The organism is Pseudomonas subflava (assembly GCF_023823685.1).
Lineage (GTDB): Bacteria > Pseudomonadota > Gammaproteobacteria > Pseudomonadales > Pseudomonadaceae > Aquipseudomonas > Aquipseudomonas subflava.
The window spans coordinates 504,889-559,449 of sequence record NZ_JAMXBF010000003.1 but is presented as its reverse complement, the minus strand read 5'-3'; the positions used below and the strand labels follow the sequence as shown (position 1 = coordinate 559,449).

At 68.2% G+C, this 54,561-nt stretch carries 60 protein-coding genes (2 of these 60 cut by a window edge); 39 read left to right on the top strand and 21 right to left on the bottom strand.

Translation table 11 applies throughout. The features are described 5' to 3' along the window. The 3 genes from NF616_RS06020 to NF616_RS06010 all read right to left on the bottom strand — a co-directional run. Window positions 1–599, bottom strand: the 5' portion of a protein-coding gene (locus tag NF616_RS06020; RefSeq protein WP_252272281.1) for a TonB-dependent siderophore receptor. 1,831 nt of this gene lie to the left of the window's left edge; the window shows 599 of its 2,430 coding nt (coding positions 1–599); it begins with the start codon at window positions 597–599; its stop codon lies beyond the left edge, outside the window. Window positions 600–700: 101 nt separating this feature from the next. Continuing rightward, the gene (locus NF616_RS06015; protein ID WP_252272279.1) at window positions 701–1,645 is read right to left on the bottom strand and encodes a FecR family protein; all 945 of its coding nucleotides are present in this window, start codon (window positions 1,643–1,645) and stop codon (window positions 701–703) included. Further along, entirely contained in the window at window positions 1,642–2,139 is a 498-nt protein-coding gene (locus NF616_RS06010) for a sigma-70 family RNA polymerase sigma factor (RefSeq protein WP_252272277.1), read from the bottom strand. Before NF616_RS06010 ends, NF616_RS06015 begins: the two co-directional genes overlap by 4 nt. Window positions 2,140–2,369: 230 nt before the next feature. On the opposite strand from NF616_RS06010, the gene NF616_RS06005 reads away from it, so the two are divergent. From NF616_RS06005 to NF616_RS05990, 4 genes are all read left to right on the top strand, one after another. After that, complete coding sequence (locus NF616_RS06005) at window positions 2,370–2,585, top strand: dodecin (RefSeq protein ID WP_252272275.1); 216 nt, start codon at window positions 2,370–2,372, stop codon at window positions 2,583–2,585. Window positions 2,586–2,675: 90 nt separating this feature from the next. After that, entirely contained in the window at window positions 2,676–2,900 is a 225-nt protein-coding gene (locus NF616_RS06000) for a DUF1161 domain-containing protein (RefSeq protein WP_252272273.1), read from the top strand. Window positions 2,901–3,000: 100 nt separating this feature from the next. After that, window positions 3,001–3,999, top strand: coding sequence for an LLM class flavin-dependent oxidoreductase (locus NF616_RS05995; protein WP_252272271.1), 999 nt, complete (start codon window positions 3,001–3,003; stop codon window positions 3,997–3,999). Window positions 4,000–4,066: 67 nt separating this feature from the next. Next, complete coding sequence (locus NF616_RS05990) at window positions 4,067–4,492, top strand: OsmC family protein (RefSeq protein WP_350493480.1); 426 nt, start codon at window positions 4,067–4,069, stop codon at window positions 4,490–4,492. Window positions 4,493–4,495: 3 nt separating this feature from the next. On the opposite strand, the gene NF616_RS05985 is transcribed toward NF616_RS05990, so the two are convergent. Next, window positions 4,496–4,915 (bottom strand): PA0061/PA0062 family lipoprotein, encoded by a 420-nt coding sequence (locus tag NF616_RS05985; RefSeq protein WP_252272268.1) that lies wholly within the window; start codon window positions 4,913–4,915, stop codon window positions 4,496–4,498. 41 nt (window positions 4,916–4,956) lie between these two features. Further along, window positions 4,957–5,367, bottom strand: a complete 411-nt coding sequence (locus NF616_RS05980; RefSeq protein ID WP_252272267.1) for a PA0061/PA0062 family lipoprotein — start codon at window positions 5,365–5,367, stop codon at window positions 4,957–4,959. Window positions 5,368–5,410: 43 nt separating this feature from the next. Here NF616_RS05980 and NF616_RS05975 point away from each other — a divergent pair, with 43 nt between their 5' ends. The 11 genes from NF616_RS05975 (at window position 5,411) to NF616_RS05925 (ending at window position 17,852) form a co-directional block, all read left to right on the top strand. Beyond that, window positions 5,411–6,475: an aminopeptidase gene (locus tag NF616_RS05975; protein ID WP_252272265.1), complete on the top strand. Its 1,065-nt coding sequence runs from the start codon at window positions 5,411–5,413 to the stop codon at window positions 6,473–6,475. Window positions 6,476–6,506: 31 nt separating this feature from the next. Continuing rightward, a complete protein-coding gene (locus NF616_RS05970) occupies window positions 6,507–6,737 on the top strand; it encodes a DUF1161 domain-containing protein (RefSeq protein WP_252272263.1) in 231 nt (76 codons plus the stop codon). A gap of 75 nt (window positions 6,738–6,812) precedes the next feature. Beyond that, on the top strand, window positions 6,813–7,334 hold the full coding sequence (locus tag NF616_RS05965) for a sigma-70 family RNA polymerase sigma factor (RefSeq protein ID WP_252272261.1): 522 nt from the start codon (window positions 6,813–6,815) through the stop codon (window positions 7,332–7,334). Between the two features lies 1 nt (window position 7,335). Beyond that, on the top strand, window positions 7,336–8,283 hold the full coding sequence (locus NF616_RS05960; RefSeq protein WP_252272260.1) for a FecR domain-containing protein: 948 nt from the start codon (window positions 7,336–7,338) through the stop codon (window positions 8,281–8,283). Between the two features lie 108 nt (window positions 8,284–8,391). Continuing rightward, window positions 8,392–10,881 (top strand): TonB-dependent siderophore receptor, encoded by a 2,490-nt coding sequence (locus NF616_RS05955; RefSeq protein WP_252272258.1) that lies wholly within the window; start codon window positions 8,392–8,394, stop codon window positions 10,879–10,881. A gap of 199 nt (window positions 10,882–11,080) precedes the next feature. Next, window positions 11,081–11,356, top strand: coding sequence for a hypothetical protein (locus NF616_RS05950; RefSeq protein ID WP_252272257.1), 276 nt, complete (start codon window positions 11,081–11,083; stop codon window positions 11,354–11,356). Continuing rightward, complete coding sequence (locus NF616_RS05945; protein WP_252272255.1) at window positions 11,353–12,996, top strand: PepSY-associated TM helix domain-containing protein; 1,644 nt, start codon at window positions 11,353–11,355, stop codon at window positions 12,994–12,996. The genes NF616_RS05950 and NF616_RS05945 overlap by 4 nt, the downstream gene beginning before the upstream one ends. A 14-nt stretch (window positions 12,997–13,010) precedes the next feature. Next, the gene (locus tag NF616_RS05940; protein WP_252272478.1) at window positions 13,011–13,337 is read left to right on the top strand and encodes a DUF3325 domain-containing protein; all 327 of its coding nucleotides are present in this window, start codon (window positions 13,011–13,013) and stop codon (window positions 13,335–13,337) included. Window positions 13,338–13,366: 29 nt separating this feature from the next. Then, window positions 13,367–14,533 carry an efflux RND transporter periplasmic adaptor subunit gene (locus NF616_RS05935; protein WP_252272254.1) on the top strand — a complete coding sequence of 389 codons (1,167 nt, stop codon included), beginning with the start codon at window positions 13,367–13,369 and terminating at the stop codon, window positions 14,531–14,533. Next, entirely contained in the window at window positions 14,530–16,473 is a 1,944-nt protein-coding gene (locus NF616_RS05930) for a MacB family efflux pump subunit (RefSeq protein ID WP_252272252.1), read from the top strand. Before NF616_RS05935 ends, NF616_RS05930 begins: the two co-directional genes overlap by 4 nt. Window positions 16,474–16,484: 11 nt before the next feature. Beyond that, window positions 16,485–17,852, top strand: a complete 1,368-nt coding sequence (locus tag NF616_RS05925) for an efflux transporter outer membrane subunit (protein WP_252272250.1) — start codon at window positions 16,485–16,487, stop codon at window positions 17,850–17,852. A gap of 4 nt (window positions 17,853–17,856) precedes the next feature. Here the strand turns inward: NF616_RS05925 and NF616_RS05920 are convergent, their stop codons facing one another. Both NF616_RS05920 and NF616_RS05915 read right to left on the bottom strand, forming a co-directional pair. Next, window positions 17,857–18,810, bottom strand: coding sequence for a hypothetical protein (locus tag NF616_RS05920; RefSeq protein WP_252272248.1), 954 nt, complete (start codon window positions 18,808–18,810; stop codon window positions 17,857–17,859). Between the two features lie 83 nt (window positions 18,811–18,893). After that, complete coding sequence (locus NF616_RS05915; protein WP_252272246.1) at window positions 18,894–19,436, bottom strand: gamma carbonic anhydrase family protein; 543 nt, start codon at window positions 19,434–19,436, stop codon at window positions 18,894–18,896. A gap of 124 nt (window positions 19,437–19,560) precedes the next feature. Between NF616_RS05915 and prlC the strand changes: the two genes are divergently transcribed. The 4 genes from prlC to NF616_RS05895 all read left to right on the top strand — a co-directional run bounded on the left by prlC (window position 19,561) and on the right by NF616_RS05895 (window position 23,927). Further along, window positions 19,561–21,609 (top strand): oligopeptidase A, encoded by a 2,049-nt coding sequence (gene prlC, locus NF616_RS05910; RefSeq protein WP_252272244.1) that lies wholly within the window; start codon window positions 19,561–19,563, stop codon window positions 21,607–21,609. Further along, on the top strand, window positions 21,609–21,866 hold the full coding sequence (locus NF616_RS05905) for a YheV family putative zinc ribbon protein (RefSeq protein WP_252272242.1): 258 nt from the start codon (window positions 21,609–21,611) through the stop codon (window positions 21,864–21,866). Before prlC ends, NF616_RS05905 begins: the two co-directional genes overlap by 1 nt. Before the next feature lie 121 nt (window positions 21,867–21,987). Next, window positions 21,988–23,049 carry a PA0069 family radical SAM protein gene (locus NF616_RS05900; RefSeq protein WP_252272239.1) on the top strand — a complete coding sequence of 354 codons (1,062 nt, stop codon included), beginning with the start codon at window positions 21,988–21,990 and terminating at the stop codon, window positions 23,047–23,049. Between the two features lie 152 nt (window positions 23,050–23,201). Next, window positions 23,202–23,927, top strand: a complete 726-nt coding sequence (locus NF616_RS05895) for a carbonic anhydrase (protein ID WP_252272237.1) — start codon at window positions 23,202–23,204, stop codon at window positions 23,925–23,927. A gap of 46 nt (window positions 23,928–23,973) precedes the next feature. Here NF616_RS05895 and NF616_RS05890 read toward each other — a convergent pair whose 3' ends face one another. After that, the gene (locus tag NF616_RS05890; RefSeq protein ID WP_252272235.1) at window positions 23,974–24,615 is read right to left on the bottom strand and encodes a hypothetical protein; all 642 of its coding nucleotides are present in this window, start codon (window positions 24,613–24,615) and stop codon (window positions 23,974–23,976) included. A gap of 373 nt (window positions 24,616–24,988) precedes the next feature. On the opposite strand from NF616_RS05890, the gene coxB reads away from it, so the two are divergent. From coxB to NF616_RS05870, 4 genes are read left to right on the top strand one after another with little or no spacing between them, the layout of a single operon-like run. Further along, a complete protein-coding gene (gene coxB / locus NF616_RS05885; protein WP_252272233.1) occupies window positions 24,989–26,116 on the top strand; it encodes a cytochrome c oxidase subunit II in 1,128 nt (375 codons plus the stop codon). A gap of 1 nt (window position 26,117) precedes the next feature. Further along, window positions 26,118–27,719, top strand: coding sequence for a cytochrome c oxidase subunit I (gene ctaD / locus NF616_RS05880; RefSeq protein WP_252272231.1), 1,602 nt, complete (start codon window positions 26,118–26,120; stop codon window positions 27,717–27,719). 10 nt (window positions 27,720–27,729) lie between these two features. Then, complete coding sequence (locus NF616_RS05875; protein ID WP_252272229.1) at window positions 27,730–28,308, top strand: cytochrome c oxidase assembly protein; 579 nt, start codon at window positions 27,730–27,732, stop codon at window positions 28,306–28,308. Window positions 28,309–28,320: 12 nt separating this feature from the next. Beyond that, window positions 28,321–29,208 carry a cytochrome c oxidase subunit 3 gene (locus tag NF616_RS05870; protein ID WP_252272228.1) on the top strand — a complete coding sequence of 296 codons (888 nt, stop codon included), beginning with the start codon at window positions 28,321–28,323 and terminating at the stop codon, window positions 29,206–29,208. Window positions 29,209–29,217: 9 nt separating this feature from the next. Here the strand turns inward: NF616_RS05870 and NF616_RS05865 are convergent, their stop codons facing one another. Further along, window positions 29,218–29,421, bottom strand: coding sequence for a twin transmembrane helix small protein (locus NF616_RS05865; RefSeq protein ID WP_252272226.1), 204 nt, complete (start codon window positions 29,419–29,421; stop codon window positions 29,218–29,220). A gap of 75 nt (window positions 29,422–29,496) precedes the next feature. Between NF616_RS05865 and NF616_RS05860 the strand changes: the two genes are divergently transcribed. From NF616_RS05860 to NF616_RS05840, 5 genes are read left to right on the top strand one after another with little or no spacing between them, the layout of a single operon-like run. Beyond that, window positions 29,497–30,252 (top strand): SURF1 family protein, encoded by a 756-nt coding sequence (locus NF616_RS05860; protein WP_252272224.1) that lies wholly within the window; start codon window positions 29,497–29,499, stop codon window positions 30,250–30,252. Next, window positions 30,227–30,808 (top strand): PA_0111/PP_0108 family redox-active disulfide protein, encoded by a 582-nt coding sequence (locus tag NF616_RS05855; RefSeq protein ID WP_252272222.1) that lies wholly within the window; start codon window positions 30,227–30,229, stop codon window positions 30,806–30,808. The genes NF616_RS05860 and NF616_RS05855 overlap by 26 nt, the downstream gene beginning before the upstream one ends. A 42-nt stretch (window positions 30,809–30,850) precedes the next feature. After that, window positions 30,851–31,909 (top strand): COX15/CtaA family protein, encoded by a 1,059-nt coding sequence (locus NF616_RS05850; RefSeq protein ID WP_252272221.1) that lies wholly within the window; start codon window positions 30,851–30,853, stop codon window positions 31,907–31,909. A 15-nt stretch (window positions 31,910–31,924) separates the two neighbouring features. Next, window positions 31,925–32,824, top strand: coding sequence for a heme o synthase (gene cyoE, locus NF616_RS05845; protein WP_252272219.1), 900 nt, complete (start codon window positions 31,925–31,927; stop codon window positions 32,822–32,824). 26 nt (window positions 32,825–32,850) lie between these two features. Next, window positions 32,851–33,486: an SCO family protein gene (locus tag NF616_RS05840; protein WP_252272217.1), complete on the top strand. Its 636-nt coding sequence runs from the start codon at window positions 32,851–32,853 to the stop codon at window positions 33,484–33,486. Between the two features lie 12 nt (window positions 33,487–33,498). Here the strand turns inward: NF616_RS05840 and NF616_RS05835 are convergent, their stop codons facing one another. Next, a complete protein-coding gene (locus NF616_RS05835; RefSeq protein ID WP_252272215.1) occupies window positions 33,499–33,924 on the bottom strand; it encodes a VOC family protein in 426 nt (141 codons plus the stop codon). 107 nt (window positions 33,925–34,031) lie between these two features. On the opposite strand from NF616_RS05835, the gene NF616_RS05830 reads away from it, so the two are divergent. Then, a complete protein-coding gene (locus NF616_RS05830; protein WP_252272213.1) occupies window positions 34,032–34,892 on the top strand; it encodes a LysR family transcriptional regulator in 861 nt (286 codons plus the stop codon). Window positions 34,893–34,938: 46 nt separating this feature from the next. Here NF616_RS05830 and NF616_RS05825 read toward each other — a convergent pair whose 3' ends face one another. The 7 genes from NF616_RS05825 to NF616_RS05795 form a co-directional block, all read right to left on the bottom strand. Further along, window positions 34,939–35,721 (bottom strand): MetQ/NlpA family ABC transporter substrate-binding protein, encoded by a 783-nt coding sequence (locus tag NF616_RS05825; protein ID WP_252272211.1) that lies wholly within the window; start codon window positions 35,719–35,721, stop codon window positions 34,939–34,941. A 65-nt stretch (window positions 35,722–35,786) separates the two neighbouring features. Then, complete coding sequence (locus NF616_RS05820) at window positions 35,787–36,467, bottom strand: methionine ABC transporter permease (RefSeq protein ID WP_252272209.1); 681 nt, start codon at window positions 36,465–36,467, stop codon at window positions 35,787–35,789. Next, window positions 36,467–37,474 (bottom strand): methionine ABC transporter ATP-binding protein, encoded by a 1,008-nt coding sequence (locus NF616_RS05815; RefSeq protein WP_252272207.1) that lies wholly within the window; start codon window positions 37,472–37,474, stop codon window positions 36,467–36,469. The genes NF616_RS05820 and NF616_RS05815 overlap by 1 nt, the downstream gene beginning before the upstream one ends. Before the next feature lie 203 nt (window positions 37,475–37,677). Continuing rightward, the gene (locus NF616_RS05810; protein ID WP_252272205.1) at window positions 37,678–38,661 is read right to left on the bottom strand and encodes a hypothetical protein; all 984 of its coding nucleotides are present in this window, start codon (window positions 38,659–38,661) and stop codon (window positions 37,678–37,680) included. Between the two features lie 53 nt (window positions 38,662–38,714). Further along, the gene (gene znuB / locus NF616_RS05805) at window positions 38,715–39,503 is read right to left on the bottom strand and encodes a zinc ABC transporter permease subunit ZnuB (protein ID WP_252272203.1); all 789 of its coding nucleotides are present in this window, start codon (window positions 39,501–39,503) and stop codon (window positions 38,715–38,717) included. After that, entirely contained in the window at window positions 39,503–40,294 is a 792-nt protein-coding gene (gene znuC / locus NF616_RS05800) for a zinc ABC transporter ATP-binding protein ZnuC (RefSeq protein WP_252272201.1), read from the bottom strand. Before znuC ends, znuB begins: the two co-directional genes overlap by 1 nt. Continuing rightward, window positions 40,291–40,791: a Fur family transcriptional regulator gene (locus NF616_RS05795; protein ID WP_252272199.1), complete on the bottom strand. Its 501-nt coding sequence runs from the start codon at window positions 40,789–40,791 to the stop codon at window positions 40,291–40,293. Before NF616_RS05795 ends, znuC begins: the two co-directional genes overlap by 4 nt. Before the next feature lie 62 nt (window positions 40,792–40,853). Between NF616_RS05795 and NF616_RS05790 the strand changes: the two genes are divergently transcribed. Then, entirely contained in the window at window positions 40,854–41,753 is a 900-nt protein-coding gene (locus NF616_RS05790; protein ID WP_252272197.1) for a zinc ABC transporter substrate-binding protein, read from the top strand. An 8-nt stretch (window positions 41,754–41,761) separates the two neighbouring features. After that, entirely contained in the window at window positions 41,762–42,109 is a 348-nt protein-coding gene (locus tag NF616_RS05785; RefSeq protein ID WP_252272195.1) for a hypothetical protein, read from the top strand. 87 nt (window positions 42,110–42,196) lie between these two features. On the opposite strand, the gene NF616_RS05780 is transcribed toward NF616_RS05785, so the two are convergent. Then, a complete protein-coding gene (locus NF616_RS05780) occupies window positions 42,197–43,147 on the bottom strand; it encodes a homoserine kinase (protein WP_252272194.1) in 951 nt (316 codons plus the stop codon). Between the two features lie 6 nt (window positions 43,148–43,153). Further along, entirely contained in the window at window positions 43,154–43,438 is a 285-nt protein-coding gene (locus tag NF616_RS05775; RefSeq protein WP_252272191.1) for a DUF2782 domain-containing protein, read from the bottom strand. A 73-nt stretch (window positions 43,439–43,511) separates the two neighbouring features. Between NF616_RS05775 and polA the strand changes: the two genes are divergently transcribed. Next, window positions 43,512–46,283 carry a DNA polymerase I gene (polA, locus tag NF616_RS05770; protein WP_252272190.1) on the top strand — a complete coding sequence of 924 codons (2,772 nt, stop codon included), beginning with the start codon at window positions 43,512–43,514 and terminating at the stop codon, window positions 46,281–46,283. 397 nt (window positions 46,284–46,680) lie between these two features. Here the strand turns inward: polA and yihA are convergent, their stop codons facing one another. Next, window positions 46,681–47,331, bottom strand: coding sequence for a ribosome biogenesis GTP-binding protein YihA/YsxC (yihA, locus tag NF616_RS05765; protein ID WP_252272188.1), 651 nt, complete (start codon window positions 47,329–47,331; stop codon window positions 46,681–46,683). Window positions 47,332–47,528: 197 nt separating this feature from the next. Between yihA and NF616_RS05760 the strand changes: the two genes are divergently transcribed. The 5 genes from NF616_RS05760 to NF616_RS05740 all read left to right on the top strand — a co-directional run bounded on the left by NF616_RS05760 (window position 47,529) and on the right by NF616_RS05740 (window position 52,211). Beyond that, entirely contained in the window at window positions 47,529–47,822 is a 294-nt protein-coding gene (locus NF616_RS05760) for a c-type cytochrome (protein ID WP_252272187.1), read from the top strand. A 45-nt stretch (window positions 47,823–47,867) separates the two neighbouring features. Further along, the gene (locus NF616_RS05755; protein WP_252272186.1) at window positions 47,868–48,518 is read left to right on the top strand and encodes a c-type cytochrome; all 651 of its coding nucleotides are present in this window, start codon (window positions 47,868–47,870) and stop codon (window positions 48,516–48,518) included. A gap of 218 nt (window positions 48,519–48,736) precedes the next feature. Next, window positions 48,737–49,366: a thiol:disulfide interchange protein DsbA/DsbL gene (locus tag NF616_RS05750; RefSeq protein ID WP_252272184.1), complete on the top strand. Its 630-nt coding sequence runs from the start codon at window positions 48,737–48,739 to the stop codon at window positions 49,364–49,366. A gap of 10 nt (window positions 49,367–49,376) precedes the next feature. Continuing rightward, window positions 49,377–50,222 (top strand): endonuclease/exonuclease/phosphatase family protein, encoded by an 846-nt coding sequence (locus NF616_RS05745; protein ID WP_252272183.1) that lies wholly within the window; start codon window positions 49,377–49,379, stop codon window positions 50,220–50,222. A gap of 24 nt (window positions 50,223–50,246) precedes the next feature. Next, window positions 50,247–52,211 (top strand): GGDEF domain-containing protein, encoded by a 1,965-nt coding sequence (locus NF616_RS05740; protein WP_252272181.1) that lies wholly within the window; start codon window positions 50,247–50,249, stop codon window positions 52,209–52,211. Window positions 52,212–52,219: 8 nt separating this feature from the next. Here NF616_RS05740 and NF616_RS05735 read toward each other — a convergent pair whose 3' ends face one another. Then, window positions 52,220–53,644, bottom strand: coding sequence for a DASH family cryptochrome (locus tag NF616_RS05735; protein ID WP_252272179.1), 1,425 nt, complete (start codon window positions 53,642–53,644; stop codon window positions 52,220–52,222). A gap of 175 nt (window positions 53,645–53,819) precedes the next feature. Between NF616_RS05735 and NF616_RS05730 the strand changes: the two genes are divergently transcribed. Next, complete coding sequence (locus NF616_RS05730; protein ID WP_252272177.1) at window positions 53,820–54,413, top strand: MarC family protein; 594 nt, start codon at window positions 53,820–53,822, stop codon at window positions 54,411–54,413. Between the two features lie 23 nt (window positions 54,414–54,436). Continuing rightward, on the top strand, window positions 54,437–54,561 hold the 5' portion of the coding sequence (locus NF616_RS05725; RefSeq protein WP_252272176.1) for an N-acetylmuramoyl-L-alanine amidase. It continues 649 nt past the right edge of the window; the window shows 125 of its 774 coding nt (coding positions 1–125); its start codon is at window positions 54,437–54,439; the stop codon falls past the right edge of the window.

The window sequence follows — 54,561 nt, the reverse complement described above, 5'->3', positions numbered from 1 at the left end:
AACCCGCGCGAATACATCCAGGTCCGGCCGCCGATTGGCGTGCCGGTCGAGTTGAAGTGCACGCCGGGTACTTGCTCCGCGACCTCGGCCAGGGAGTTGAGATTCTGTTGCTCCATGCGCTCGCGGGTGATGACCGTGACCGACTGCGGCGTTTCACGCAGTGAAAGGTTAAGCCCGGTCGCAGCGGTCACCGGCCCTGCGGTGGTCAGTGACCCGGTGCCTTCGGTGACGCCCCCCAACCCATTGCCATTGATGGTGGTGGTCCCCAGCTCCAGAGCGCCATCGCCGTCGGCCTTGGGCTGCACGCTGTAGGTACCGCTCTGCGTGCTGCGCAGCTCCAGGCCGCTGCCTTGCAAGGCTTGTTGCAGTGCCTGTTCGGCGGTCATCTCGCCGCTAATCGCCGGGGCTTGCTTGCCCTGTACCAACGCCGGATCGAGGGAAACCACCTGGCCGCTCAGCCGGGCGATGGCGTTGAGCGACTGCGCCAGGCTGGCGGCGGGCAGGTCGAAGCGGATCAGCCGTTGTTCGGCGACAGCCAGAGTGCTGGCGCAGGCCAGCGATAGTGACAGGGCGAGGGTACGGGGCCAGGGTTCGAACACGGGGATCTCCTGCAAAAGTGTGGGGGTCAGGAGATAGGTGTGACGGGCGCGAAAAACCGGACACGAATGCGAAGAATTTTCACTTACCCCGGCGCCCCGGTTCAGTTGGCCGGGCCGACCAGGGTCAGCCAGGGGCCGTAGCGGTCAACACGAATCGGCAGGGTTTCCGCCAGGGCGGTGAGGCTGCGCCGGGTGTCGTCCAGCGGGAAAACACCCTGCACGCGCAGGTCGCGTACCTGTGGGCTGACCCCCAGCAGACCGCGATGGTAGGGGCGCAGGGCGTCGATGACGGTGGCCAGCGGCTCGTCGAGCACGCTCAGGTGGCCGTCCAGCCAGTCGGCGCGGTAACGCTGCTCGCCGGCCAGGCGTTCGATACGATTGCCCTGTAACAGCGCGGCCTGGCCTTCCTGCAGGTCGAGCCGCGCGCCGCTGGGCAGCGAGACCTGCACGGCGTGTTCCAGCACCATCACGTGGGTGCTGGCGGCCTGCTGCTCGACCAGGAAGCGCGTGCCCAGCGCGCGGGCTTCGCCCTGGGCGGTGCGCACGATCAGCGGACGATTGCGATCGGCGGCGACCTGCACCACCAGTGAGCCTTGGCGCAGGGTCAGCAGGCGTCGCTCGGCCGTGAAGTCGACATCGACTGCGCTTCCGGCATTCAGGTTCAGGCGGCTGCCATCGGGCAGCGACAGTTCGCGACGCTCGCTGCCTGTGCTGAGGTCGGCCAGCAGCGTCTGGCCGGGCTGGCTGTGCACGCCCAGCCAAAGGCCGCCGCCAAGCAGGCCGAGGCCGGCCAGGCCGCGCAGTACGTCGCGGCGTTTCAGCTCCGGCTGCACCAGGGGCTCGCGCAGGCTGCTCGGCGCCTTGCGCAGCAGTTCGTAGTGGTTGCCCAGGCCGCGCTGCAGCTGCTCCCAGGCACGGATGTGGGCTGGGTTTTCGTCCAGCCAGACCTGCAGCGCGGCCTGCTGGCGCGCCTGATCGCGGCCGGAGCGCAGGCGCACCAGCCAGGCGATGGCCTGTTCGGCGATGGGGTCGAGTTCGCGGTTCATGGCTGGGCTCCTGTCAGGTAGCACTGGCGCAGGGCCTGGGTCATATAGCGGCCCACGGTGCGTTCGGAGACCTCTAGGCGGCGGCCGATCTCGGCGTAGCCGAGACCATCCAGCTGGCTGAGCAGGAAGGCTTTTTTCACCACCAGCGGCAGGTCGGTCAGGACGCGGTCGATGGCGCTCAGCGCTTCGAGCAGGAGGAATCTGTCTTCCGGCGAGGGCGCCAGCTCTTCCGGCAGCAGCGCCAGGCGCTCCAGGTAGGCCTGCTCCAGACGCCGGCGGCGGTGGCGGTCGAAGACCAGGCGGCGGGCGATGGTCGACAGGTAGGCGCGCGGCTGTTCGATGGTTTCCGGGTCGACCTTGGCGGCGAGCAGCTGGCAGAAGGTCTCAGCCGCAGTGTCCTTGGCGTCGGCACGGTGGCGCACCTGGCGCTGCAGGTATTGCAGCAGCCAGCGGCGGTGTTCGCTGAAGAAGAAGCCGAGTTTGGAGGAGGACACGGGCGGGAGTGGCGCGAATGAGAATTCATCTCATCCTATCGGGCTTGTGCCTCGTTGCGCAATCGCCAGCCGCTGCGTTTGGCCCGCGGCGTCTCCGGCCGGTGCCGTGCGATGCGCTATTCGCGGAGCACAAGGAGCAGCGGCAGGCCGCGTGCGGGCAGCTAATCTGAACTAAATCGGCGTTGGTACGGCCACAACTGCACGTGCATCGACCCCACAAGGAGAGCGTCATGACCGATCACCACACCTACAAGCTGATCGACCTGGTCGGCTCGTCCACGACCAGCATCGAGGACGCGATCAACAATGCCCTGGCCGAATGCGCCAAGTCCGTGCGCAACATGGACTGGTTCGAGGTCGTCGAGACCCGCGGCCACATCGCCGATGGCCGGGTCGCGCACTTCCAGGTCACCCTCAAGGTCGGCTTCCGCATCAGCAACAGCTGACCGCCGCACGGTTTTACCGGCTGCGCTCGGCTAGGCTGCGCCGAGCGGGTCGGGTTGTCCCGCGAGTCCATCAACGAAGGAGCGTTAACCATGAAGCGAATGATGCTGGGCCTGGCCCTGTTCACGTTGGCCGGTTCGGCCCTGGCCGCCGGCAAGCCCTGTGAAGAATTGAAGTCCGAGATCGACGCCAAGCTCAAGGACAAGGGCGTCGCCGCCTACACCCTGGAAGTGGTCGACAAGGGCGCCGCCGGCGACAAGCAGGTAGTCGGCAGCTGCGAGGGCGGCAGCAAGGAAATCGTCTACCAGCGCGGCTGACACGCCGCCGCGCACCGGGCCGGAGTCTCGTGAGGGGCTCCGGCCTTTTCATTTGTGCCGGGCGGCCCCATATCCGAGAAATGACCTCAGGAGGCCTCCCATGAGCAAGCTGTCCAACACCCCTTTCGCCGTGCTCGACCTGGCGCCCATGCGCGACGACGACGTCGGCGCCGGCCCCGCGCTGCAGCGCTCCCTCGACCTCGCCCGCCATGTCGAGCGGCTCGGCTTCTCGCGCATGTGGGTGGCCGAGCACCACAACATGGAGGGCATCGCCAGTGCCGCCACCGCCGTGCTGCTCGGCTACCTGGCGGCGAATACCTCGACCCTGCGCCTGGGCTCGGGCGGGGTGATGTTGCCCAACCACGCGCCGCTGGTGGTGGCCGAGCAGTTCGGCACCCTCGAGGCGCTGTATCCCGGGCGCATCGAGCTCGGTCTCGGCCGCGCCCCGGGCGCAGACCAGGCCACCGCCCGCGCCCTGCGCCGCGACCGCCTGGGCAGCCCGGACGACTTCCCGCAGGACGTCGAGGAGCTGGAGACCCTGCTCGGCCCGCGCCAGCCCGGCCAGACGGTACTGGCCGTGCCCGGCGTCGACAGCGGTGTGCCGATCTGGCTGCTCGGCTCCAGCCTGTTCAGCGCCCAGCTGGCGGCGCAGAAGGGTCTGCCCTACGCCTTCGCCTCGCACTTCGCGCCGCGCTACCTGCACCAGGCGCTGCGCATCTACCGCGAGAACTTCCAGCCCTCGGCGGTGCTGGACAAGCCCTACGCGATGATCGGCGTGCCGCTGATCGCCGCGCCCACGGACGAAGAAGCCGAGTTCCTCGCCACCACCGCCTTCCAGCGCATCCTCGCGCTGATCCGCGGCCAGAGCCTGGTGCTGCGCCCGCCGGTGGAGAGCATGGTCGGCCGCTGGCTGCCCCACGAGCAGCAGGCGGTGGGCGACTTCTTCGGCCTGGCGGTGGTTGGTGGGCCGGAGAAGGTGCGCGCACGCCTGGAGGTGCTGCTGGAGCAGACCGGCGCGGACGAGCTGATCTTCACCTGCGACCTGTATCAGCCCGAGCATCGTCTGCGCAGCTTCGAACTGGTCGCCGGGTTGCGTTGAGGCGAACTTTGCCGGCCTCGCGTTCCTCTCAACAGGTACCCAATGACGAGAGGAACGCGACATGACCATCAAGAAGAGGGCTTCGGCCCACTGGCAGGGCGGCATCAAGGACGGCAAGGGCAGCATCTCCACCCAGAGCGGCGCGCTCGAGGACAACCCCTACGGCTTCAACACCCGCTTCGAGGACCAGCCCGGCACCAACCCCGAGGAGCTGATCGCCGCCGCCCATGCCGGCTGTTTCTCCATGGCCCTGTCCAAGGAGCTGGGCGACCGCGGCATGACCGCCGAGAGCCTGGAAACCCATGCCGAGGTGTGGCTGGACAAGGAGGAGGCGGGCTTTCGCATCAGCGCCGTGCACCTGACCCTCCAGGCGCGTGTGCCGGGCGCCGACCGAGACGCCTTCGAGCAGGCCGTGCAGGCGGCCAAGACCGGCTGCCCGGTATCCAAGGTGCTGGATACCGAGATCAGCCTGCAGGCGACCCTGGAAAACTGACCGTTAGAAGGTGCCGCAGCGCAGCACCTCGGCGCGCGCCAGAATCTGGCGGTCTGCGCCGTACAGCCAGCCCTGGGCCTTGCGCTGCAGCGGCCGCGCCTCGATGCGATAGCGCTGGCCGGCGGCGAAGCCGTCGTAGCGGAAGCGCAGCTGGCAGGTCATCTGGATCGGCTCGCTGCTGAAGTCGCTGCCGCCCCCGCCGCCCGGCACCTCGAACTGGAAGCGCACCTGCAGCTCGTGGGCGCCCGGCGGCACCTGGAAGTAGCGGCCGTCGCGCGTCTGCTCATCATCCAGCTTGTGCGCCATCAGCGTGTAGCCGGCGCTGGCGTACAGCTCGACCCAGGCCTGCTGCGGATCGGCCGGCGGCAGCGGGCTGGCACAGGCGCTAAGGGCGAACAGGCAGAGCAGCAGGGGCAGGCGCATGGCGGCGATCCTCGGAACGGGGTGAGTCAGCATAACGCCGATCAGACGGCGCCGCAGCGGCCCTCGCGTGCCCGCGCCAGGCTCTCGCCGCGTTCGTCCAGCAGCTGCGCCCAGGGGCGGAAGCCGCGGCTGCCGGCCTTCAGTCGATAGCGCTGGCCGGCGCTGAAGTCGGCGTAGTCGAGCGTCAGCAGGCAGGTGCGCGGCAGGTCCTGGTCGCTGCCGACGTTGCTGGCGTCCACGGCGAAGCGCAGGCGCACCTGCAGCTCGTGGCGACCGGGGGGCACCTGGAAGAAGCGGTCGTCTTCCAGCGTCTGGCCGTCCACCTGCACCGCCTGCAGACGCCCGTCCTCGCGCCCGTGCAGATCGATCCAGGCCTGATCGGGATCGTGGCGCGGCATCCACAGGGAGCAGCCGGAGAGCAGGATGGGCAGGCAGAACAGGGCTTTGCGCATGGTGGGCTTCCTAGGCGGAGGGGCAATGCAATAGGCTCGGGGCATGCCTATCGCCCTACTCGACCGCCGCGCGCGGTGCCTGGTTCCGCTACTGCTCGGCGCCCTGCTGAGCGGTTGTGCCAGTCTCGACTACTACGCCCACCTCGGCCGCGGCCAGCTCGAACTGCTCGCCGCCCGCGAGCCGGTGGACGCGCTGCTCGCCGATCCCGCCACCGATGCCGATCTTTCCCGACGCCTGGCGCTGGCCCAGCAGGCCCGCGACTTCGCCAGCGCCGAGCTGGCCCTGCCGGACAACCGCAGCTACCGGCTGTACGCCGACCTGCGGCGGCCCTATGTGGTGTGGAATGTCTTCGCCACGCCCGAGCTGTCGCTGCAGCCGTTGACCCACTGCTTTCCCATCGCCGGCTGCGTGGCCTACCGCGGCTTCTACCAACAGGGCCGCGCCCGCGGTGCCGCGGCGCTGCTGCAGGTCGAGGGCATGGACACCTACGCCGCCGGTATCGAGGCCTACTCGACCCTAGGCTGGTTCGACGACCCCATCCTCAACACCATGCTGCGCTGGGACGACGAACGCCTGGCCGCGGTGATCTTCCACGAGCTGGCGCACCAGCGGCTGTACGTGGCCGACGACACGGCGTTCAACGAGTCCTTCGCCAGCTTCGTCGAGCAGCAGGGCCTGCGTCAGTGGCGCGCCGCCCGCGGCCTGGCGCCCGGCGACGCCCACGAGGAGCGCATGCGCCGGCAGTTCACCGCGCTGATCCTGGCCAGCCGCGAGCGCCTGCAGAAGCTCTATGAAGGGCCGCTGGACGATGCGCAGAAGCGCGCCGGCAAGGCCGCTGAATTCGAGCGGCTGCGCGCCGAATACCAAGAACTGCGCGACGGCGAATGGGGCGGTGATCGGCGCTACGACGCCTGGATGGCGCAGCCGCTGAACAACGCCCGGCTGCTGCCCTTCGGCCTCTACGATCAATGGGTGGAGTCCTTCGCCGCGCTGTTCCGCCAGGCCGGCGGCGACTGGGCCGAGTTTTACCGTCGCGTCGCCGCCCTCGGCGAACGGCCGGCGGACGAGCGCGAGCGAACGCTGGCGCGGCTGGCGGATCAGAACTAGAACTGCCGCATCCCACCCGAGGAGCTCCGCGATGAAGCGCTGTTTCGTTGCCCTGCTGGCCACGCTGCTGTGCGGCGGCGCTCTGGCCGCGCCCAAGCCCTGCGAAGAGTTGAAGCAGGAGATCGAGGTGAAGATCCAGGCCGCCAACGTCACCAGCTACACGCTGGAAATCGTTCCCGCCGCCGAGGTCGAGGACCCGGCCATGGTGGTCGGCAGCTGCGAAGGCGGCAGCAGGAAGATCGTCTACCAGAAGAACGAGTGAACGCCGCGTCGCTTGCGCGGCGGGGAGCTTTCGGTGGAGAATGGATGATATCAATTATCATTTAGCTCATCCGCCGTGCGCACTCCCGACCAGGCCGCCGACCTCTCCACCCAGCACGCCGTGCAATCGCTCTACCGGGAGCATCACGACTGGCTGCGGTTGTGGCTGCGCAAACGCTTGCCCTGCGCGGAGAGCGCCGCCGATCTGGCCCAGGACACCTTCGTCCGCGTCCTTGCCAGTCGCCAGACTCTGGATCTGCGCGAGCCGCGCGCCTATCTGAGCAGCATCGCCCGCGGTCTGATGATCGATGGCTTCCGCCGCCGCGCCCTCGAACAGTCCTACCTGGAGGCCCTGGCCGCGCTGCCCGAGCCCCTGGACATCTCGCCGGAGGAGCGGACGCTGATCCTTGAGACCCTGCTGGAAATCGACCGCATGCTCGATGGCCTCGGCGCGCGTTGCCGCGAGATCTTCCTGATGGCGCAGCTCGACGGCCTCAGCCACGTGGAGATCGGCCGGCGCCTGGGCCTGTCGACCAATACTGTGCGCAAGTACGTGGTCCGCGGCCTGACCCAGTGCCTGCTGCTGATCGGGGACTGACATGAGCCCACCCGTCCAGCCGTCGCTTGCCGTGTTGCGCGCCGCCGCCAACTGGCACCTCAATCTGCTCGCCGCGCCGGAATGCGCGCAGACCGGCGAGGCTCACCGCCGCTGGCTGGCGGCCGATGCGACGCACCGCCAGGCCTGGAATCGTCTGGAAAAGCTGCAGGGGCGGATGGCCGCGTTGCCTGCCGAAGTCGCCCCTGCGGCTCTGCGCGGCGTCGGTCAGCGCCGCCGCGAGAACCTCAAGCTGCTCGGTCTGCTGGTGCTGGGCGGCGGCATGGCCGGTCTCGGCTGGCAATCCGATCCCGTGCGCAGCCTGCGTGCCGACCGCCGCACCGGCGTCGGCGAGCGCCGCCTGGTTCGTCTCGACGACGGCAGCCGCGTGCGCCTGAACAGCGACAGCGCGCTCGACATCGTCTACGGCGCACGCCTGCGCGAGCTGCATCTGCGCCGTGGCGAGATCTTCGTGCAGACCGCCGCCGACCCGCGGCCTTTCGTGGTGCACACCGGGCAGGGCAGCATCCGCGCCCTCGGCACGCGCTTCCTGGTGCGCCAGGACGGCGAACGCACCCAGGTGCGGGTGCTGCAGCACGCGGTGGAAGTGCGCCCGCTGCAGGCGCCGACACGGCCGCTGCGACTCGAGGCCGGCCGCCAACTGTGGTTCGACGCCAACGCCTGCGCGGCGCCGGAGCCGCTGGAGGCCCATTCCGACGCCTGGCTGCGCGGCATGCTGGTGGTCAGCGACTGGCCGCTGCCGCGCTTCATCGACGAGCTGGCGCGCTATCGCCCGGGTTTGCTGTCCTGCGACCCGGCGCTGGCGGGGCTGCGCATCTCCGGCGCGTTCCAGCTGGCCGACAGCGACGCGGTGCTGGACAACCTGAGCAATACGCTGCCGCTGCGGGTACGGCGCCTGACCCGCTACTGGGTTCGCGTCGAGTCAGCCTGAGCCGGCGAAATAACTTCACCTGGGGTGTTGTTGATTTTGTTTCTCATTCGGCTTGGTAAGGAAAGCGCCTGCCGTGCGCTCCTCTGCCAACCATCCCAGGTACTCTCCATGTCCCGCCGCACCGCTTCGCTGCTCCGCAGTTCTTCCCTCAGCCCGCTGGACCTGGCCGTCCACCGCGCGTTGCTCGGCGCCATGCTGGCGCTGCCCGTGGCCGGCGTGCTGCAGGTGCAACCGGCCTGGGCGCAGAGCGTGGCGGCGCAGCATGACTTCGCCATCGGCGCGGGTTCGCTGGAGTCGGCGCTGAACAGCTTCGCGGCCACCACCGGCGTCAGCGTCTCGTACTCGCCGGAGACCGTGCGCGGCCTGCAGTCGCCGGGCGTGAGCGGGCAGCTGTCGGCGGACGAGGCGCTGGCCCGGCTGCTGGCCGACAGCGGCCTGCAGGTGTCGCGCCAGGCCAGCGGCAACTACTCGCTGCTGCCGGCGCCCGAGGTCGGCTCGGCCCTGCAGCTGGACACCACCAGCATCACCGGCAACGGCCTGGGCGAAACCACCGAGGGCACCGGCTCCTACACCACCGGCTCGACCAGCACCGCCACCGGCCTGCCGCTGTCGATCCGCGAGACGCCGCAGTCGGTGTCGGTGATCACCCGCCAGCGCATGCAGGACCAGAACCTCACCCAGCTCACCGACGTGGTGCGCCAGACGCCGGGCCTGACCCTCAGCCAGAGCGGCGGCAACGGTGGCGACAACAGCGGCATCTACTCGCGCGGCTTCAAGGTCGAGAACTACCAGATCGATGGCCTGCAGGTGCTCGACAGCAACTACGAGAGCCCGGCGCAGAGCAACGACATGGCGCTGTACGACCGCGTTGAGGTCATTCGCGGCGCCACCGGCCTGACCAATGGCGTCGGCACCCCCGGCGCCACCCTGAACATGGTCCGCAAGCGGCCGACCTCCGAATTCAAGGGCAGCGTCAGCGTCAGCGGCGGCTCGTGGGACTACCGCCGTGGCGAGGTGGACGTCGGCGGGCCGCTGACCGAGAGCGGCAACCTGCGGGGGCGCTTCGTCGCCGCGTACCAAGAGAGCGATTCCTACGTCGACTACCTGAGCCAGCGCAAGGACGTGTTCTACGGCGTCATCGAGGCCGACCTGACCCCCGACACCCTGCTGACCTTCGGCATGGACTCGCAGTCCGACGACTACGACGGCCATGCCCGCAATGGCCTGCCGCTGTTCAACAACGACGGCACCCGTGCCGATCATGACGAGTCGGATTCCGCCGCCGCCCGCTGGGCCTATTCCGAGCGCAGCGCCGTGTCCGCCTTCGCCACCCTCGAGCACAACCTGACCGAGCGCTGGAAGGCCAAGCTGACCCTCAACCAGCGCCGCAGCGAGTACGACGAACTCAGCGGTTACGCCGGTGGCAACAACTACGCACCCGGCGCAGACCCGGCCTCGGTGGTGTTCTATGCCAACCGCTGGAAGGCCAAGCCGGTGCAGGACAGCTTCGACCTGAACCTGGCGGGCAGCTTCGACCTGTTCGGTCTTGAGCACGACGCGATCGTCGGCTACAGCCGGCAGAAGACCGATTACCGCACGCCTGCCTACACCTGGTGGCGCGATCCCGTGACCGGCGATTTCCCCGTGATAGGCGACATCTACCGCTGGGATGGCAAGACGCCGGGCAAGCTCGATCTGCAGGCCTATGGCCGCATTGACTACGAGGAAGAGCAGGACGCCGTCCACGGCAGTACCCGCCTGCGCCTGACCGAGGACCTCTCGCTGATTCTCGGTGCACGGGTCATCGACTGGAATAACAAGATCCGCACGGAGTACTACGACGGCACGCCCTCCGACCTCAGTGATCGCGGCGAAACCGGCGTGGTCACTCCGTTCGCCGGCGTGGTCTACGACATCGACGACATCTGGTCGGTGTACGGCAGCTACACCAGCATCTTCAAGCCGCAGGACTACAAGACCCTGACCGGCGCCTATATCGACCCGCTCAAGGGCGTGGGCTACGAGGTCGGCAGCAAGGCGGCGTTCTTCGACGAGCGTCTCAACCTTGGCATCGCGCTGTACCAGATCGAGCAGGACAACCTGGCCGTGTCGCTGGGCGATGGCCAGCTGGCGCCCGACGGCAGCCAGGCCTATCGCGCCGAGTCCGGCACCAAGACCCGCGGCTTCGAGGTGGAAGTCACCGGCGAGCTGGCGCCCGACTGGCAGGCCAGCGCCAGCTTCAGCCGCAACATCGTGCAGGACGCCGATGGCAACAAGCTCAACACCAACATCGCCCAGAACACCGCCAAGCTGTTCACCAGCTACACCCTGCGCAGCCTGGGCAACGGCCTGACCTTCGGCGGCGGGGTCAACTGGCAGAGCGAGATCTACAGCGACAACACGGGCCCGCTGGGCGTGCGCTTCACCCAGGGCGACTACGCGCTGGTCGATGCCTTCGCCCGCTACCCGCTCACCGAGCAGCTCAACGCCACGCTCAACCTCAACAACCTGCTCGACGAGGAGTACTACACCAGCACCAGCTCCAGTTATTACGGTGCACCGCGCAACGCCACCCTCGGCCTGCGCATGGACTTCTGATCGCGCGGCCGTCCGGCGACGCTGCGGTGAAGCCGGACACATCTGGTCACAGATGAGCCGACGGGAGGCATGCAGGTTTTGCTGGGCTCGTTCGTCCTGTTGTCAGGGACGATGCGTTCGCAATCACCCACACGTCCGTGCCGCCGGCTTTGCCGGCGGTGTTCTCTTTACCGGCCATGGTTGTTCGCCGATGAAATCGATGTCCCCCCGTTCCCTCGCGCTGCTCTCGCGCACCGCGGCCGCGCTGCTCGGCGGTTATGCACTCACCTGCGCCAGCGTGATCTTCCTCGGCGCCGTGCTGCCGCTGCCCAAGAGCCAGGCGATCCTCGCCGCTTCGCTGACCAGCTTTGCGGTGTACACCGCGGTGATCGTCTGGGTGTTCGCCACCCCCAACCTGAAGCGCATCTGGTGGGTGCTCGTGATCGCCTCGCTGGTGCTGACCGGTGCCGGCATTCTGCTGGGAGGTGAGGCATGAGCAAGGTCGAGAGTGGCGCGGCCGAGGGCGGGCTGCGCCAGGCCATGGCCTGGCTGCACACCTGGGGTGGGCTGTGGGCGTGCTGGGTGCTGTTCGTGATCTTCCTCACCGGCAGCCTGGGGGTGTTCGACGAGCCGATCACCCGCTGGATGAAGCCGCACCTGCCGCAGGCCGCCGAGGCCAGCGGCGACACCGGCCTGGACGATGGTTTCGACCGCCCCGGCGCGGTGCGCATGGGCCAGGCCTGGTTCGAAAAGAACCAGCCCGACGCGCACTTCTGGGGCGTCGGCCTGCCGTCGGACGAGGACCCATCGATCCGCCTGTTCTGGCAGGACCCGCAGGAGAACTTCCACAACACCCGCATCGACGCCCGCACCGGCCAGCCGGTGGACGGCTCGCACGAGCGTGACAGCGAGGGCGGTCACCACTTCGTGCACATGCACTTCGAATTCCATGGCGGCACCGCCGGCATCTGGTTCGTCGGTGCCTTCACCATGGCCATGCTGGTGGCGCTGGTCAGCGGCATCGTCATCCACAAGCGCATCTTCAAGGACTTCTTCACCTTCCGCCCGGGCAAGGGCCAGCGCAGCTGGCTGGATGCGCACAACGCGCTGTCGGTGCTGAGCCTGCCGTTCCAGCTGATGATCGCCTATACCGGCCTGGCGACCTTCTACATGCTGTACATGCCGGCCGGCATCGTCGCCCACTACGACAGCGAGGAGGCCTACTTCGCCGACCTGCTGACCCAGCCGCAGCACCAGGAGATCACCGGCATCGCCGCGCCGCTGGCCAAGGTTGACGAGTTGCTGGTGCGCGCCGAGCAGCAGCTGCAGCGCCCTGCCAGTTTCGTCAGCATCGAACACCCCAACGACAGCAGTGCCTCGGTGCTGGTGTTCGGCCGCTTCATCGAGAAACCGGGCGAATACCGCCTGCTCGGCGACGGCGGCGGCCAGGTGTTTTTCGACGGCGTCAGCGGCGCGCAGACCGATATCCAGATGCCCGGCGAGCTGCGAGGCGGCGCCGCGCAGGACGTGCAGTCGGTGATGCGCAACCTGCACTTCGCCGCGTTCGGTGGCCACCTGGTGCGCTGGCTGTACTTCCTCAGCGGCCTGGCCGGCGCGGCCATGCTGGCCACCGGCGCCCTGCTGTTCATGGTAAAGCGCCGCCAGCGTTCGCTGAACGAGTTCGGCTCCGCCACCCCCCGCGTGTACCGGGTGATCGAGGTGCTCAACGTCGGCACCCTCACCGGCCTGTCCATCGCCTGCGTGGCCTTCTTCTGGGGCAATCGCCTGCTGCCGCTGGGCATCGACGACCGTCCGGTGTGGGAGATCGTGGTGTTCTTCGTCGTGTGGCTGCTGAGCTTTTTCCACGCCGCGTTGCGCCCGGCCTCGCGCGCCTGGGTCGAGCAGCTGCTGGCACTGGCCGCACTGTGCCTGCTGCTGCCGCTGCTCAACTGGCTGAGCGTAGGCGAGCATCTGCTGCTGTACCTGCAGCGCGGTGACGGCGAGCGCGCCGGTGTCGAGCTGGTGGCGCTGGCCACCGGCGTGCTGTCGCTGTGGGGCGCCCGGCGCATCGCCCGGCCGCGGGCCGTGCCGGCGCGTGCTCGCCAGCGCGCTGCCGTGGCGGAGGCGCAATCATGAGCCTGTCCCTCGCCGTGATTCTCGCCGCCGCGCTCTGCTACGCAGGCATGGCCGGCCTGTGCCTGGCCATGGACCGTCATCATTCCCAGGTGTGGAAGGCCAAGGCGCCGAATCGCCAGCGCCTGCTGCGTGTGGCCGGCTGGCTGCTGCTGGCGCTGGCCGTATGGCCGTGCGTGCAGATCTGGGGCGGCGCCGTCGGCCCCGTGGTCTGGTGCGGCATGCTCAGCGTCGGCGCTTTCGTGCTGGTGCTGCTGTTGCCCTATCGCCCGCGTATCGCCGCCCTGCTGGCCGCCGTTGCGGCCGGCGCCGGGCTGCCGGTGTTGCTGCTGACCGCCGGCTGAACCGGCATCGTTCAAGGAAGAAGTCGTCGATGCTCTCGCGTGTCCCCCCGCTCCTGCGCCGTGGCCTGGCGGCCGCCCTCGTCCTCGGCGTGCCGGCGCTGATCTGGCTGACCTGGGATGACGCGGTGGCCTACGACACCGTGGCCGTCGGCCGTGGTGATATCGAGGCCAGCGTCACCGCCATCGCCACCCTGCAGCCACGCGAGTCGGTGGATGTCGGCGCCCAGGTGTCCGGCCAGGTCACCCGGCTGCACGTGCAGCCCGGCGACCGGGTGGAGAAGGGCCAACTGCTCGCCGAGATCGATGCCAGTCTGCACCAGGCCTCGGTCGAGGCCGACCGCGCGGCCCTCGACGGCCTGCGCGCACAGCTGGCCGAGCAGCAGGCGCAGCTCGATCTGGCGCGCCAGCAGCACCAGCGCCAGCAGCGCCTGGCCGCCGAGGAGGCGACCCGCGAGGAAGACGTGCAGATCGCCGTCGCCACCCTGCGTTCCGCCGAGGCGCGTCTGCGCCAGCTGCGTGCGAAGATCGCCGAGGCGAGCGCGCGCCTGCGCGGCAACGAGGCGCAGCTGAGCTACACGCGCATCTACGCGCCCATCGCCGGCACGGTGATCGGTGTCGACGTCAAACAGGGCCAGACCCTCAACGCCACCTACCAGACGCCGACCGTGCTGCGCCTGGCCGATCTCGGCGCGATGACCGCCTGGACCAAGGTCTCCGAGGCCGACATCCGCCGCCTGCGGGTCGACATGCCGCTGTACTTCACCACCCTCGGTGGCGATGGTCGCCGGTGGCACGGCAAGGTGCGCCAGGTGCTGCCGGCGCCGCCGGTGACACCCAGCGCCTCCGGCGAGTCCGCCGCGGTGCCGCAGACGGTCAAGGCGGTGCAGTACACCGTGCTGTTCGACGTCGACAACGACGACGGCGAGCTGATGCCGCAGATGACCGCCCAGGTGACCTTCGTTACCGCCGCCGCCCATGACGTGCTGACCGCGCCGCTGGCCGCGCTGCAGCCGGTGGCGGGCCAGGCCGGGCTGTTCAGCGCCCGCGTGCTGGAAGCCTCCGGGCGCACCGCGGCGCGCGAAGTGCGGGTCGGCGCGCGCAGCCGCCAACTGGTGGAGGTGGTCGACGGCCTGGGCGAGGGCGAACTGCTGGTCACCGGCGAGCGCGAGTCCGCGCCGTCGAGGTTCCAGTGGTGAGCGACACGCCGCTGATCGAACTGCGCGGCATCCGCCGCCGCTACGGGGGAGAAAACGGCGCACCGGAGGTCGAGGTGCTGCACGGCATCGACCTGCGCATCGCCGCCGGCGAATTCGTCGCCATTGTCGGCAGCTCCGGCTCCGGCAAGTCGACGCTGATGAATCTGCTCGGTTGTCTCGACCGCCCCAGCGCCGGCAGCTACCACTTCGCCGGCCACGACGTCGCCGAACTGGACGCCGACCAACTGGCCTGGCTGCGCCGCGAGGCCTTCGGCTTCGTGTTCCAGGGCTACCACCTGATCGCCACCGAATCGGCCTGCGAAAACGTCGAAGTGCCGGCGCTGTACGCCGGCATGTCCGCCGACGAGCGCCGCCAGCGCGCCAGCGCCCTGCTTACCCGTCTTGGTCTGGGCGAGCGCCTGGACTACCGCCCCGGCCAGCTATCCGGCGGCCAGCAGCAGCGCGTGTCCATCGCCCGCGCGCTGATGAATGGCGGGCGTATCATCCTCGCCGACGAGCCTACCGGCGCCCTCGACTCGCACAGCGGCCGCGAGGTCATGACCCTGCTGCGCGAGCTCGCGGCGGCCGGGCACACGGTGATCCTGATCACCCACGACCGCGAGGTGGCGGCCCAGGCCCAGCGGGTCATCGAGATTCGCGACGGCGCGATCATTGGCGACAGTGGCGCGCAATCGAATCCGGCCGCCCTGCCGGCGCCGCGCTTCGACGGCATGAGCGTGCACGGTGCCGGCTGGAGTGCGCTTGGCGAGGTGCTGCGCTCGGCCTGGCGGGTGATGCTGCTGAATCGCTTTCGCACCGCGCTGACCCTGCTCGGCATCGTCATCGGCGTGGCCTCGGTGATCGTCATGCTCGCCATCGGCCTGGGCACCAAGCAGAAGGTCCTGGCGCAGATGGCCTCGATGGGCGCCACCACGCTCTACCTGTACGCCGCGCAACCGCCGGAAGGCGGCCCCTGGGGCACCCTCAGCGAGGGCGATCTGGAGGCGCTCGGCGAGCTGCCGGAGATCGACCTGTTCACCCCGGTGATCGGCAACCCGCGCATGGTCCAATACGGCAACGCCTCTCGGGAAATCTACGTGTTCGCCAGCAACGAGCAGCTGCCGGCGATCCAGCACTGGCCGGTGGCCGAGGGGCGCTTCTTTACCGCCGAAGAGGACCAGGACCTGGCGCCGGTGGTGGTGCTCGGGCACAAGGCGCGCCAGTTCTTCTTCCGCGACGAACCCAACCCGCTGGGCAAGCAGCTGCTGATCGGCGAGGCGCCGTTCGAGGTGATCGGGGTGATGGCCGAGAAGGGCCGCGAGTCCGGCGCCGACTACTACGACGAGATGGTCTTCATCCCCTACGCCGCCGGGCGCGCGCGGGTCTACCAGGACATCTCCGAGCCGGAGTACGCCGCGCTCACCGCCGCCTCCACCGACCAGGTGCAGGCCGCCGAAACCGCCGCCCGCGAGCTGCTGCTGGCGCGCCATGGCCGCGAGGATTTCCAGGTCGACAACGCCGCGGCCAAGGTCCAGGCCGAGGCCGAGACCCAGGACAGCATGACCCGTATGCTCGGCCTGATCGCCGCCGTGTCGCTGCTGGTCGGCGGCATCGGGGTGATGAACGTGATGCTGATGACGGTGCGCGAACGCACCCGCGAGATCGGCGTGCGCATGGCCACCGGCGCGCGCCAGCGCGACATCCTCCGCCAGTTCCTCGGCGAGGCGGTGCTGGTCACCCTGGTCGGCGGCAGCATCGGCGTGCTGGTCGGCCTGATTGGCGGCGCGGCGCTGCTGGTGGCCGGCGTGCCGCTGATCTTCTCCCTGTCGGCGATGCTGCTGGCCTTCGCCTGCGCGGTGGGCACCGGCCTGTTGTTTGGCTACCTGCCGGCGAAGACCGCCGCCGCCCTCGACCCGGTTGCCGCCCTGGCCAGCGAATGAGCGAGTTTTCCATGTCCCGATACCCGCTGACCCTGCTCGCCGCGCTGATCCTTGCCGGCTGCTCCGCCATCCCCGAGGCGCCGGACGCCCTGCCCGCCGCGCCCGCCGAGTGGAGCCATGCCGTTGCCGCCGCTGGGGCGCCGGATGCGCTGTGGTGGCGCGCCTTCGCCAGCGCCGAGCTGGATGCCCTGGTCGAGCGCGCCCTGGCCGACAACTTCGATCTGGCCGCCGCAGCCGCCCGTCTGCGCCAGGCCGAGGCCAGCGCTCGCGCGGCTGGTGCACCGCTGCTGCCGCGTCTGGATGGCAATCTCGGCGCTAGTCGCGAGGGGCGCCTGAGTGGCGATGCCGACACTGCCGGTAATCTCTATAGCGGCGGCCTGGCCGCCAGTTACGAGGTCGATCTGTGGGGCCGCCTGTCCGCTGACCTCGAGGCCGCCGAGGCGGAGTTGGCTGCCAGCCGCTTCGACCGCGACGCCCTGCGTCTGACCCTCAGCGCCAGTCTCAGCGAGACCTGGCTGCGCCAGGTGGCCCTGGCCGAACGCCTGCGCCTGGCCGAACTCAACCTGGCCAACGCCGAGCGGGTGCTGGCCACCGTGCAGGCACGCGCTGCGGCGGGCTCGGCGACCCAGCTGGAACTGGCCCAGCAGCGCGGCCTGGTCGCCGAGCAGCGGCGTTCCCGCGAGGAGCTGCGCCAGCAGGCCGACGATGTGCGCAGTGCCCTGGCCGTGCTGCTCGGCCAGGCGGCGCCGGCCGAGCCGTCGAGCGCTGAGCTGACTGCATTGGTCGCGCCCTCGGTAAATGCCGGTCTGCCCAGCGAGCTGCTGCTGCGTCGCCCCGACCTGGCCCGCGCCGAGGCGCAGTTGAGCTCCGCCGATGCCGACCTGCGCGCGGCGCGGGCGGCCATGCTACCGCGGCTGAATTTGTCGGCCGCTGCCAGTGGCTCCAATGGCAGCCTCAACCGGGTGTTCGCCGATCCGATCTATTCCCTGGCTGCCGCGCTGACCGCGCCGATCTTCGATGGCGGCGCCCTGGCCGCCGAGCGCGACCGCACGGCGGCGCGCCGCGAGGAGCTGCTCGCGGCCTACCGGCAGAGCATCGTCGCGGCCTTCGCCGATGTGCAGGTGGCGCTCAACGCCGGGGCCGGTGTCGAGGCCCGGTGGCAGGCCCAGCAGGAGGTGCAGGACCAGGCCGAGCGCGCCCTGCAGCTGGCCGAGCGGCGCTACCGCGCTGGCGCCGAGGACTTGCTCAACCTGCTCGACGCCCAGCGCACCCTGTACGCCGCCGAGGACCAGAGTGCACAGCTGCGCCTGGCCCGTCTGCAGGCCAGCGTGGCCCTGGTGCGGGCGCTGGGTGGTGGCTGGAACAGCGAGGCGCAGTGAACCGTCAGGCTGCCGCCTCGGCGCGGTAGACCCAGCGCAGGCCCAGTAGGGTCAGCGGCCATAGCAGGCCCAGCAGGCCGACGCCCATGATCAGCAACAGAACGGGGTGGAAAACCTCGCTGCCGCGGTCGGCCAGCGCGTAGATCACCAGCAGGCCGGCGACCAGCAGCTGGGCCAGCATCCACACGACGAAGATCGCCAGGGCGGTCAGCAGCAGCTGCCCCGCCCTGAGCCGATGCAGGCGTGCCGGTAGCGCGCTCCAGCTGCTGGCGAACACCAGCGCGGCGCCGAGCAGCGGAGTCAGGCAGGCCAGGGCCAGCGGCAGGGCCGCGCTGTAGCCCGGCATCACCTGTTTGATCAGGATGTCCACAGTCTTCAGGCTCAACAGCAGCACGCACAGCGCCAGCAGCGCCGCCACGCTCGTGCGTCCCACCGGGGCCGTTGTCCAGGCCTGCCGCGCGCCCAGGCGCAGGCCGAGCCACAGCGGCAGCGGGTTGGTCAAGGCAAAGGCCAGTAGGCCCAGCGGCTCGAATACCAGCAGCTGGTAGAGGCCCGTCAGGCTGCCGTGCTCGCTGAGCCAGCCATACAGGTCGGCGAGCAGGAAGCCGGACAGCACGCCGTAGAGCAGGCCGGTAAGCACGATGGCGGCGGCGACTGCCAGCAGCACCCTGCCGGGTCTGACCAGGACCGCCGCGTGGCGCTCCTGATGGCTGGCGACCAGCAGGATGGCGGCCAGCCCGCCGAGCAGGATGCTGCACAGCCAGCCCGGCAGCAGATGCATCACATTGCCGAGCAGGTAGTCGCTGAACTCGGCGTGGTTGAGCGCGGCCAGCAGATTGCCGAGCATCAGGCTTTGCAGCATCACCAGCGCACCCATGGCGCCGAAGGCGTAGGGCTGCTGCAAAGCCTGGTGCTCGGTGGCCGGCTGGGGAGCGGAGGTGGCGAAGGGATTGGTCATCGGCAAAATCCTTTTCGAGGGCGCCAAGAGTATGTCCGGTGCCGATGCGGGCCCAGCGCGCTAGGCGAAGGGCGTGAAGCCGTTCACCGGTCGTAGCCCTCGGTCAGGTGCAGGTCCTTGAGCTTCACGTAGTTGGCGGCGCTGTAGGCGAAGAAGGCGCGCTCCTTGTCGGTCAGGGCGCGGGCCTGTTTCACCGGACTGCCGACGTACAGGTAGCCGCTTTCCAGCACCTTGCCCGGCGGCACCAGGGAGCCGGCGCCGATCACCACTTCGTCCTCGACCACCGCGCCGTCCATCACGATGCTGCCCATGCCGACCAGGATGCGGTTGCCCAGGGTGCAGCCGTGCAGGGTGACGTTGTGGGCGATGGTCACCTCGTCGCCGATCAGCAGCGGGTAGCCGTCCGGGTTGAACGGCCCGGCGTGGGTGATGTGCAGCACGCTGCCGTCCTGCACGCTGGTGCGCTTGCCGATCCTGATTCGGTGCATATCGCCGCGCACCACGGCCATCGGCCAGACCGAGGCGTCCTCGCCCAGCTCCACGTCGCCGATCACCACGGCGGAGGCGTCGACGAAGGCGCGCGGACCCAGCTGCGGGGTGGTGCCCTGGTAGGTTCGAATCGCCACGATAGTCTCCTTCAGGCTGCGGATGGCGCCGATTGTAATTAACATTCGGCGCATTCCGGTTGTTAAAGGTCGCCCGCGACCCCATAACCTGAGTCTGCATTCGCACAATCAAAGGTGCCTCGCCGTGACCGCTGCCAATCCCCTGCTGCAAGACTTCGACCTGCCACCCTACTCGCTGATCAAGCCCGAGCATGTCGAGCCGGCCGTCGACCAGATCCTCGCCGACAGCCGCGTGGCCATCGCCGAGCTGCTCAAGACCCAGCAGGCCAACCCGAGCTGGGACGGTCTGGTGCTGGCGCTGGACGAGTTGAACGCCCGCCTGGGCCGCGCCTGGGGCCCGGTCAGCCACCTCAACGCGGTGTGCAACAACGCCGAGCTGCGCGCCGCCTACGAGGCCTGCCTGCCCAAGCTGTCCGAGTACTGGACCGAGATGGGCCAGAACAAACCGCTGTTCGAGGCCTACGACGCCCTGGCCAAGAGCCCGGCGGCCGAAGGCTTCGACGTGGCGCAGAAGACCATCCTCGAACACGCCCTGCGCGACTTCCGCCTGAGCGGCATCGACCTGCCGGCCGAGCAGCAGAAGCGCTATGGCGAGATCCAGATGAAGCTGTCCGAGCTGGCCAGCAAGTTCTCCAACCAGTTGCTCGATGCCACCCAGGCCTGGACCAAGCACATCACCGACGAGTCTCTGCTTTCCGGCCTCACCGATTCGGCCAAGGCGCAGATGGTCCAGGCCGCGCAGGCCAAGGAGCTGGACGGCTGGCTGATCACCCTGGAATTCCCCAGCTACTACGCGGTGATGACTTACGCCGACGACCGCGCCCTGCGCGAAGAGGTCTACACCGCCTACTGCACCCGCGCCTCCGACCAGGGGCCGAACGCCAGGCAGAACGACAACGGCCCGGTGATGGCCGAGCTGCTCGACCTGCGCCAGGAGCTGGCCCGCCTGCTCGGCTTCGCCCACTACAGCGAGCTGAGCCTGGCCAGCAAGATGGCCGAGTCCACCGAGCAGGTGCTGCACTTCTTGCGCGACCTGGCCGTGCGCAGCAAGCCGTTCGCCGCCCAGGACCTGGACGAGCTCAAGGTCTTCGCCGCCGAACAGGGCGTGCAGGATCTGGCGAGCTGGGACGTCGGCTACTTCAGCGAGAAGCTGCGCCAGCAGCGCTACAGCATCTCCCAGGAGGAAGTACGCGCCTGGTTCCCGATCGACAAGGTGCTGACCGGCCTGTTCGCCATCGTGCAGAAGCTCTACGGCATCGAGATCAACGAGCTCAAGGACTTCGATACCTGGCACCCGGACGTGCGCCTGTTCGAGATCCGCGAGAACGGCCAGCACGTCGGCCGCTTCTTCTTCGACCTCTACGCCCGCGCCAACAAGCGTGGCGGCGCCTGGATGGACGGCGCCCGCGACAAGCGCCGCGCCGCCGATGGCAGCCTGATCAGCCCGGTGGCCAACCTGGTGTGCAACTTCACCCCGGCGGTCGGCGGCAAGCCGGCGCTGCTGACTCACGACGAAGTCACCACCCTGTTCCACGAGTTCGGCCACGGCCTGCACCACCTGCTGACCCGCGTCGAGCACGCCGGCGCCTCCGGCATCAACGGCGTGGCCTGGGATGCGGTGGAGCTGCCCAGCCAGTTCATGGAGAACTGGTGCTGGGAGCCCGAGGGCCTGGCGCTGATCTCCGGCCACTACGAGTCCGGCGAGCCGCTGCCCCAGGCGCTACTGGACAAGATGCTGGCGGCGAAGAACTTCCAGTCCGGCCTGATGATGGTGCGCCAGCTGGAGTTCAGCCTGTTCGACTTCGAGCTGCACGCCACCCACGGCGACGGCCGCAGCGTGCTGCAGGTGCTCGAAGGCATCCGCGACGAGGTGGCGGTGATCCGTCCGCCGGCCTTCAACCGCTTCGCCAACAGCTTCGCGCACATCTTCGCCGGCGGTTACGCGGCCGGTTACTACAGCTACAAATGGGCGGAAGTGCTGTCCGCCGACGCCTTCTCCAAGTTCGAGGAAGACGGCGTGCTCAACCCGGCCACCGGCCGCGCCTTCCGCGAGGCGATCCTGGCGCGTGGTGGCTCCCAGGCGCCGATGGTGCTGTTCGTCGACTTCCGCGGTCGCGAGCCGAGCATCGACGCCCTGCTACGCCACCTCGGCCTGAGCCAGGAGGCGGCGTGATGAGCGAGCCGAAGAAGCGCTTCATTGCCGGCGCCGTGTGCCCGGCGTGTAGCGCCCAGGACACCATTAAGATGTGGGACGAGGACGGTACGCCGCACCGCGAATGTGTGGCCTGCGGCTACGCCGACACCCTCAACGCCCAGGGCCAGTCGGTGCCCAGGGAAATCGGCACCCGAGTCAACCAGGCCGTCGCCAAGCCGGCGGCGAGCAAGGGCCAGACGGTGCAGTTCTTCCCCAATCCCAAGCTGAAGAAGTAGGCCGCCGCTCGAACTGCCCGGCCATGGGATGGCGCGGGCAGCTGCAAACGACCGAGCGGTACTGGTCGAAGGCAGGCAAAAGGAATACTGTTTATGCGTACAGTATTTATCGAGTCTCGCCATGTCCGTTTCTCTTCCGCCGCGCGGCCGCGGTACCGCCAGCAATCCGCACAATCGCTTCGCCCCGACCCGCAGCCAGGCTGAAGACGACGGCTGGTTCCAGGAAGAAACACCGCCCTGCCGCGCCACCGAGGTGCGCGCCGAGCGGGCCAGGACGGTGATCACCCGCAACCAGTCGCCGGATGTCGGCTTCGACCGTTCGGTGAATCCCTATCGCGGCTGCGAGCATGGCTGCATCTATTGTTTCGCCCGGCCCAGCCACGCCTATTGGGACCTGTCGCCGGGGATCGACTTCGAGACCCGGCTGATCGCCAAGACCAACCTGGCCGAGCGCCTGGAGGAGGAGCTGAGCAAGCCCGGCTACGTACCGCAGCCGATCGCCCTGGGCATCAATACCGACGCGTATCAGCCAATCGAGCGCGAGCAACGCCTGACGCGCCAGGCGCTGGAGATCCTGCTGCGCTTCCGCCACCCGCTGCACATCATCACCAAGAGCTCGCTGATCCTGCGAGACCTCGACCTGCTGCAGGAGCTGGCCAGCCGCAACCTGGTCAGCGTGGCATTCAGCCTGACCACCCTGGACGACGAACTGAAACGCATCATGGAGCCGCGCACGGCCTCTCCCGGTGCGCGCCTGCGCGCCATGCGCAGCCTGCACGAGGCCGGCGTGCCGGTGGCGGCGATGGCGGCACCGATCATCCCGATGATCAACGACATGGAGCTGGAACGCATTCTCGAGGCGGCCCGCGATGCCGGCGCACGCTCGGCCGGCTACGTGCTGCTGCGCCTGCCGCTGGAGATCGCCGAGCTGTTCGAGGAATGGCTGCGCAGCCATTTCCCGGAACGCGCCGAGCATGTGATGAGTCTGATCCGCCAGTCTCGCGGTGGCCAGAACTACGACAGCCGCTTCGGTACCCGCATGCGCGGCGAGGGCGCCTTCGCCGACCTGCTGGCGCAGCGCTTCGCCCTGGCGCGCAAGCGCCTGGGGCTCATCCGCCGCGACGGCTTCGAGCTGGACTGCAGCCAGTTCGCCCCACCCGGACGACAGATGGCGCTGTTGTAAGCCGGTACTCGACGACTCCGCGCGCTCCACGCACCGACCCTCCTCGCCGCTTTCCTGCGAAATGTGACTCGCCGAGGCTGGCAACTGTCCGCATGCCAGGTCGATAATCCGCAGCGCGCGACAGCGCGACGGTCCAGCACGAGGTGAGACGCATGCCCTACAAGCACAACGCCATTCCCCTGCAGGCGCGTACCGCGCCGGAGAGCGCCGACGAGGCGCTGAACGCCATTGTTGGTGGCTTCAAACGCTTCCGCAGCGAAGTCTTCCCGCAGCAGGAGGAGCTGTTCAAGGCGCTGGCCAGCGCACAGAACCCGCGCGCGATGTTCATCACCTGCGCCGACTCGCGGATCGTGCCCGAGCTGATCACCCAGAGCGCGCCGGGCGACCTGTTCGTCAGCCGCAACGTCGGCAACGTGGTGCCGGCCTACGGGCAGATGATGGGCGGCGTCTCCACCGCCATCGAATACGCGGTATTGGCCCTGGGCGTGCAGCACATCATCGTCTGCGGTCACTCCGATTGTGGCGCGATGAAGGCGGTGCTGGCCCCCGAGACCCTGGAGAGCATGCCGACGGTGAAGGCCTGGCTGCGCCACAGCGAGGTGGCGCTCAAGGTGGTCGAGGCCAACTGCGGCTGCGAAGGCCACGACCGCCTCGGCATCCTCACCGAGGAAAACGTGGTGGCCCAGCTCAACCACCTGTGCACGCACCCGTCGGTGGCAGCGCGCGTCGCCAGCGGCCAGCTGTTCATCCACGGCTGGGTCTACGACATCGAGACCAGCGCGATCCGCGCCTACGACGCCGAGAGCGGGCGCTTCCTGCCGCTGGACGGCGAGGTGGTGCCGATGGCCACGCCCAGGGCGCGCTACCCCGCCCAGTGAAACGACAAGGCCCGCGAATGCGGGCCTTGTTGCATCTGCGACAGCCTCAGGCCGGCAGGCCGAGCTCCACGCCCAGCTGGCGCGACAGGCACGGCCAGTTCTGCCAGGCCGCCAGGGTTTGCGGGCTGGCGAGGCGGGCTCGGTATTCCTGCACCGAGTCCTGACGGAACACACTGTCGTCGAGCAGTTCGTCGAGTGCGTGGTGCACGGCCTCGTCCAGTTGGTTGGCGAAGGGCTCGCCGATCAGCTGGTGGGCGATCACGTTGGCCACCGTGGTATCCAGCGGAATCAGCGGCTGGCCGAGGTGGGCGATGTAGCGATCGTTGACCTCTTCGACCAGGCGATGGGCCAAGTAGGCCTCGTCCAGCAGGGCATCGAGCCCCTGGTGACCTTCCATGATGCTCGGCGGGCTGAGGAAGAACTGCTCCGCCAGCTTGAGCACCGGTTTCACCCTCGGCTCGATGCCGGCCTCGCGGGCCACGGCGTGGGCGGCATCGAGCACGTCGGGCACCTGCTCAATGTAGGCGGCGACGAAACGGGCCAGTGCGCCGTGGGCGTCGCGGGAGGGCAGCTGGATGCTGGGGTGCAGACGATCGAGCTGGGCGTCGAGCTGCCGGGCCAGGTCGCCGCTGCCGGCTTCATGGTCGAGGGCGCGCTGGATCAATTCGCGTAGGGCGGGGGTATTCATGACGGCTCCGGAAGGACATGAGGCGAACAAACGAAACTCACCTTAGCTGGCAGGCGAGCGCCGCTAAGATCGGATTGTCATATTTATTTAATGGTTATGCAGGGCGGCTATATAGAAGCCCTGTCGAAAAGTCGTCATGCCGCGCGTCCCTAGGGCGCCGCGGGGTGCGTAAGAAATCGGGCGTTAATTTTCTGACTGCGTTGTGATGTCGCGGTCGCTGGCTATACTCGAATCGCAAGGCGTTACCTGATGGAACCGGACGGGCTGCGGCACGGAGAGGTTTCGACAGTTTCAGCCAGCAGTATCGGCATGGTCGATCCCTGAGCCGCAGGCTTAGCCGGCGGGATAACAAGAACAACGAGGGGAACCCGCAATGATGCGACATCCACGAGTCTGGATGGGCCTCCTGCTGTGGCTGGCATTTGGCTCGGCGCACGCCGAGTGGGCAGTGAATATGCTGCCGGGTGTCACCGAGGTCAGCCGTTCAGTCTTCGACCTGCATATGATCATCTTCTGGATCTGCGTCGTGATCGGCGTGGTGGTCTTCGGCGTGATGTTCTGGTCGATGCTCATCCACCGCCGCTCCACCGGCCAGCAGCCGGCGCACTTCCACGAAAGCACCACGGTAGAGATCCTCTGGACCGTCGTGCCCTTCGTCATCCTGGTCGCGATGGCCGTGCCGGCCACCAAGACGCTGATCGACATCTACGACACTTCCGAGTCCGAGCTGGATATCCAGGTCACCGGCTACCAGTGGAAATGGCACTACAAGTACCTGGGCCAGGACGTGGAGTTCTTCAGCAACCTGGCCACGCCCACCGACCAGATCTACAACAAGGCCGAGAAGGACGAGCATTACCTGCTGGAGGTCGACGAGCCGCTGGTGGTGCCGGTGGGCACCAAGGTGCGCTTCCTGATCACCGCGGCCGACGTGATCCACTCCTGGTGGGTGCCGGCCCTGGCGGTGAAGAAGGACGCCATCCCCGGCTTCGTCAACGAATCCTGGACGCGCATCGACGAGCCCGGCATCTACCGCGGCCAGTGCACCGAGCTGTGCGGCAAGGACCACGGCTTCATGCCGGTGGTGGTCGAGGCCAAGAGCAAGGAGGACTTCGCCGTGTGGCTGGCCGAGCGCAAGGAGCAGGCGGCCAAGCTCAAGGAGCTGACCAGCAAGGAATGGACAGTGGAAGAGCTGGTCGCGCGCGGCGAGAAGGTCTACCAGACCAACTGCGCCTCCTGTCACCAGGCCGAGGGCCAGGGCATGCCGCCGATGTTCCCGGCGCTCAAGGGCTCGAAGATCGCCATCGGGCCGACCAAGGATCACCTCGACATCGTCTACCACGGCAAGCAGGGCACGGCGATGGCCGCGTTCGGCAAGCAGCTGTCGGAAGTGGACATCGCCGCCGTCATCACCTACGAGCGCAACGCCTGGGGCAACAACACCGGTGACATGGTGACCCCGAAGGAAGTGCTGGAGCTCAAGCAGGCCGAGGAGAAGTGACATGAGTGCTGTGATCGACTCTCACAAAGAGCATGGTCATGCCGGGCATGACCACCACCACGGCCCCGCCAAGGGCCTGATGCGCTGGGTGCTGACCACCAACCACAAGGACATCGGCTCGATGTACCTGTGGTTCAGCTTCGCCATGTTCCTGCTCGGCGGGTCCATGGCCATGGTGATCCGCGCCGAGCTGTTCCAGCCGGGCCTGCAGATCGTCGAGCCGGCCTTCTTCAACCAGATGACCACCATGCACGGCCTGATCATGGTGTTCGGCGCCGTGATGCCGGCCTTCGTCGGCCTGGCCAACTGGATGATCCCGCTGATGGTCGGCGCGCCGGACATGGCCCTGCCGCGGATGAACAACTTCAGCTTCTGGCTGCTGCCGGCGGCCTTCGGCCTGCTGGTCAGCACGTTGTTCACCGAGGGCGGCGGGCCGAACTTCGGTTGGACCTTCTATGCGCCGCTGTCGACGACCTACGCGCCGGAATCGGTGACCTTCTTCATCTTCGCCATCCACCTGATGGGCATCAGCTCGATCATGGGTGCGATCAACGTGATCGCCACCATCCTCAACCTGCGCGCCCCCGGCATGACCCTGATGAAAATGCCGCTGTTCGTCTGGACCTGGCTGATCACCGCCTTCCTGCTGATCGCGGTGATGCCGGTGCTGGCCGGCGTGGTGACCATGATGCTGATGGACATCCACTTCGGCACTAGCTTCTTCAGCGCGGCCGGCGGTGGCGACCCGGTGCTGTTCCAGCACGTGTTCTGGTTCTTCGGCCACCCCGAGGTGTACATCATGATCCTGCCGGCGTTCGGCGCCGTCAGCTCGATCATCCCGGCCTTCGCGCGCAAGCCGTTGTTCGGCTACACCTCGATGGTCTACGCCACGGCTTCGATCGCCTTCCTGTCGTTCATCGTCTGGGCGCACCACATGTTCACCGTCGGCATCCCGCTGACCGGCGAGCTGTTCTTCATGTACGCCACCATGCTGATCGCCGTGCCCACCGGGGTGAAGGTGTTCAACTGGGCCAGCACCATGTGGCAGGGCTCGATGACCTTCGAGGCGCCGATGCTGTTCTCGGTGGCCTTCGTCATCCTGTTCACCATCGGCGGCTTCTCCGGGCTGATGCTGGCCATCGCCCCGGCGGACTTCCAGTACCACGACACCTACTTCGTGGTGGCGCACTTCCACTACGTGCTGGTGCCCGGTGCGATCTTCGGCATCTTCGCCTCGGCCTACTACTGGCTGCCGAAGTGGACCGGCCACATGTACGACGAGACTCTCGCCAAGCTGCATTTCTGGATGAGCTTCATCGGCATGAACCTGGCGTTCTTCCCGATGCACTTCGTCGGCCTGGCCGGCATGCCGCGGCGGATTCCGGACTACAACCTGCAGTTCGCCGACTTCAACATGATCTCGTCGGTGGGTGCCTTCACCTTCGGCGCCACCCAGTTCCTCTTCCTGTTCATCGTCATCAAGTGCATCCGTGGCGGCAAGCCGGCCCCGGCCAAGCCCTGGGACGGCGCCGAGGGGCTGGAATGGACGGTGCCGTCGCCGGCGCCCTACCACACCTTCTCCACACCGCCGGAAGTGAAGTAGGAGCGCGGCGATGAGCGACGCCCTGGACAACCGCCGCCTGGTCTTGCGCCTGCTGGCCGTGGTAGCCGGCATGTTCGCCTTCGGTTTCGCCCTGGTGCCGATCTACGACGTGATGTGCCAGGCCTTCGGCATCAACGGCAAGACCGCCGGGGCCTACCAGGGCGAGCAGGTGGTGGACGAGGCGCGCCAGGTGCGCGTGCAGTTCCTCGCCACCAACGCCGCCGGCATGTCCTGGGAGTTCGGGCCCGCGGCGGACGAGCTGACCGTGGTGGCCGGGGCGAGCAACGAGATGCTGTTCGTCGCCCACAACCCGACGGACAAGCCGATGACCGCCCAGGCCATCCCCAGCGTGGCCCCGTCCAAGGCCGCTGCGTTCTTCCACAAGACCGAGTGCTTCTGCTTCACCCAGCAGGTGCTGCAACCCGGCGAGCGCATCGAGATGCCGGTGCGCTTCATCGTCGATCGTGACCTGCCCAAGGACGTGAAGCACCTGACCCTGGCCTACACCCTGTTCGATATCACTGCGCGGCAACCGCCCGTCGCGCAGGCGACTCTTGCCCAGACAGCCCCTAGCCGGGCGGCTCCATAAGGAGAACAAGAAATGTCGAGTCACGAGAACTACTACGTTCCCGCCCAGAGCAAGTGGCCGATCGTCGCCACCATCGGCATGCTCACCACAGTGTACGGCGTGGCCACCTGGTTCAACGACCTCAAGGCCGAGCGCGCCGAGTCCAACGGCCCACTGATCTTCTTCATCGGCGGCCTGATCCTCGCCTACATGCTGTTCGGCTGGTTCGGCGCGGTGATCAAGGAGAGTCGTTCCGGCCTCTACAGCCCGCAGATGGATCGCTCGTTCCGCTGGGGCATGAGCTGGTTCATCTTCTCCGAGGTGATGTTCTTCGCCGCCTTCTTCGGTGCGCTGTTCTACATCCGCATGTGGGCCGGTCCGTGGCTCGGCGGCGAGGGCGACAAGGGCGTGGCCAACATGCTCTGGCCGGGTTTCGAATACAGCTGGCCGCTGCTCAACAACCCGGACCCGAAACTCTTCCCGGCGCCCAGCGGCGTGATCTCGGCCTGGGGGCTGCCGCTGATCAACACCATCCTGCTGGTCACCTCCAGCTTCACCGTGACCTTCGCCCACCACGCGCTGAAGAAGAACAACCGCAAGCCGCTGAAGATCTGGCTGGCCCTGACCGTGCTGCTCGGCATCGCCTTCCTGATCCTGCAGGTCGAGGAATACGTACACGCCTACAACGAACTGGGCCTGACCCTGGGCTCGGGCATCTACGGCGCCACCTTCTTCATGCTCACCGGTTTCCACGGCGCCCACGTGACGCTCGGGGCGCTGATTCTCACGGTGATGCTGGTGCGGGTGTGGCGCGGGCATTTCGACGCGGACCAGCACTTCGGCTTCGAGGCCGCCAGCTGGTACTGGCACTTCGTCGATGTGGTGTGGATCGGCCTGTTCGTCTTCGTCTATGTGCTCTAAGACAGGGCGTTACCAGGTGACATGAGTGACCAGCTGGCCGCTGTAGAAGCCCCAGGCGATCAACGCCAGGGTGAGGGCGGCCAGGATCACGCGGACGGTCAGCGCATTGACCACCCGCGAGCCGCGGCCCTCGTCCTTGACCAGGAAGAACAGGCCGCTGAACAGGCTGACCAGGGTAGCCAGCAGCAGGAGGATGATCGCGGCCTTGAGCATGCGTGACTCCGGGGGATGGGGAATGATGTGCCGTTTCAGTATAGCCAGCCGCCTGCGGACCTTCGGGGGAAGGGCGTGAGCGGCTTCCGCCCGGGCCTGCTGCCCAGCATCGCGGTGGTCTTGCTGCTGCCGTTGCTGATCGGCCTGGGCTTCTGGCAGCTGTCGCGCGCCGAGCAAAAGCGCGCGCTGCTCGATGACTTCGCCGCCCGTGAGCATGCCGCGCCCATGGCGGTGGCCGAGCTGGAGCGCCAGTCCGATCTCGCCCACCTGCGCATTCGCCTGCACGGTCAGTTCGACGAACGCCACAGCCTGCTGCTGGACAATCGCCAGCGTGGCGGCCAGGTCGGCGTCGAGCTGCTGCAGCCTTTCTACGACCAGTCCTCCGGCCTGTGGCTGCTGGTCAACCGCGGCTGGCTACCCTGGCCGGATCGGCGCACGCCGCCGCAGTTCACCACACCGGACGGTCCGCTGGAGCTGGTGGCGCGGGTTCACGTGCCGGTCGGCGAGGCCTTCCAGCTGCAGGCCGACCCGGCGGGTAGTGCCTGGCCGCGGCTGATCACCGCCGTCGAGCCGGAGCGCCTGTGGCACCAGCTCGGGCGCGGCGGCATGAGTTACGAGGTGCGCCTCGAACCCGGCCCCGCCGCGTACCGGGCCGAGTGGCCGCTGGTGGCCATGGGGCCGGAGAAGCACACCGGCTACGCCGTGCAATGGTTCGCCCTGGCCGCCGCCTTGGTCGGTCTCTACCTCTATCTCGGTTTGCACAATTCACGACAGAACGCGCGGGAGCAGCAGCATGAGCACAGCCATGAATCCGGTCCTCTCCACCCCTGACGCTCCGCCGGCACGCGCCCGTGGACGCCTGCAGCTAATGCTGCTGCTGCTGGTGGCGATCGGCCCGATGATCCTCGCCACTGCCATGTATCAGTGGCGTTTCTGGGTGCCGGACGGACGCAACTACCACGGCACCCTGATCGGCGACGGCACCCAACTGGCCGACATCGGCGTGCAGGGCGCCGCGCAGGAGCGCTGGCAATTGCTGATCACCGCCCCCGGCGACTGCGCCGAGGATTGCCGCCAGTTGGTCTACACCGCCCGGCAGATCCATATCGGACTCAACCGCGATGCCACCCGCGCGGTCCACGGCCTGGCGCTGAGCGGGCAGGTGGACGCCGCCTATGACGACGAGCTCAAGCGCGAATATCCGCAACTCGGCCGCTATCGGCTGGAGGACGCGGGCTACGGCAAGGCCGTGCCGGCGGGCGAGGGTGCGCAACTGTGGATCGTCGACCCCCAGGGCAACCTGGTGCTGCGCTACGGCGCCGAGACCAAGGGCAAGGACATCCTCAACGACCTGCGATTGCTGCTGAAGCTGTCGCAGATCGGCTGACCGACTCCGACTGCCGGCCCATAACAGCAAGAGAGGCCCCGGATGAGTGAACGCAAGACCCTGCCCGGCTACCGCCTGGCCCTGTTCGCCACCGCCCTCGCGGTGGTGGTGGTACTGCTCGGCGCCTACACCCGGCTGACCCACGCCGGCCTCGGCTGCCCCGACTGGCCGGGCTGCTACGGCTTCATCGGCGTGCCGATGAGCGAGCACAAGCAGACGCTGGCCGAAGCACGCTTCCCCCACGCGCCGGTGGAGGTGGAGAAGGGCTGGAACGAGATGGTCCACCGCTACTTCGCCGGCACCCTCGGCCTGGTCATCCTCGGCCTGGCCGTGCAGGCCCTGCGGTGGCGCGCTGTCGAAGGCCAACCGGTCAAGCTGCCGTTGCTGCTGCTCGGCGTAGTCATCGCCCAGGCCGCCTTCGGCATGTGGACGGTCACCCTCAAGCTATGGCCGCAGGTGGTCACGGGCCACCTGCTCGGCGGCTTCACCACCCTGGCCCTGCTGTTCCTGCTCAGCCTGCGGCTGTCCGGCGCGCTGCCGGTGTTGCTCGGCCTTTCCCTGCGCCTGCGCGCGCTGGCCGGCGTGGCGCTGGTGCTGGCGGGCTGCCAGATCGCCCTGGGCGGCTGGGTCAGCTCCAACTACGCGGCGGTGGCCTGCGTCGACCTGCCGACCTGCCATGGCGAATGGTGGCCGGCGATGGACTTCGCCAACGGCTTCCACCTGACCCAGCACATCGGCCCCAACTACCTCGGCGGCCAGCTGGACAGCGACGCCCGCACCGCCATCCATATGACTCACAGGCTGGGCGCGGTGGTGCTCAGCCTGGTCCTGCTGCTGCTGGCCTGGCGCCTGCGCGCCGCCGGGCTCGGTGGCCTGGCCGGCCTGCTGCTGCTGGCGCTGGCCGCGCAGGTCAGCCTGGGCGTGAGCAACGTGCTGCTGCACCTGCCGCTGGCCGTGGCCGTGGCGCACAACGCCGGTGGCGCCGCGCTATTGCTGGTGCTGGTGCTGATCAACTATCGCCTGCGGGCGGTTCCCCTGGCGGCGAGCAAGCGCGTGGAGGCCGATCTGGCCTCTACCCGGCTCGCTCCGCTGGGTAAATAAGCAAGGAGATACGCCATGGCTACTGCGCTGCGAGCCCACTCCGAATCCGCCAGTTGGCGCGACTATCTGGAGCTGACCAAGCCCCGGGTGGTGCTGCTGATGCTGATCACCTCGCTGGTCGGCATGTTCCTCGCCACCCGCGCCGGCGTGCCCTGGACCGTGCTGGTGTTCGGCAATCTCGGCATCGGCCTGTGCGCCGGTGCGGCGGCAGCGGTCAACCATGTGGTCGACCGGCGCATCGACTCGATCATGGCGCGCACCCACAAGCGTCCGGTCACCGCCGGGCGGCTCTCGGTGCCGGCCGCGCTGGGCTTCGCCCTGCTCCTGGCGGTGGCCGGGATGGCGCTGCTGCTCAGCTTCACCAACGAGCTGGCCGCCTGGCTGACCCTGGCCTCGCTGCTCGGCTACGCGGTGCTCTACACCGGCTTCCTCAAGCGCGCCACGCCACAGAACATCGTGATCGGCGGCCTGGCCGGTGCCGCGCCGCCGCTGCTGGGCTGGGTCGCGGTCACCGGGCATATCAGTGCCGAGCCGCTGCTGCTGGTGCTGATCATCTTCGCCTGGACGCCGCCGCACTTCTGGGCCCTGGCCATCCACCGCAAGGCCGAATACGCCAAGGCCGATATCCCGATGCTGCCGGTGACCCATGGTGAGCACTACACCAAGGTGCACATCCTGCTGTACACCGCGGTGATGCTGGCCGTGACCCTGCTGCCCTACGCCATCCACATGAGCGGGCCGCTCTATCTCGCCGCCGCGCTGGTGCTCGGCGGGCGCTTCATGTTCTGGGCCTGGGTGCTGTACCGTGACAGCCGGCCGCACGCCGCGATCAACACCTTCAAGTACAGTATCTGGTACCTGTTCCTGCTGTTCATCGCCCTGCTGGCGGACCACTACCTGCTGCTCAACCTGTAGCGCCTGCCCTGTCCAAGAGAGATTGCATGAGCCGTACCCAGAAGACCGTCCTCGTTCTCGCCGCCTGCGTCGCCCTGGTGCTGGGCCTCACCGTCAACAAGGTGCTCAACAGCAAGGGCGACGGTACCGACAAGGTGGCGCTGCTCGACGCCGGCATCGTCCTGCTGCCGCAGAGTCGCGACCTGCCGAGCCTCGCGCTGACCGATCAGAACGGCCAGCCGGTGCAGGTGGATGAACTCAAGGACCAGTGGAGCCTGCTGTTCTTCGGCTACACCTTCTGCCCGGATATCTGCCCGGCGACCCTGGCGCAGATGCGCCAGCTGCAGGGCATGCTGCCGGCCGAGGTCAAGGACAGGCTGCGCGTGGTGCTGGTGACGGTCGACCCGCACCGCGACACGCCGGAGCAGCTGAAGAAGTACCTGGGCTATTTTGACGCCGGCTTCCAGGGCCTCACCGGCGCCGAAGCCGATATCCAGAAGCTGGCCAGCGCCGTGAGCATCCCCTTCATTCCGGCCGACACCAGCAAGGAAAACTACACCGTCGACCACAGCGGCAACCTGGTGATCATCGGCCCGGATGGCACCCAGCGCGGCTTCATCCGCGCGCCGGTGAACAACGACAAGCTGGCCGCCCAGCTGCCGGGTCTGCTCAAGTCGAGCTGATCACCGCGCGCCTCATTTGGCGAACAGCTGACCGATATCCTTGAACGCCTTGAACTCCAGCGCGTTGCCGCAGGGGTCGAGGAGGAACATGGTCGCCTGTTCGCCGACCTGGCCCTCGAAGCGCACATAGGGCTCGATCACGAAGCTGGTTTGCCGCGCCCGCAGGCGCTTGGCAAGCGCCTCCCAATCCGCCCAGCCCAGTACCACGCCGAAATGCGGCACCGGCACGTCGTGGCCGTCCACCGGATTGCTGTGGGCGGCCTCCTGGTGCGGCATCTTCGGCGCCTCGTGGATCACCAGCTGGTGGCCGAAGAAGTCGAAGTCCACCCAGTGCTCGCTACTGCGGCCCTCGGCGCAGCCAAACACCTCGCCATAGAAATGCCGGGCGGCGGAAAGGTCGTAGACGGGAATGGCCAGGTGGAACGGGGCGATGCTCATGGGCGGTCCTCATCATGGTTTCTACCTCACCTTAGCCTCAATAAAATTCCTGAAAAGCGAATATCCTTGCTCGCGAGCCCAAGAATTTTCGATCAAACGAGGCGGCCATGCTGCGTGAGTTGAAGACCTTCGTCGCGGTGGCCCGCCACGGCACCTTCGCCGCCGCCGGCCAGCGCGTCGGCCTGACCCAGTCGGCGGTCAGCGCGCAGATGCGCAACCTGGAGCAGGCCCTCGGCCAGCGCCTGTTCGACCGCAGTGGGCGCAGTGCCGAGCTGAATGCCGCCGGCCGCCACGCCCTGCCCCTGGCTGAACAGATGCTCGCGCTGTTCGCCGAGATGGGCCGCCCCGAAGCGGCCGGCGAATGGCGCGGCGAATTGCGCCTGGGGGCCATCGCCAGCGTGCAGACCGGCCTGCTGCCCGAGGCGCTGCCGCGCTTTCGCCAACTGGCGCCGCATGTGGAGCTGAAGCTGGTACCGGGTGTCTCCCTCGATCTGCTCAGCCGGCTGGATGCCGGCGAGCTGGACCTGGCGTTGCTGATCAAGCCGCCTTTCGAGTTGCCCAAGGATCTGCAGCAGTTGCCGCTGGCCCGCGAGCCCTTCGTGCTGATCGCGCCCGAGCATGTGGCGGGAGACGATCCGCTGCAGCTGCTCGCCAGCCACCCGTTCGTGCGCTACGACCGCAGCTCCTTCGGTGGCCGCCAGGTCAGCCGCTTCCTGCGCGAGCGGCAGCTGCAGGTGCGTGAAGCCATGGAGCTGGACGAGCTGGAGGCCATCGTGCGCATGGTCGAGGCGGGGCTGGGCGTGTCGCTGATCCCGCTGGCCGGCCTGTGGCGCGAGCACGGCGCGCGGGTGAGGGTCATCGAGCTGGGCGAGCTGACCTTCCACCGCGAACTGGTGGCGCTGCTGCGCCGGGCCCAGCGCCAGCCGGCGCTGGAATGCCTGCTGCAGTGCCTGCGCGCGCGGGCATGAAAAAGCCCGCACGCGGCGGGCTTCTTCGAGGGCTGGAAGACGGCGATCAGAACGCCGGCACCACGGCGCCCTGGTACTTGTCTTCGATGAACTTCTTCACTTCCGGGGTCTGCAGAGCCTTGGCCAGCTTCTGCAGCGCGGCGTTGTCCTTCTGCTCGGCCTGGGCCACCAGGATGTTCACGTAGGGCGAGTCCGAGCCTTCGATCACCAGGGCGTCCTGGGTCGGCTTGAGGCCGGCTTCCAGGGCGTAGTTGGTGTTGATCAGGGCCAGGTCGACCTGGTCCAGCACGCGCGGCAGGGTGGCCGCTTCCAGCTCACGCACCTTGATGTTCTTCGGATTCTCGGCGATGTCCTTGACGGTGGCGGTGATGCCGGCGCCGTCCTTCAGCTTGATCACGCCGGCCTTCTGCAGCAGCAGCAGGGCGCGGCCGCCGTTGGTGGCGTCGTTGGGGATGACCACCTGGGCGCCTTGGCTCAGCTCGTCCAGCTTCTTGATCTTGCTGGAGTAGGCGCCGAAGGGCTCCACGTGCACGCCGCCGATGCTCACCAGCTGAGTGCCGCGCGAGGCGTTGAACTCGTTCAGGTACGGCTGGTGCTGGAAGAAGTTGGCGTCCAGGCGGCCTTCGGCGACCTGCACGTTCGGCTGCACGTAGTCGGTGAAGACCTTGATCTTCAGGTCGACGCCTTCCTTGGCCAGGGCCGGCTTGACGAATTCGAGGATCTCCGCGTGCGGCACGGCGGTGGCGGCGACGCTGATCGAGTCGGCGGCCTGGGCGGCGGCGGAAGTGAGGGCCGCGGCGGCGGCCAGGGCAGTCAGCAGTTTCTTCATGTTCAACTCCTTGTGGGATTTTGGCGCGGGGTCCGGCGGGTGGCCGGTCGCCCGCTGTTCTGGGTTTACTTGCGGGAAAAATGGATGACCAGCCTGTCGCCGACCATCTGCAGCACCTGCACCAGGACCAGCAGCAGGATGACGGTGACCGCCATCACGTCCGGCTGGTAGCGCTGGTAGCCGTAGCGCACGGCCAGGTCGCCGAGGCCGCCGCCGCCGATCAGGCCGCTCATGGCGGTGTAGGAGACCAGGGTGATGGCGGTGACGGTGGTGGCGGCGATCAGCCCCGGTAGCGCCTCCGGCAGCAGCGCGCGGAAGATGATCTGCAGGGTGGTCGCGCCCATCGCCTGAGTCGCCTCGATGATGCCGCGGTCGACCTCGCGCAGGGCGGTCTCCACCAGGCGCGCGAAGAACGGCGTGGCGCCCACCACCAGTGGCGGGATGGCGCCGGCGACGCCCAGCGAGGTGCCGGTGATCAGCACGGTCAGCGGGATCATCAGGATCAGCAGGATCACGAACGGCACCGAGCGCAGCACGTTGACCACCAGCGACAGCACGGCGTACAGCGCGCGCTGCTCGAACATCTGCCTCGGGCCGGTGAGAAACAGCAGCACGCCGAGCGGCAGGCCGAGCAGCACGGTGAACAGGGTAGCGCCGCCGAGCATGTTGAGGGTGTCGAGGCTGGCGTAGCCGATTTCTTCCCAGTCGACATTCGGTAGCCAGTTGGCCAGCAATTGCTCGAGCATCAGCGCAGTACCTCCAGGTGCACGTCGGCGGCCTGGAAGCGCGCCAGCGCGGCGTCGATGTCGCCGCCGGTCAGGGCCAGGGTCAGCTGGCCGTAGGGGGTGTCCTTGATGCGGTCGATGCGCCCGGCGAGGATGCTGTAGTCCACGCCGGTCTCGCGGGCCACGGTGCCCAGCAGCGGCGCGTAGGTGGCCTCGCCCTGGAAGGTCAGGCGCAGGATGCGGCCTTCGACGTGGGCGAAGTCGTCGCGTTGCTCACCCTCGTCGATCTGCTCGTCCTCCAGCACGAAGCGGCGCGTAGTGTCGTGCTGCGGGTGGAGGAACACCTGCGCCACCGGGCCCTGTTCGACGATGCGCCCGCCGTCCATCACCGCCACCTGGTCGCAGACCCGGCGGATCACGTCCATCTCATGGGTGATCAGCACGATGGTCAGGCCCAGCTCGCGGTTGATCTCGGCCAGCAACTGCAGGACCTGGGCGGTGGTCTGCGGGTCCAGGGCGCTGGTGGCCTCGTCGCAGAGCAGGATCTTCGGCCGGGTGGCCAGGGCGCGGGCGATGCCGACGCGCTGCTTCTGGCCGCCGGAGAGCTGCGCCGGATATTTGTTGGCGTGGTCGCTGAGGCCGACCCGCGCCAGCAGCTCGGTGACCCGCTGGGCGATTTCCGCGCGGCTCAGCTCGCCGGCCAGTTCCAGCGGCATGGCCACGTTGGCGGCGACGGTCTTGGCGGAGAGCAGGTTGAAGTGCTGGAAGATCATCCCGACCTGGCGGCGGAAGCGGCGCAGGCCGTTGGCATCCAGCGCGGTGACATCTTCGCCGTCGATGGCGATGCGGCCGCCGCTGGGCTCTTCCAGGCGATTGATCAGGCGCAGCAGGGTGCTCTTGCCGGCACCGGAATGGCCTATCAGGCCGAACACCTGACCCTGCTCGATGCGCAGGTCGGTGGACTGCAGGGCGGGAACGTCCCGCCCGGAGACCCGATAGGTCTTCTGGACGTGGTGAAACTCGATCACTGAGCGAACCTTGTGGGTACGTTTGAGGGCTGTCTGCCGGCGATGGGGGTGGGCCAGCGAAAGCGTAGGCGGTTGGCCGAAAGCGGGGCATTTTAGCCGCTTTGTTTATGCGCTCTTAGTCTTTATTGGCCTGAATTGCATTAAGAAAGGAATAAGAGCGAAACGGCCGCCTCAAGGGCGGCCGTGATGGCGCAGGCGAGGGGTCAGCCGCTGCTCTGCGGGCTCAGTACCAGCCGCGGCTCCTGGTCCGGCTTGAGCACCGGCGAGAACTGCGGCGCGAAGCCCGGGTCGAGTTTCTTGATGCGCGCCGAGAGCAGCGCAGCGACGAAGGGATAGTCCTTGGCCTCGCGCACTTCCAGGCGCACCGCGCAATCGAAGGCGACCACGTCGGCGGCTACCTGGTCGAGCAGTGCGCGCAGGCTGTCGCGGTCATTAGCGTCGAGCATCGGCATGGGCACGCTGCTGCTGACGGCGCTCGGGTCGATCAGGCGCGCCTGTGGCGCGTTGTCGGCCACGGCGGCGGGCGCCTCGAGCTTGGCGACCACCGGGACCAGCGCCGCTGCCGGCTCCGGCTCTACGGCAGCAGCGGCCTCGCGTTCGGCGGCGGCCTTCTCTTCGGCCAGCTGCTGTTGGCGGGCGCGCTCGGCTTCCTTGCGGGCGATGATGGCCTCGGCCTCGCGCAGGCGGCGCTCGATCTCGTCGCGGCGTGCCTCGGCATTCTCCGGCGCGGCGGCAGGTACGCCCGCGACCGGCTGCGGGCGCTCGGGCGCCGGCTCCTTGCGCGCCACCGGGGCGACGGCCGGCGTGGCGCCGCCGACTTGCGCGGTGACCGCCTGGTACTGCTGTTTAAGCGCCGGGGAGGCGGCCTGCAGGTGGCGTTCGCCCCGGGCTAGGGCCGCGGCGGCGCCGCTCGCATCGCCGGCCTGCAGCTGCTGGCGGCCTTGCTGCAGGTAGGCGCTGGCCAGTTCGCGCTGGTACTGGCCGATGCGCACGTCGTTGGCGGCGGCGCGCTGGCTCACCGCGTCGAGGGAGGCTTCGGCCGTCTGCAGTTCGCCACGGGCGATCTGCGCGGAGACCTGGTTGAAGTCCTTCACCAGTTCATCCACGGTCCAGTATTCGGCACGGGCTTCGCTCAGCAGCAGGCCGAGGCCGAGTGCGGCGAGAAAACGATAGGCATCCTTGTTCATCATGTGACCCGTTGGTTTTGTGGCGTTTTAGTCTGAGCAAAAAACGCCCAATCCTAACGGGCCCGGCGCGGCAGGGCAAAGCCTGCGAGGAAAATTGCTGCCGCTGATACCACGATAGAAGGCCCGGCCGGCGTGTCCTGGAACCACGAGAGGCTCAAGCCCGCGGCTACCGCGAGCATGCCGAGGAAACTCGCGCCGATCGCCATCTGCTCCGGCGTGCGTGCGTGGCGCTGGGCGGCGGCGGCCGGGATGATCAGCAGAGAGGTGATCAGCAGCACGCCGACGATCTTCATCGCCACCGCGATGACCACCGCGATCAGCAGCATCAGCGCCAGGCGCAGCCCCGCCACCGGCAGGCCCTCGACCCGCGCCAGCTCCTCATGCACGGTGATCGCCAGCAGGCGCCGCCACAACGGCAGCAGCAGGGCCAGGACCAGGGCGCTGCCGCCGAGAATCCAGGCCAGGTCGCTGTCGCCCACCGCCAGCAGATCGCCGAACAGGTAGCCCATCAGGTCGATGCGCACCTCGTCCATGAAGCTCAGCACGACCAGGCCCAGCGACAGGGTGGTCGGCGCCAGGATGCCCAGCAGGGTGTCTGAGGCCAGCGGTTGGCGCTGCTGCAGGGTGACCAGCAGCACGGCCAGCAGCAGGCAGCCGGCGGTCACCGCCAGGGTCGGGCTGAGGTCGAGCAGGAAACCCAGGGCGACGCCGAGCAGGGCCGCGTGGGACAGGGTGTCGCCGAAATAGGCCATGCGCCGCCACACGACGAAGGAACCGAGCGGGCCGGCGACCAGCGCCAGGGCCAGGCCGGCGAGCAGGGCATTGAAGAGAAAATCGGGCATCAGTGCTTGCATCCCGGACCGTGCACATGGGCCGGACCGTGAATGGTCAGGCCGGGCGACTCGACCACGGCGCCATGCAGGTCGTGACTGTGGTCGTGGTGGTGGTGGTAGATGGCCAGGCTCTTGGCGTCCTGGCCGAACAGCTCGACGAACGCGGGGTCGTTGCTGACCTGCTCCGGGTGGCCTGAACAGCAGACGTGGCGGTTGAGGCAGACCACCTGATCGGTGGTGCTCATTACCAGGTGCAGGTCGTGGGACACCATCAGCACGCCACAGCCGTGGCGGTCGCGCAGCTGGGTGATCAGCCGGTACAGCTCGGCCTGGCCGGCCACGTCGACGCCCTGCACCGGCTCGTCGAGTACCAGCAGCTCGGGCTGGCGCAGCAGGGCGCGGGCCAGCAGCACGCGCTGCAGCTCGCCACCGGAGACGCTCTGCAGCGGACTGTCGAGCACCTGCCCGGCGCCGACTTCTTCCAGCGCGGCGCGCGCGGCGGCGCGGTCGACGCCCGGCACCAGGCGCAGGAAGCGCAGCACCGAGAGGGGCAGGGTCGGGTCGACGTGCAGCTTCTGTGGCATGTAGCCGATGCGCAGGCGCGTCTTGCGCCGCACCGTGCCGCTGTCCGGCTTGAGCAGGCCGAGCACGGCGCGCACCAGGGTGGTCTTGCCGGCGCCGTTGGGGCCGATCAGGGTGACGATCTCGCCGGGACGCACGGTGAGCTGCACCTGCTGCAGGACCGGCTGGCCGGCGAAGGCAACGCCCACGCCGTCCAACTGGATCAGCGCGTCGCTCATGCCGCCTCCCGACAGCTGGCGCACAGGCCGACGACTTCGACGGTCTGGTTTTCCACGGTGAAGCCGACTTCGCCGGCACCGCTGGAAATGGCCTCGCTGATGGTCGGCAGCTCCAGTTCGATGGCGGTGTGGCAGGCCTTGCAGATGAGGAACTGGCCCTGGTGCAGTTGGCCGGGGTGCACGCAGCCGACGAAGGCGTTGAGCGAGGCGATGCGGTGGACCAGGCCGTTCTCCAGCAGGAAGTCCAGCGCACGGTAGACGGTGGGAGGCGCGGCGCGGCGGCCGTCCTCCTCGCTCAGCACGGCGAGGATGTCGTAGGCGCCGAGCGGCTTATGGCTGGCCCAGACCAGTTCCAGCACGCGCTTGCGCAGCGCGGTCAGGCGCGTGCCCTGCTTGGCGCAGATCTGCTCGGCCTCGGCCAGAGCATCGACGACGCAGCGCGAATGGTCGTGCGGCAGGCAGGCCAGCGGGGTGTTGCCGGTGTAGGGCTTGAACATGGCGAGACGTCCGGGTGGAGAGACGTTATTCTATTACCCTTTTGCATTCGAGTCTTGCCGTCGTGTCACGCCTTTTCCTGTTCCTCGCCGCCGCCCTTCTCAGCCTCCACGTCCAGGCCGAAGTGAAGGTACTCACCAGCATCAAACCGCTGCAGCTGATCGCCGCCGCCGTCCAGGACGGCCTCGGCCAGCCAGAGGTATTGCTGCCACCGGGCGCATCGCCGCACCACTTCGCCCTGCGCCCGTCCGACGTGCGCCGGGTGCAGAGCGCCGAGCTGCTGTACTGGATCGGCCCGGACATGGAGAGCTTCCTGCCGCGTGTGCTCAGCGGCCGCGAACGGCCGAGCGTCGCCGTGCAGGCGCTGCCCGGATTGACGCTGCGCCACTTCGGCGAGGGCGAGCATCACCATCACGAGCACGAAGGCGAACAGCATGACCATGCTCACCGCCCCGGCAGCCTGGACGCGCACCTCTGGTTGCTGCCGACCAATGCCCGGGTGATCGCCGCGAAGATGGCCGCCGACCTGGCCGCCGCCGATCCGGGCAACGCCGCGCGCTACCAGGCCAATCTGCAGGCCTTCGAGCGGCGCCTCGCGAGCCTCGATGGCGAACTGAAGTCGCGCCTGGCGCCGCTGGCCGAGCAGCCATTCTTCGTCTTCCACCAGGCCTTCGACTATTTCGAGTCCGCCTACGGCCTGGAGCACGCCGGCGTATTCAGCGCCGCCAGCGAAGTGCAGCCCGGCGCGCGCCAGGTCGCCGCCATGCGCGAACGGCTCAAGGCCGCCGGCCCGGCCTGCGTGTTCAGCGAGCCGCCGCTGCGCCCGCGTCTGGCCGAGACGATCTCCGCCGGCCTGCCGGTGCAGCTGGCCGAACTGGATGCCCTGGGCGCCAGCGCACAGAGCTACGAGCAACTGCTGCGGAACCTAGCCGACGGGCTGGCCGGCTGCCTGGAAGGTCTCTGAGCGGCGTCATGCGCGGCAAGAGAGGGCTGTGGGCGACGCTGACGCTGGGGTTGATGAGCCTGAGTGCGCTGGCCGGCTGGCAGGCGGCGCGCTGGCAGGCGGGGCTGGTGGATCTGCTCTGCTCTGGGGACTTCGCCGACTACCGCACCACCGTCGCACTGGATGACGGCGCGGGGCTCACGCTGCCGGCCGGCACGCGCCTGCGCGTGCGCTTCTGCGAATACAACGCCCAGGCGCAGCTGGAGCTGCTGATCGACAAGCGCGAATTCACGCAGCTTCAGCCGGTCGCCACGCCCGAGGGCGAGCGCTGGCTCTACAACCTGCGACCCGCCACGGATTCCGCTGCTCGCGACTAGAGCGGGCCCAGGCTGCCGGTCAGCTCATGAGCGCTTGGCGCGTTTCCCAGGCGCCGCCGCGCGGCCCTCGAGCCGGTTGGCCGACGCTCAGAGGGCGAAGGGCAGCGCCAGATCCACCCGATGGCGCCGGGCCAGGCGCCGCTGGAACTCGGCGGGATCCTTGACCAGCACGTCGCGGCCCTGGAAACGCCGCGCGGCGATCAGCCGCGACAGCCAGAAGCGCAGGCAGGCGATGCGCAGCATGGCCGGCCACAGCTCGGCCTCGGCGCGAGTGAAGGGCCGCAGCGCGGCATAGGCGCCGAGCAGGGCGCGGGCGCGTGGCAGGTCGAAGTCGTCGTCGGGCTGGGAGCACCAGTCGTTCAGGGTGATCGCCAGGTCGTACAGCATCGGCCCGGAACAGGCGTTGTAGAAGTCGATCACCCCGGCCAGTTGGTTGCCGTCGAACAGCGCGTTGTCGCGGAACAGGTCGGCGTGCAGGTTGGCGCGCGGCAGGGCGAGGATGCGCGCCTTCAGCGTTTCCACTTCCTGCAGGCTGTCGCGCAGCAGCGGCAGTTGTTCGTCGTGCAGCTCCAGGGCCAGCACCGTGCCCTCTTCCAGCATCCAGTCGAGGCCGCGGTCGCTGCGCCGCTCGAGGATATCGTCGCGGGTCGCCAGGTGCAGGCGCGCCAGCCAGGTGCCGACTTCCTGGCAGTGATGGGCGTTGGGCTGGGCGAGGTGCTTGCCGGCCAGGCGCGGCTGCAGCAGCGCGGGCTTGCCGGCCAGTTCGCGCAGGGCCTCGCCGCTGCGTGTCGGCACCGCGTAGGGCACCGGCAGACCGGCCTGGTGCAGGCGTTCGAGCAGGTCGACGAAGAACGGCATGTCGCCACGCGGGCCGCGTTCCACCAGCGTGAGGACGAACTCGCCGCCCTCCAGGCTGATGAAGAAATTGCTGTTCTCGCTGCCGGCGGCGATGCCCTGGAAGTCCTTCAGGCGGCCAAGCCCGTAAGGCTCGAGGAAGACTTCCAGTTCATGACGTTCGAGGGGGGTGAAAACGGACATGGAAGGTTACCAGCTGAAGATTTCCCAGGCGGGGATGAGCATGTCCGGCTGGTCGGAGCGAACGAAGTTGCCTTCGCTGCCGTCGGCTCGCACCAGGAAGTAGGGCTTGCCGTTCTTCGGCGTGACCTTGATGGCGTAAAGAAATCCGTTCTGCCGGTATTCGGTGATGGTCTTGTCGCCGTCCTGGCGGATGGTCACGTCCGGGTCGCCGGTGACCTCTTCCTCGGCCATCGCGACCAGGGGGCTGGCGACCAGCAGGGCGGCCAGCATCAGGCGGTTCAATGCGCGCATGGTAACCTTGTCCTTTCTCGTCAATGGTCCGGCCATTCTAACGCCGGCCCCATGGAAAAGGTTGATTCCACGCATGTCTAACGCCCCGCTGGTCCTGGTCGACGGCTCTTCCTACCTGTACCGCGCGTTCCACGCACTGCCGCCGCTGGCCACCTCCAAAGGCTTGCAGACCGGCGCGGTGAAGGGTGTGCTGAACATGCTCAAGAGCCTGCGCAAGCAATACCCGGACAGCCCCTTCGCGGTGGTCTTCGACGCCAAGGGCGGCACCTTCCGCGACCAGATGTTTGCCGAATACAAGGCCAACCGCCCGCCCATGCCCGAGGAGCTACGCGGCCAGGTGGAGCCGCTGCATGCGGCGGTGCGCGCGCTCGGCTACCCGCTGCTGTGCGTCGACGGCGTAGAGGCCGACGACGTGATCGGCACCCTGGCGCGGCGTTGCGCGGCCGCCGGTCGCGACGTGGTGATCTCCACCGGCGACAAGGACATGGCTCAGCTGGTGTGCCCGCACGTCACCCTGGTCAACACCATGACCGGCAGCGTCTACGACATCGATGGGGTGAAGGCCAAGTTCGGCGTCGGCCCCGAGCTGATCATCGATTACCTGGCGCTGATGGGCGACAAGGTCGACAACATCCCCGGCGTGCCCGGCGTCGGCGAGAAGACCGCGGTGGGCCTGCTGGTCGGCGTCGGCGGCGGCCTCGAGGAGCTCTACGCCAATCTCGACAAGGTGCCCGAGCTGCCGATCCGCGGGGCCAAGACGCTGCCGGCCAAGCTGGAGGAGCACCGCGAGATGGCGTTCCTCTCCTACCGACTGGCGACCATCAAGACCGATGTCGAGCTGGACGTGCAGACCGATGACCTGCACCCGGGCGAGGCGGATCGCGAAGCCCTGCTCGCGCTCTATGCCGAGCTGGAATTCAAGGGCTGGACGGACGAGCTGCTGCGCGAGAAGGCCCGCAGCGTGGAGACCCCGCCGGTGGCCGGCGGCCTGTTCGACGAGGGCCCTCTCAGCGAGGCGCCGGCCGCGGCGGCCTGCTACGAGACGGTGATGGAGCAGGCGCAGTTCGATGCCTGGCTGAAGAAGCTGGAGCAGGCCGAGCTGATCGCCTTCGACACCGAGACCACCAGCCTCGATGCCCAGCAGGCCCAGGTGGTCGGCGTGTCCTTCGCGGTGGAGGCCGGCGAGGCCGCCTACGTGCCGCTGGCCCACTCCTACATGGGCGTGCCCGAGCAGCTCGACCGCGAGGCGGTGCTGCGCGCGCTCAAGCCGATCCTCGAGGACCCGAACAAGGCCAAGGTCGGCCAGCACGCCAAGTACGACATGAACGTGCTGGCCAATGCCGCCACGCCGATCCACATGCAGGGCCTGGCCTTCGACACCATGCTCGAGTCCTACGTGCTCGACTCGACGGCGACCCGCCACGACATGGACAGCCTGGCGCTCAAGTACCTGGAGCACAGCACCATCCGCTTCGAAGACATCGCCGGGCGAGGCGCCAAGCAGCTGACCTTCGACCAGATCGCCATCGAGCAGGCCGGCCCCTACGCCGCCGAGGACGCCGACGTCACCCTGCGCCTGCACCAGACGCTATGGGCCAAGCTCTCGGCCACACCGTCGCTGGTCCAGGTGCTCAAGGAGATCGAGATGCCGCTGGTGCCGGTGCTGGTTCGGATCGAGCGCAACGGCGCGCTGGTCGACGCCAAGCTGCTCGGCCAGCAGAGCCTCGAGCTGGGCGAAAAGATGGTGGCGCTGGAGCGCGAGGCCTACGCCATCGCCGAGCAGGAATTCAATCTCGGCTCGCCCAAGCAGCTCGGCGCCATTCTCTATGAAAAGCTCGGCCTGCCGGTGCTGAGCAAGACCGCCACGGGCCAGCCGTCCACCGCCGAGAACGTGCTGGCCGAGTTGGCCGAGCAGGATTACGCGCTGCCCAAGGTGATCATGCAGTACCGCTCGCTGAGCAAGCTGAAGAGCACCTACACCGACAGGCTGCCGGAGCAGATCAACCCGCGCACCGGGCGCATCCACACCAGCTACCACCAGGCCGTCGCAGCGACCGGGCGCCTGTCCTCTACCGACCCGAACCTGCAGAACATCCCGATCCGCACCGCCGAGGGCCGGCGTATCCGCCAGGCCTTCGTCGCGCCGAAGGGCTACAAGCTGATGTCGGCGGACTATTCGCAGATCGAGCTGCGCATCATGGCCCATCTGGCCAAGGATGAAGGCCTGCTGGATGCCTTCCGTCATGACCTCGATGTGCACCGCGCGACCGCCGCCGAGGTATTCGGCGTGGCGCTCGAGGAGGTGACCAACGATCAGCGACGCAGCGCCAAGGCGATCAACTTCGGCCTGATCTACGGCATGAGCGCCTTCGGCCTGGCCAAGCAGATCGGCGTCGACCGCAAGCAGGCCCAGGCCTACATCGACCGCTACTTCGCCCGCTACCCCGGCGTGCTCGCCTACATGGAGCGCACCCGCGAGCAGGCCAGCCAGCAAGGCTTCGTCGAGACCCTGTTCGGCCGCCGTCTGTATCTGCCGGACATCCACGCGAAGAACCCGGCGTTGCGCAAGGGCGCCGAGCGTACCGCGATCAACGCGCCGATGCAGGGCACCGCGGCGGACATCATGAAGCGCGCCATGGTCGCCGTGGACCAGTGGCTGCCGCAGTCGGGCCTGGATGCCAAGGTCATCCTGCAGGTGCACGACGAACTGGTACTGGAAATACGCGAGGATCAGATCGACGCGCTGAGGTCCGGCCTGCTGCCGCTGATGAGTGGCGCGGCGGAACTGGACGTGCCGCTGGTGGTGGAGGCCGGTGTGGGCGACAACTGGGACGAGGCGCATTGAAGCGCTGCGGCATAAGGTCGCAGCGGCTTATGCCTAAAACACCTGAATTTGCGTTTGGTTATGGAAATGCGATTTAAAAAAAACTGAACTAACCGCCAGGAAGGCCGGTCAGAGATCACGAATGGCATGCAAGCCCTTCGATGCTCCTAGCTGTGTTTTAGTGTTGGCAGATCTCTGAACCCCGCCCTAGCGGTTCAGAATTGAACCCCGGACTTCTCCCTCCCCATACGAAGCCCGGGGTTTTTTTTGCCCGCGATTTGCCGCGTGCCGGCGAGGCGTCATCGAAAGCGGGCCATGGCGCGGCGCTTCGGGCTTATCATCTCCAGCGCGAAATCTCCAACTACCTGATCCGTTTCGCCGCCCTCGGGCCGCTTGGGTTCTCGCGCCCGGCCTGGCTCTAGCTGGCGGAATCGCCGCTTTCGTCGTCCTCGCCCAGGCCCAGCCACTGGGCCAGGACCTGCTGCGCTTCCTCCACGCCCTGGCGCTTGGGCGCGGAGAACAGCTGGATGCTGGCGACGTCGTCGCCCCAGTCCTTTTGGATGGCCTGGCGCACCTTGAGCAGGGCGTTCTTCGCCGCGCCGAAGGCCAGCTTGTCGGCCTTGGTCAGCAGGATGTGCAGCGGCATGCCGCTGGCCTTGGACCAGTCCAGCATCATGCAGTCGAATTCGGTCAGCGGATGGCGGATGTCCATCAGCAGGATCAGCCCGCACAGGCTCTCACGGCTGCCGAGGTAGGCCTCCAGATGCTTCTGCCAGTGCTGCTTGAGCGGGATCGGTACCTTGGCGTAGCCGTAGCCCGGCAGGTCGACCAGGCGGCGTTCGTCGTCCAGGCGGAAGAAGTTGAGCAGCTGGGTGCGCCCCGGGGTCTTCGAGGTGCGCGCCAGGCTAGCGTGGGTCAGGGTATTCAGCGCGCTCGACTTGCCGGCGTTGGAGCGACCGGCGAAGGCCACTTCACGGCCCTGGTCCTCTGGACACTGGTCGACCTTGGCGGCGCTGATGAGGAAAGTGGCCTGTTGGCATAGGCCGAGAATCGGGTTCTTCGATGACATGGGAGGTCCGTATGGGCGGGGGCGGAAGCGCGGGCGGCGGCCCGGGAAGCCCCTGGGGCGCGGCATGCTGTCGCTTCCGTTTCAGCGACGCCAGTATATAATGCCGCAGATTTTGTGTGCGCTTTGTCCTTCCGCCGGGAACGAGACAGAACCGCTGCGCGACAGACGCAGGCCGTTCCCTCCTGATGAGGTTGGCTATGAAAAGAGTGCTGATCGTCGGCGCCGTCTTGTTTTGGTTGTCGGGTACCGCGAGTGCGGCCCAGGACGCCGAAGCGGTTTATGCCAAGGCCTGTGCGGCCTGCCACAATGGGCAACTGCCGATGGCCCCCAAGCGGGGCGACAAGGCGGCTTGGGAGCCCAGAATGGCCAAGGGCATGGATGCGATGGTGCAAAGTGTCACCAACGGTTTGAATGCCATGCCACCTCGTGGCCTGTGCATGGATTGCAGCACCGAGGACTACCAGGCCGTCATCGAGTTGATGAGCGAGTAGTCCCGTAGAAAACCTAATTACCTCTAGCCGTTATTGGATTAGCTGATGAACAAAGTACTGGTGAGTCTCCTGTTGAGCCTGGGTGTCTCCGTGGCAGCGCAAGCCGCCGACGCCGGCAAGATCGTCGGCGATGCCGAGGCCGGCAAGGCCAAGACCGCTGTCTGTGGCGCCTGCCACGGTGCCGATGGCAACAGCCCCGCGCCGAACTTCCCCAAGCTGGCCGGCCAGGGTGAGCGCTACCTGCTGAAGCAGCTGCATGACATCAAGGCCGGCACCGCGCCGACCGCCCAGCCGGGCGAGGGCCGCAAGGTGCTGGAGATGACCGGTATGCTGGACCCGTTCAACGAACAGGATCTGGCCGACATCGCCGCCTACTTTTCCAGCCAGCAGGGCAGCGTCGGTGCCGCCGATCCCAAGCTGGTCGAGCGTGGTGAAGCGCTGTTCCGCGGTGGCAAGCTGGAAGAAGGCATGCCCGCCTGCACCGGCTGCCACTCCCCGAATGGCGCCGGCCTGGCCGCCGCGGGCTTCCCGAAACTGGGTGGCCAGCATGCACAGTACGTGGCCAAGCAGCTGACCGACTTCCGCGAAGGCAACCGCACCAACGACGGTGACGCGATGATCATGCGTGCCATCGCGGCCAAGCTGAGCAACAAGGACATCGAAGCCGTGTCCAGCTATATCCAGGGCCTGCACTGAGAACCCGCTTGCGATCTGCGGCCGCTTTCGCCTGGCCTTTCTCCAGCTCGCAAGAGCGTAAACGGATTCTGATCGGGCGCTGACAAGCGGAAACAAAAGGGTGGCCACGGCCACCCTTTTTCATTTGCGCTGCCGCTACAATGCCGGAACCCGCTTAGGCGGCGTCGGTCGAACCGAGCCGCCGCGCTCGCGCGGTCCCCATCGTCAAGGAGTTCTGCATGCGTAACCTGATTCTCAGCGCCGCCTTCGCCGGCCTCAGTCTGCTGGGCCTGGGCGCCCAGGCCGCCGACATCGAAGCCGGTCGTCAGTATGTCGAGCTGAGCAACCCGGTACCGGTCTCGCAGCCGGGCAAGATCGAGGTGGTCGAGCTGTTCTGGTACGGCTGCCCGCACTGCTACCAGTTCGAGCCGACCCTCAACCCCTGGGTCGAGAAGCTGCCGGAAGACGTCAATTTCGTGCGCATCCCCGCCCTGTTCGGCGGCATCTGGGACGTGCATGGCCAGCTGTTCATCACCCTGGAATCCATGGGCGTGGAGCAGCAGGTACACGAGGCGGTGTTCAACGCCATCCACCGCGAGAAGCGCAAGCTGGCCACGCCTGAAGAGATGGCCGAGTTCCTCGCCGGCCAGGGCGTGGACAAGGACAAGTTCCTCAGCACCTTCAACTCCTTCGCCGTGAAGGGCCAGATGGCCAAGGCCAAGAAGCTGGCGGTGGCCTACCAGATCACCGGCGTGCCGGTGCTGATCGTCAACGGCAAGTACCGCTTCGACGTGAGCTCGTCCGGTGGCGAGCAGGAAACCCTACAGGTGGCCGACCACCTGATCCAGCAAGAGCGTTCCGCCAACTGAGTGAACCGCCATGTTGCGCCGCTGGAATTTCGGGCGTTCCGCTAGCCTGCGCCAAACGCAGGTCAACGGCCTTTGCGCGGATTCCGGTGGCGGCTGTGGCGACGGCCGTCTGCGCCTGCTCAGCTTCAACATCCAGGTCGGCATCAGCACCGGCCGCTATCATCACTACCTGACCCGCAGCTGGCAGCACCTGCTGCCGCACCCCGGTCGCGCGGGCAATCTGCAGCGGATCGGCGCCCTGCTCGGCGACTACGACCTGGTCGCGCTGCAGGAGGTGGACGGCGGCAGCCTGCGCTCGGGCTACGTCAATCAGGTGGAGCGCCTGGCCGAGCTGGGCGACTTCCCTTACTGGTACCAGCAGCTCAACCGCAATCTCGGACGCATGGCGCAGCACAGCAACGGTGTGCTCAGCCGGCTGCGCCCGGACCGCCTCGAGGACCATCCGCTGCCCGGCCCGCCCGGTCGCGGGGCGATCCTGCTGCGCTTCGGCGAGGGGCCGGATGCCCTGGTGGTGCTCAATCTGCATCTGGCGCTCGGCGCCCGTACCCGCACGCGCCAGCTGGCCTATGTACGCGAGCTGATCGAGGGTCATCGCCACGTGGTGCTGATGGGCGACATGAACACCCATGCCGTAGAACTGCTGCAGCACTCGCCGCTGCGCGAGCTGGGCCTGGTGGCGCCGCAGATCGAGGCGACCTTCCCCAGCTGGCGGCCGCAGCGCTGTCTCGACCACATTCTGCTCAGCCCCGAACTGGTGCTGGAGCGCGTCGAGGTGCTGAGCCAGCCGATTTCCGATCACCTGCCGGTGGCGGTGGATATCCGCCTGCCGACGGGCAACAACCTGCCTATGCTGTAGTGGCCCTGCCACTGGATCGTCACCATGACCGATGAAGCCCAGCGCTGGAAAGCCAAGTACCTGGAGAGCCTCGAGCAGCAGGAGCGCGAGGAGCAACGCTGGAACGAGCGTCTCGACCTGCTGCGCCGCGGCCTGGTGCGTAGCTCGCTGGCCGCCGAAGGCAGCGACAAGGCGGTGGACCAGTGCATGCAGGAGCTGCGTGAGCTGATCCGCGGCGAGAAGATGGATGCCGGCCTCTCCGCGCTGATTCCGCGCCTGGAGAAGGCGGTGCTGGACTCCGAGCAACGCCGCCAGCAGCGTGTCGAGCAGAACATCGCCGGCCTCACTGGCCTGGCCCAGCAACTGCTGGCCCTGGAGCCGCCGCGGGAGGTGCGCAAGGCGCTCAAACAATTCGCCAAGCGCATCGACGAGCGTGCCGGTCAGCCCCGCGAGTTGCCGGCGCTGCTGGCCGAACTGAGCAGCCTGCAGGGCAAGACCCTGAGCTTGCTGGGCAGCGAGCCGGTGGAGCGCCCCGGCCTGCTGCAGCGCCTGTTCGGCGGCGGCCGCGATGAGGCGCCCGTCGAGGCTCAGGCCGTTCAGCCGCAGGCACAGCCATCACCCTCTCTTGCCATGGATGCCGACGACGACGAGGATCTGCCGACTCCGACTCCGACTCCGACTCCGACTCCGACTCCGACTCCGACTCCGACTCCGACTCCGACTCCGACTCCGACTCCGCAACCATCTCCGGTCGAGCGGCCCGCCGCGGCCGCGCCGGCGGCGGAACCGCTTCAGCCGGCGCCCCGTGCAGCGGCGAGCCCGCTCGAGCCGGCGGCACCGACGCCTGTGCGTGGTGCGGCGCAGCCCTTCGCCTCCAGTCTCGACAGCCTGCCGCTGGACGCCCGCATCATCACCGGCGACGGCAACCCCGACTACGCCCTGCCGGATCGCCCCGAGCCCGGCTACAGCGCCGTGGCACCGCATATCGCCGAGAGCCTGCTGCGTCTGCTCGACGAGCTGGAACTGCCGGAACACCACAAGCCCCTGGGCGAGGCGCTGCGCGAGCGGCTGCAGGGTGGCGGACTGAACTGGTACGAGCTGGTGCCGCTGCTCGACGACCTGGCGGTGCTGGTGCTGGCCGTCACCGACAGCGGCCAACGCGAATTCGCCGGCTACCTGCAGCAGCTCAACGAGCGCCTGGCGGCCTTCCTCGGCACCCTCGCCGAGGCGCACGAAGGCTACAGCGAGTCGGTGGAAAGCTCGCGCAACTTCAATCAGGAGCTGCGCGAACAGGTCAGCGACCTGCAGGCCAGCGTGCAGGAGGCAGCCGACCTGCCCAGCCTGAAGCGGGCCCTGGAGCAGCGCCTGGACGGCCTGCTCGGCACGGTCAGCGACCATCAGCGCCAGCGCGAGGGCCGCGAAGAGGAAGTCGGCAAGCGCCTGCAGGCGCTGTCGCAGAAGGTCGCCGACATGGAGCGCGAGGCCCAGGGGTTTCGCGAGCACATCGAGGAGCAGCGGCAAAAGGCGCTGGTCGACCCGCTCACCGGCCTGGCCAATCGCGCCGGCTGGGCCGAACGCCTGGACCTGGAGCTGGCCCGCTGGCGCCGCTACGGCGGCGAGCTGCTGCTGGCGGTGCTGGACGTCGACCACTTCAAGCGGATCAACGACGGCTACGGCCACCTGGCCGGCGACAAGGTGCTGAAGATCATCGCCGGCGAGCTGGCGCGGCGCCTGCGCAAGACCGATTTCCTCGCCCGTTTCGGCGGCGAGGAGTTCGTCCTGCTGGTGCCCAGCACCCCGCTGGATGGCGGCCAGCAGCTGCTCGAGACCCTGCGCGCGGCGGTCGAGGCCTGTCCGTTTCACTTCCGCGGCGAGCCGGTGACCATCACCCTGTCGGCCGGGCTGACCGCATTCATGGTCGGCGAGAGCGCCGATGCCGCCTTCGCCCGTGCCGACCAGGCGCTGTACCGGGCCAAGGCCGCCGGGCGCAACTGCGTCGAGCTGGGCTAGCGCCCGGCTCAGGCGGCGCTGGGCAGATAGGGCTTCCAGGCTTCCGGAATGTGCTCCAGGCGCGGATAGCCCATGGCGTCCAGTTGCAGGTGCGGCAGCAGGAAGGGCGTATGCCGCAGCTGCGGCGGTACGCTGCGCAGCTCAGGCAGCCACAGGCTGACGTAGGTGGCTTCGGGGTCGTAGTGGCGGGCCTGACGCAGGGCGTTGGCCAGCGGCCGACGACGCGGATCGCTGGCGACACCGGCGAGGTAGGCCCAGTTGCCCCAGGTGCTCGCCGGGTCGTAATCCAGCAGATGCTCCTCGAACCAGGCGGCGCCGTGGCGCCAGTCCTGTCGCAGGTCGCCGACCAGGTAGGTGGCGACGATCTGGCGACCGCGGGCGGACAGATAGCCGGTGGCCGCGAGCTCGCGCATGTTGGCGTCCACCAGTGGCATGCCGGTGCGGCCCTGGCACCAGCGCTCGAAGCGCTCGTCCAGGTGCGTCGGCGCGCGTGCCGTGGCCTTCAGCCCGGCACTGCGGAACAGGGCGTCGCCGTGGCGCGCCAGGGTGCGGCGGAAGAAGTCGCGCCACAGCAGCTGTTGCCAGAGCGCGCGGGTCGAATCGTTCTGTCCGTACTGCGACTCATGGCGACGCAGTTCGGCCGTCACCCTGCGCGCCGACAGGCTGCCGTTGGCCAGCCAGGGCGAGAGCTTGGACGAGTATTCGCTGCCGACCATGCCGTCGCGGGTCTCCAGGTACTGGCGCACGCCCTGGCTCAGCCACAGGTAGTCGCGCAGCCGCGCCTGCCCGGCCGGCTCGCCGCCGGCGAAGGGGAAGGCGCTGTTGGGCTCGGCGAGCGGCTCGCCCAGGCCGAGCTGGGACAGGCTGGGCAGCGCGCCGCCGTAACCGCCGGCCTCGTCCGGCAGCGCCGGCAGGCGCGCCGCCGCAGGCCGTGGCTGGAACACCGGCGGGCGTTGTTCGACCGCCTCGCGGAAGCGGCTGAACACCTGTGGCAGCTCGCTGGGCGGGCAGGGCAACTCGCCGTCGCCCAGCAGATGGTCGGCGGGCAGCCGCTGCAGCGGCGCGCGGCGGCCCAGCGCATGCGCCACCGCATCGAGCCGGGCGCGCTCGTCGGGCACGATCTCGTCCAGCGTCAGCACGGCGTCCAGGTCGAGCTCCTCGACCAGGCGCGGAATCCACTCTTCGACCCGGCCCTGTACCACCCGCAGGCCGGAGCCGCGCTGGCGCAGCTCGCCGTCGAGGGCGACCAGGCTTTCCAGCAGGAAACGCGCGCGATGCACGCCGAGGCGGCGGCTGCCCAGGGGGCCGGGGAGCAACAAGGCGGGATCGAGGACGTACAGCGGCAGCAGACGGTCGGCGGCCATGGCGGCCTGCAGGGCCGGGTGGTCGTCGAGGCGCAGATCCTGCTTGAACCAGAGCAGCACACGGCGCATGGCGGGTTTCCTCGGGAGCGGTGCATTGACGATAGGCCGCCGTGGGCGCAGCGGGCCGCCGTTCGTCCCCCGGCTTCGCCTGTGCGGCGGCGCACGCCGCGCGCGCTGTGACGGGACTCTCGTTTTGCCGGCGTCGTGTCGGCCGGTAGACTGTGCCGATCTGCAAGGAGTACACATGGATATCTTCGCCGTCGCCGTCCTGGTCTTTCTGGTCACCGATCCCTTCGGCAACATCGCCATCTACCTGGCCGCGCTGAAGAACGTCGCGCCCGAACGGCGCATGCGTGTGGCCCTGCGCGAGCTGCTGCTGGCCCTGGCGCTGCTGATGCTGTTCCTCACCTTCGGCGACAAGATCCTCAGCGGCCTGGGCCTGTCGCGCGAATCCACCGCCATCGCCGGCGGCATCATCCTCTTCGTCATCGCCATGCGCCTGATCTTCCCGCGTCCGGAAGGCGTCTTGGGCGACTTGCCCGACGGCGAGCCGCTGCTGGTGCCGCTGGCCACCCCGGCGGTGGCCGGGCCGTCGGCCCTGGCCATCCTGCTGACCCTGCGCAGCACCTATGACGGTCCGATCTGGGAACTGTACCTGGCCGTCGGCCTGGCCTGGCTGGCCACCGCCAGCATCCTGCTGCAGGCCTCGTGGCTGCAGAAATTCCTCGGCCCGCGCGGTCTCACCGCCGTGGAGCGGCTGACCGGCATGTTGCTGATCATGCTCAGCGTCGACATGCTGCTTGACAACCTGCAGAGCATCCTGCACATCACCCCCTGAGCCGAACGGTGCCCGCCTCGCCCATGAGATTCGCCTTCCTCGCCCTCACCGCCCTGCTCCTCGCCGGCTGCGCCGGTGGCCTGAGCATCGACGACAGCCTGCGCTCGCAGGGCCAGAGCAGCCGCGTGCAGTACATCGTCCTGCACTA

Bases quoted from the DNA above. Each gene is read 5' to 3' on its own strand.
- NF616_RS06015 (WP_252272279.1), bottom strand. From the start codon at position 1,645: ATGAACCGCGAACTCGACCCCATCGCCGAACAGGCCATCGCCTGGCTG.
- NF616_RS06005 (WP_252272275.1), top strand. From the start codon at position 2,370: ATGACCGATCACCACACCTACAAGCTGATCGACCTGGTCGGCTCGTCC.
- NF616_RS06000 (WP_252272273.1), top strand. From the start codon at position 2,676: ATGAAGCGAATGATGCTGGGCCTGGCCCTGTTCACGTTGGCCGGTTCG.
- NF616_RS05995 (WP_252272271.1), top strand. From the start codon at position 3,001: ATGAGCAAGCTGTCCAACACCCCTTTCGCCGTGCTCGACCTGGCGCCC.
- NF616_RS05985 (WP_252272268.1), bottom strand. From the start codon at position 4,915: ATGCGCCTGCCCCTGCTGCTCTGCCTGTTCGCCCTTAGCGCCTGTGCC.
- NF616_RS05980 (WP_252272267.1), bottom strand. From the start codon at position 5,367: ATGCGCAAAGCCCTGTTCTGCCTGCCCATCCTGCTCTCCGGCTGCTCC.
- NF616_RS05975 (WP_252272265.1), top strand. From the start codon at position 5,411: ATGCCTATCGCCCTACTCGACCGCCGCGCGCGGTGCCTGGTTCCGCTA.
- NF616_RS05970 (WP_252272263.1), top strand. From the start codon at position 6,507: ATGAAGCGCTGTTTCGTTGCCCTGCTGGCCACGCTGCTGTGCGGCGGC.
- NF616_RS05960 (WP_252272260.1), top strand. From the start codon at position 7,336: ATGAGCCCACCCGTCCAGCCGTCGCTTGCCGTGTTGCGCGCCGCCGCC.
- NF616_RS05955 (WP_252272258.1), top strand. From the start codon at position 8,392: ATGTCCCGCCGCACCGCTTCGCTGCTCCGCAGTTCTTCCCTCAGCCCG.
- NF616_RS05950 (WP_252272257.1), top strand. From the start codon at position 11,081: ATGTCCCCCCGTTCCCTCGCGCTGCTCTCGCGCACCGCGGCCGCGCTG.
- NF616_RS05945 (WP_252272255.1), top strand. From the start codon at position 11,353: ATGAGCAAGGTCGAGAGTGGCGCGGCCGAGGGCGGGCTGCGCCAGGCC.
- NF616_RS05935 (WP_252272254.1), top strand. From the start codon at position 13,367: ATGCTCTCGCGTGTCCCCCCGCTCCTGCGCCGTGGCCTGGCGGCCGCC.
- NF616_RS05925 (WP_252272250.1), top strand. From the start codon at position 16,485: ATGTCCCGATACCCGCTGACCCTGCTCGCCGCGCTGATCCTTGCCGGC.
- NF616_RS05920 (WP_252272248.1), bottom strand. From the start codon at position 18,810: ATGACCAATCCCTTCGCCACCTCCGCTCCCCAGCCGGCCACCGAGCAC.
- NF616_RS05905 (WP_252272242.1), top strand. From the start codon at position 21,609: ATGAGCGAGCCGAAGAAGCGCTTCATTGCCGGCGCCGTGTGCCCGGCG.
- NF616_RS05900 (WP_252272239.1), top strand. From the start codon at position 21,988: ATGTCCGTTTCTCTTCCGCCGCGCGGCCGCGGTACCGCCAGCAATCCG.
- NF616_RS05895 (WP_252272237.1), top strand. From the start codon at position 23,202: ATGCCCTACAAGCACAACGCCATTCCCCTGCAGGCGCGTACCGCGCCG.
- NF616_RS05890 (WP_252272235.1), bottom strand. From the start codon at position 24,615: ATGAATACCCCCGCCCTACGCGAATTGATCCAGCGCGCCCTCGACCAT.
- coxB (WP_252272233.1), top strand. From the start codon at position 24,989: ATGATGCGACATCCACGAGTCTGGATGGGCCTCCTGCTGTGGCTGGCA.
- ctaD (WP_252272231.1), top strand. From the start codon at position 26,118: ATGAGTGCTGTGATCGACTCTCACAAAGAGCATGGTCATGCCGGGCAT.
- NF616_RS05875 (WP_252272229.1), top strand. From the start codon at position 27,730: ATGAGCGACGCCCTGGACAACCGCCGCCTGGTCTTGCGCCTGCTGGCC.
- NF616_RS05870 (WP_252272228.1), top strand. From the start codon at position 28,321: ATGTCGAGTCACGAGAACTACTACGTTCCCGCCCAGAGCAAGTGGCCG.
- NF616_RS05865 (WP_252272226.1), bottom strand. From the start codon at position 29,421: ATGCTCAAGGCCGCGATCATCCTCCTGCTGCTGGCTACCCTGGTCAGC.
- NF616_RS05855 (WP_252272222.1), top strand. From the start codon at position 30,227: ATGAATCCGGTCCTCTCCACCCCTGACGCTCCGCCGGCACGCGCCCGT.
- NF616_RS05850 (WP_252272221.1), top strand. From the start codon at position 30,851: ATGAGTGAACGCAAGACCCTGCCCGGCTACCGCCTGGCCCTGTTCGCC.
- cyoE (WP_252272219.1), top strand. From the start codon at position 31,925: ATGGCTACTGCGCTGCGAGCCCACTCCGAATCCGCCAGTTGGCGCGAC.
- NF616_RS05840 (WP_252272217.1), top strand. From the start codon at position 32,851: ATGAGCCGTACCCAGAAGACCGTCCTCGTTCTCGCCGCCTGCGTCGCC.
- NF616_RS05835 (WP_252272215.1), bottom strand. From the start codon at position 33,924: ATGAGCATCGCCCCGTTCCACCTGGCCATTCCCGTCTACGACCTTTCC.
- NF616_RS05830 (WP_252272213.1), top strand. From the start codon at position 34,032: ATGCTGCGTGAGTTGAAGACCTTCGTCGCGGTGGCCCGCCACGGCACC.
- NF616_RS05825 (WP_252272211.1), bottom strand. From the start codon at position 35,721: ATGAAGAAACTGCTGACTGCCCTGGCCGCCGCCGCGGCCCTCACTTCC.
- NF616_RS05820 (WP_252272209.1), bottom strand. From the start codon at position 36,467: ATGCTCGAGCAATTGCTGGCCAACTGGCTACCGAATGTCGACTGGGAA.
- NF616_RS05810 (WP_252272205.1), bottom strand. From the start codon at position 38,661: ATGAACAAGGATGCCTATCGTTTTCTCGCCGCACTCGGCCTCGGCCTG.
- znuB (WP_252272203.1), bottom strand. From the start codon at position 39,503: ATGCCCGATTTTCTCTTCAATGCCCTGCTCGCCGGCCTGGCCCTGGCG.
- znuC (WP_252272201.1), bottom strand. From the start codon at position 40,294: ATGAGCGACGCGCTGATCCAGTTGGACGGCGTGGGCGTTGCCTTCGCC.
- NF616_RS05795 (WP_252272199.1), bottom strand. From the start codon at position 40,791: ATGTTCAAGCCCTACACCGGCAACACCCCGCTGGCCTGCCTGCCGCAC.
- NF616_RS05785 (WP_252272195.1), top strand. From the start codon at position 41,762: ATGCGCGGCAAGAGAGGGCTGTGGGCGACGCTGACGCTGGGGTTGATG.
- NF616_RS05780 (WP_252272194.1), bottom strand. From the start codon at position 43,147: ATGTCCGTTTTCACCCCCCTCGAACGTCATGAACTGGAAGTCTTCCTC.
- NF616_RS05775 (WP_252272191.1), bottom strand. From the start codon at position 43,438: ATGCGCGCATTGAACCGCCTGATGCTGGCCGCCCTGCTGGTCGCCAGC.
- polA (WP_252272190.1), top strand. From the start codon at position 43,512: ATGTCTAACGCCCCGCTGGTCCTGGTCGACGGCTCTTCCTACCTGTAC.
- yihA (WP_252272188.1), bottom strand. From the start codon at position 47,331: ATGTCATCGAAGAACCCGATTCTCGGCCTATGCCAACAGGCCACTTTC.
- NF616_RS05760 (WP_252272187.1), top strand. From the start codon at position 47,529: ATGAAAAGAGTGCTGATCGTCGGCGCCGTCTTGTTTTGGTTGTCGGGT.
- NF616_RS05755 (WP_252272186.1), top strand. From the start codon at position 47,868: ATGAACAAAGTACTGGTGAGTCTCCTGTTGAGCCTGGGTGTCTCCGTG.
- NF616_RS05750 (WP_252272184.1), top strand. From the start codon at position 48,737: ATGCGTAACCTGATTCTCAGCGCCGCCTTCGCCGGCCTCAGTCTGCTG.
- NF616_RS05745 (WP_252272183.1), top strand. From the start codon at position 49,377: ATGTTGCGCCGCTGGAATTTCGGGCGTTCCGCTAGCCTGCGCCAAACG.
- NF616_RS05740 (WP_252272181.1), top strand. From the start codon at position 50,247: ATGACCGATGAAGCCCAGCGCTGGAAAGCCAAGTACCTGGAGAGCCTC.
- NF616_RS05735 (WP_252272179.1), bottom strand. From the start codon at position 53,644: ATGCGCCGTGTGCTGCTCTGGTTCAAGCAGGATCTGCGCCTCGACGAC.
- NF616_RS05730 (WP_252272177.1), top strand. From the start codon at position 53,820: ATGGATATCTTCGCCGTCGCCGTCCTGGTCTTTCTGGTCACCGATCCC.